This is a genomic window from Paenibacillus amylolyticus, from assembly GCF_051136285.1.
In the GTDB taxonomy this organism is placed as follows: Bacteria; Bacillota; Bacilli; order Paenibacillales; family Paenibacillaceae; genus Paenibacillus; species Paenibacillus amylolyticus_F.
Genome location: NZ_CP194938.1, coordinates 2,709,114 through 2,766,784, shown reverse-complemented (window position 1 = coordinate 2,766,784; position 57,671 = coordinate 2,709,114). Strand labels below are relative to the sequence as shown.

The following is a 57,671-nucleotide window of genomic DNA, read 5'->3' as shown; positions in this document are numbered from 1 at the left end:
AGATTGCCCGGTTGCTCTACAACCCCACCTGCACGAAAAGGAATGAGCTCAGCAACCACGAAGACATCCTCTGCGTTCGTACATCGGAAAATAACATTGTTAAGGTTAATGACTTCTTCCATATAACTGTAAGTCATCACGTGAAAGGACTGTCCGCGCCAGTTCGTCTGAATGACGTTATATGACTGCGTTCGGATCAAGTCCAAATAACGCTCCAACGGGAAGGTATGCTCAAACTGTGTGATATAACCTTTTTTATCTACATCGATGGTAAACTCCACGTCATAGCTATCGTGAAACTCTTCCTGATATGTACCATTCATCATCTTCATCGCATCAAAGTGTGATCCGAAGTCGGGATCAGTCACATAAGGGATCGCGATGAGTTCCGGATCAACATGCTCTGTAATTTGACTTGTCGTGGACGGGGGCTGGTTATGCTTGGTTGGTCTCAGATCAATAGAACCGATCATACTTCCGAGAAAACCGGGGCTGCAGCTTATTCGCATAGTCGTCTCCTTTGAGGTGTATTCCTTTATTAGACGGTGATGCAGGAGGAAAGTTTCACCAATACATATCAGTGTCTATAGCTTTATCCCTAATTTCAACTCCCCAAAAAAGTTGTGGAGTGTCCTGGGACCATAAGTAATAACCCGATTCATTTGTGCGGTCCTCTAGAATCATGCTACTCTCTAAATAGAGAAACGTTGGAGTCAGGATGAAATATCAAACGACGTATAACATGAATGAGGGGGCTTGTGATGTTATCCACCAAAGTCATTGAACATTGCCGCGTGAAAGGCTGGTGGCATGAAGATGTGCCGGCTGAATATGAGGAAGCGTTGCGTAAGCTGGACATCGATCTGAATTCGGATTTTTCACAATTCTACCTGCATGCAGAGGATGGGCCGACGTTTTATAGCAGGCATCAGGAGCTGTATCAGATCTGTTGGGTAATTGAGAATACGGTTTACTTACAAGATATGCATATATCGCAGCTTACACTTGGATTACCGGAGGCTTACATTCCGCTGGACAGCTTTGAAGGGGAAGGTGGTTTTTTCTATAATCGCGAGACTGGTGAGGTTGTGCTGGTTGAACTCGGCGAGTCGATTGAACGTTTCCTGAACAGAGAGAGCAAACCGCAATGGGCGGATTTCAATGCCTTCCTGGAGTGGTATTTTGAAATGGCAGAAGTGACGACGCTGTAAAAAAGCGAAGAGATACCCAAGCATACGACGTTAGCATGTATAAGATGATGACCATGATTGTTGTAAACATGGATATTCTTGATGATATTCGTTTTATCTTGGGTATACAGCAAAAGGGTACATCCGTGGTTATGATTGCCAAGGGAGTACCCTTTTACATGTTCGATCCAACTCGATGAACGACGATATTTTACTTGGAGGAGCTGGTGTAGTGACCCTCCGTTTTGTACTTTCCGTAAGGGAAAAACTCATCGACGAGGTCTTGAGGAGAGATCGACACAAAGATATGATCCAGAGCGGTCTTTTTCGCAAAATCTATAATGTCTCCCGTATAATACCGTGGGTCAATCAGATACACATCGGAGACAACCGTTGAGAGAAAAGAAATCATAGGCACGGCGAGTGAGTCCTTGATAAACATGACCTTGAGTCCGTTTGCCTTGTCTTTATTCGTCACATGTACGATTCCCTGATTGCCATACAGATACGTAAAGTATTTGTCGGCGGTTAGATCGTAGGTAGCGCCTTTTACATTCAAAGGATATGTCGTTAAAAGCGAATCCTCAAAGCGGCCGTTCAACGTGGCTTCCGTTTCACCGGTCTTAAAATAAAAAGAATAGTTGGTTTTGAACTTGGGATATATGAGATCGAAATCATCATCACCCGCGTAATATTTCCCGGTTTTGCGGCCTTGTGATCCGATGAAGAAATCCTTATACGGGATTACATTGTAGTTGCTTATATCTGTAAAATAATGATTCGGATCGAGTGGCTTGTTGTACATGCCATCCAGATGATGAACCAACTGACCGAAGGCCCAGAAAGCTGTTTTGATTTTCCAGTGATGATCGGTTGTGAAAAATAAATCCTTCGCCGGTATGCCGCTCTCCAGCAATCCTTCACGCAGATCCAGCGTGTCGATACCAGCCTCCTTCAGATGGGTGAGGAAACCATCGGCGGTTTCATTATTATAATTGTAAGGAATACCTTCCGGGAATGCCGTATGTCCACGTACATATTTGTCGGGTGTCATGACATAGGTAAGCTTGGTTTTTGCCCCCAATTGTGCCCCGAGCTTGGCAACCCGCTCAGAAAGTTCCTTGGTATCTGTAGGACCTGTAGCAAAGTACGTATAGTGTAGCTTGCCCTCTGTATCTTTGACCACCTCGAAGTTATTCTCTTCGTTTTTCCACATGAGCGACTGCAAGTATCCGTAGGCTTCGATGAAACCAAACTTCTCAAAAACATGCTCATTTATATCAGCATCCAGCTCGTTAATAATACCTTTGGCATTGGAGAAACGGTAGTCTGCCGCCGCTAGTGTCTTTTTCATAGGCTCCATGGACTGTATCATATTCAGGATAGATAACGTGACGAGCACAAGAATAAAGAGGAAGGCGGTGATTCTCTTTTTGGCAAAAAAGCTATGCATATGGAATCCTTCTCTCAGAAATTAAAATAAATAAACGGGTTGTACGTGCCTTTGACCAGATAGGACACACACACGAGAAACAATGCAATGATGGTCACCGGGTAGATCAGTTCCAGTGGTTTACCGAAGCGAACACCATCCACCATCCATTTGTTCATCCGTAGGGCAATTGGTGTAGAGAACAGAATGCCGAGAATGAAGAAAAGGGCGTATTCTTTCATGAACATCCAGGTTGTATCACTCCAGAAGCCGTTACCATAGAGTCCGAACATGTTGCCAAGATAGTTGCCGGCCTGTAACAAGTCCGGTGAACGGAAAATGACCCATCCAATGACCACAATGAACATAGCATAGAAATGTCGGAGCGGAGCCAAACGTGTGCTTTTGTCCAGATTGAATATTTTCTCCAGTGCAATGAACGCAAAGTTGATTAAACCCCAGATGACAAATGTCCATTCGGCCCCATGCCAGATGCCCGTGAGTCCCCAGACGACCAACAGATTGCGGATCATCTTATCCTTGTTGCTGACGCGTGATCCTCCCAGCGGGAAGTAAACATATTCTTTGAACCAGGTACCGAGCGAGATGTGCCAGCGGCGCCAGAATTCGGTGATGGAGCGGGAGATATACGGATATTTGAAGTTTTCTTCGAATTTGAATCCAAACATAAGTGCGAGCCCAATGGCCATATCGGAATAACCCGAGAAGTCGAAATAAATCTGCAATGTGTAGGCAATTGCCCCCAGCCAAGCGAGGCTTGAAGCCATATCACCTGTTCCACCCATGCTGAATGCATGATCGGCAACAATAGCCATACTGTTGGATAACAGTACCTTTTTACTCAAACCCACGATGAAACGGCAGCAGCCAACCGCGAACTTGTCCCAGCTTTCTTTGCGATGGATCATCTGATCCGCAATCATGTTGTAACGCAATATAGGCCCGGCTACAAGTTGAGGGAAAAAGGAAATATAGAGGGCGACATAAAATGGATTTTTCTGCACACTGCCATGTCCACGATACACATCAATAACGTAAGAGATCGCATGGAAGGTGAAAAAGGAAATGCCGAGCGGCAGCGCGATATGCGGAATGCTCAGGCCAAAGCCGGTGCTTTCATTGACAATGCGCAGGGCAAACGCCAGGTATTTATAAACAAACAGCATGCCCAGATTGGCAGCAAGCATTACAGTAATGATGGTATAGGCGGCTTTGCGCCGATCCCGGTACTTGTCCACGAGCAGTGCGAAAACATAGTTCAGTGCAATGGAGACCAGCATGACCAGCACAAAGCGGGGTTCACCCCATGCATAGAAGAACAGGCTCGCCACAAGCAGCAGCATATTTTTGAGTGTCACAGAAAATCGCAACATATAATATAGCCCCAATACTAGCGGCAAGAAATAAAATAAGAAGATTACACTGGAAAAGAGCACTGCCTTTCCTCCTTGAAGATAAAATAAAGAATCTACATTCTAAATAGTCGCTTGGACTTGCGATGATTCATCGTAAGTTCTTTGCCAGCTTGGGAGCTGTGCTGCCGTCTTCTCCAGAACCAATACGGGATAAGCACGGTGAGTCCCATAAGAAAAAGAGCAGTACGGATCATCCATTCCATCCATGGTTGTAACCATACGGTGGAAGGTTCCAGCACCTTGGGAACAAGGTCAGGCGAAGGGATGAAACGCGGCGTTCCATCCGTTTCCTTCATCTGCATCGCCGTGGAAGAATCAAGTTTAACGGTATAGTCGATGTTCCATTGCTGACCCACCAGAGCACGAACAGTCACCGAATCTGCCTTTGCGGCATCGGTTCCGAGAGTCAGCAGGCCATCGGATGTGATGGATACGCCCTGTACAGGAACAGCAAGCTGGAACATTACTTCCGGTGTTTCCGAAGTTTTCGGACTTGTCGTTGACAAACCAGTAATTGCATACCTTGCAACCGATTCACCAGCCACGGGTTTCACCACTCGTTTGTCTCCGGTGATCATTGCAGAGGACAAACGGTTCTCTGCCGTCGCTTCTTTTGCCGGAACGATCTTGATGTTTCCAACCAGGTACTTCAGCTGTGTGTTTTCCAGTGTAGTCATCGTAATACCCCAGCTCAGGATTTTCCCTGGTGTGACTTGGCCAACCGTGGCTGCGTGATTTCGAATCATGAGACTGGAAAAGGGAACACGAACCTCGCCTTCAAACCGCGGCTCCAGTCTAATCAATCCATCCACCGGATGAACCAGCTTGGGTTCCTTGGTCGCTTTGGGAATGACGATGACGTTACGTTGGTCGGACACCGTGAGTGTGGATTGATCTGCTCTTGTGATGACAACGTTTAGCGGCAACGTCTGATCCGAATCACTTCGAATGGAGAATCTTAATTCGCTGTAGCCCGTCCAGTCCCTGTTCTGTAGCTCATATACATAAGCAGAGTAATATCCCTTTTTCAATCCTTGAGTTGAGGTGTTGATCTGTAAGCTGCCGCTACGATTCAAACTGGATTGCACCTTGGCTCCGTTATTCCATACCTGTATGGGGCGCTCGCTCCACTGCAGCTGATCCGGCTGAGCCGAAGCCGTAGCAGTGGTGTCGATGCTCCATAAACTTGTGAGAATTACGACAAGCAGCCATTGTTGCCATTTCGTACTCATGCTTTCTATGCCTCCACGTTATAAATAGGCCATCTCGTTCAGTTCATCATCCGAGATGAAGTTTTTGTTTGGTACTGGGCTCTTTGGTCTGCCGGTCTCTGTATAAGCCATATTCCACTGTTTCAAGAGGGCTTCGAGCGAAGGCATTTGTCCATTTCGGGCAATGTCCTGAATATTTTGGATGCGATACAGAATGCCATGTTTGCTTCGCATCGATTTTACCCATACACACTCCAGGACAAGTTCTTCGCCAAGAGGCAAACGAATCTCATAGGCCATTTCCTGACGAGACATATCGACAAGCAGAAAATCATAGTTAAAGTCCAGCAGCGTAATGGTTCCATATTCAGACGTTTCCAGTTCATGATTCAGCGGAATGCGTGCCAACTTGCGGTTGGACATGATGCCCACCTGCCCACGTCTTACAAAATTCAGACGGATGTCCTCGAATGTACTGATATCTTTGTCCAGTTTCTGAGGCAATGTAGGCTCGCGGTCATACACAATGTGCAGCAACTGTCGCTGCTCCGCTTCCGTGATCTCATGCACTTTAAACGCATATTTCCACTGGTTACCGAATGAAGTCACATGTGTTACTTTGGCTGTAAACTCACTCGCATAATAATCTGTTACCAACCGCACAGTAAATTCGGCTTCGCTCGGGATGTATCTAGGGGTATCGAATACAATAGCAATCCCGCCTTCCGAAATATCATGAGTAACACATGACAGGGTTTCATCTTCTGTAATCAGCGTACAATCGACTGCAGCAAGGACACGCTCATAATTGCGAAACACCTTGCGTCCGCTTAGGAAAAAGATCGACATCATAATGTTGTAGAAATTGATTAACAGCCAGTATAAAACGACGAGAAAACCGATCGTGCCCTGACTGAACGTCCAGTGGATACAGTTCACAATACCAATGACCGACAACACAGCTAGAATCAGATGCGGAATGATCTGTTTGAACTGGTAACTGCGATCGTTATGAGCACCATCTTTACGGGTAACCGCAAATTTATTCATCGTGATGCCCAGTGTTTCCAGAATGACCGCAGGCAACAGAGACGGAAACAAGATGGTTTCGTACACATTGGTCCATTTCGTCGTTCGAATATTACCGGACAGCATGCGCAAGCACGTATTGGTTAACAGATACATCGGCAGCCAGAAGACCAAAATCTCCAGAATGGTACACTTCACCACGAGCACACCAAACACGGCAAACAGAATAGGTGACATGATGTACAGCACCCGTTTTAACCCGGAGTACCAATAGGTAATCGAAGAGATATAATTCAGTCTTTGGGCAAAGGTAAGTCCTCGCTTGAACATGATGTTCATTTTTCTACCGGTTTGGATACACCCGCGTGCCCAGCGTTGGCGCTGCTTAATCAGGCTTTTCAGATCGCCCGGAGCAAGTCCGGAAGCAAGCACTTTGTTTGTGGCAAAACAACGATATCCCTTGCTCTGCATTTCAATGCCAGTGGCAAAATCCTCCGTAATGGAGCCGGTGTAGAAACCGCCAACGTCCTCCAGTGCCTGCCTCGACAGTACCGTATTGGTTCCGCCATAGATGACGGAGTTGGACTTGTTCCGCCCAACCTGCACATCACGATAGAAGTAGTCCTGTTCATTCGGGATTCGGCCTTCCGAGTACAAATTGTATTGAAACTGATCGGGATTATAGAAGCTTTGCGGAGTTTGAACGAAGCCAATCTTTTCTCCTGTCAGAAAATAAGGCACACAAGACGTCAGAAAATCATGCTTCGGAATCATATCGGCATCAAACGTGGCGATTAGAGGTGATGAAGTATATTTCATGGCGTTGTTCAAGTTTCCGGCCTTGGCATGGATATGCTCTGTACGGGTCAGATAGTTGATCCCCATATGTGCAGCCAGTTCCCGCATCTCGGGACGATTGGAGTCGTCGCACAGATAGATATGTACTTTGGAGGGATCAGGATAATCCATGTTGAGACAACCGTTAATCGTTTTGAAGAGCAGGGATGCAGGTTCATTGTAGGTTGCAATGAAAACATCCACATCGGGATACAATGCCTCATCTACGACGGGCAACTCGGGATATTCAAGCCGGGTCATATTATAAAAATGCACAGCCAGTTCAAACATACCGATGAGTTCGACAATCAGGAGGGCCAGACCGGCGGTCACAGCGAGTGGGCCATGGCCGAAAGGAATGGTGAAAAATGTACGCCATATGACGTAAATACAAGACATAATCACCGTTGCAGTAACCAGCAATTTTTTGCGTGTGCTTAAACGATTCAAGGTGCATACCTCTCTCTATTCATGTTGAAAGAACTAATGTGGGTCTTGTTTAACAATATGTCCATAATACAATAGCGTTCTGAACGAATTCTGAACATAATGTTCAGGAAACGGCACAAAAAAAGACGAGCCGATTGGCTCGTCTTTTTCATGGGTTCTCATGCAGATGCAGTAACTCAGTATGAGACTTTACGGCTACTCCAGATTAATCCTAATCCGATATGTTACGGGTGTAATATTCAATGATATCTTTACGACGAATGATTCCGAGAAAGACACGATCAATATCCACCACAGGTACAAAGTTTTGGTCTGCCGCAAGTGTCAGCATATCCTCCATCTCTGCTTCGATGTACACGCATTCATTATAGATGCGATTACTGATCTCATTGACCTTCACTTGATCCATATTATCAAATGTCAATCCCGGAGTATTACGCATTTTCCATAACAGATCACCTTCGGACAGAGTAGCAACATATTTTCCATCCGGATCAATTACGGGAATGGCGGTGTAGTGATGCGATTCCAACTGCTCAATAGCATCTTTCATGGAAGCGGTAGACTCGATATAGGCCACTTCGGCTTTTGGGAGTAAAAAATAGCTGATTTCCATCATCGGGCTCCTTTTCAGCCTTTTGCATCGCAAAAAAGCTCTAGTATGTAATTCACTATTCTTATTTAAACATATTATGTGAGCTTAAGGCTATTTTTAATGACAAATTCATCAGATTTGTTACATTGTTTAATCCGCGCTGGAAATCTATAGTATAGAGTAGAGGTGATGTGACGTGAAATCTAAACGTAAATTATTATACGGATTGCTGCCCATCCTGTTTGCAGGTGGCATCGGAATGTATCTTTATATGCAGAATAATGATAAACCAGAGGAAGCGAAACCCCAGACAACCGTAAATCAGTACATAAAGCATTTGCAAAAGAAAGAGTTTAACCAGTTGTATTCGTTGATGTCACCTGCTTCGTTGACCGAGGCAGGTATGACCAAGGAACAGTTTGTTGAGAAATACAATGCCATCTATTCGGGAATGAAGGTTTCTGGCGTTAAAGCTGAACTACACCCAGAGAAGGTTGAGAACAAGGCGGAAGAAACCGCTAGTAATCCTGATCTCTACCAGACCGATTATAATTTACAGCTGACCACGTTTTTGGGCGAAGTCAGCGAAACACATACGTTAAAGCTGGTTCGACAGGAGCTTGAGGACGGCAACAAAATCTGGAAGATTAACTGGCAGCCATCCCTGATTCTCAGTGATATGGTGAAGGGAAGCAAAGTTCGGGTGAAAACACTATTTCCGAATCGTGGAGATATTGTCGATCGTGAGGGGCTGCCGCTGGCGACGCAAGGCACAATGAATGAGTGGGGGATTGTTCCCGAAAAGCTGGGAGAGAACCCGGATCAGATGATTGCTCGCATCGCGGGTCATTACAACGTATCTGTCGAAGGTATTCAGAAAGCCATCAGTCAGACCTGGGTGAAACCTGAATTTTTTGTGCCAATCGGTTCCACGGAGGAGTTTGATGTACCCGGTTCTCTTCGTGGAGTTGCTCTGCAAAGCAAGGAAATCCGCTATTATCCGCTTGGTGAGGCAGCGGCGCATCTGATCGGATATGTACGCAAGGCTACCAAGGAAGACCTGGACAAAGATACGGAAGGCTATTACCGTGCAGAAGACTGGATCGGCAAAGCTGGACTGGAGCAGTCCATGGAGAAGCAGCTACGCGGTGAGCGTGGCGGTCTGATCGAGATCACCGATGAAGCGGGCAACACTCGTTCTGAATTGATTCGTAAGGATGCAGTGGATGGCAAGGATGTGCAACTAACCATCAGCTCCGCACAGCAGAAAAAGCTGTATCAAACACTGGCTGGAGGCGGTGACGCAGGGGCGATGGTGATAATGAATCCCAAGGACGGGAACCTGCTCGCGATGGCTAGTTCTCCTTCCTACAATCCGAATAAAATGGTAACCGGTCTGACTCAGGCCGAGTGGGATGCCTATTCGGCGAATGAAAAGCTTCCTTTTATCAATCGAGTGACGACACGGTACGCTCCCGGCTCAACCTTCAAAGCAATTACTGCGGCCGCAGGGCTCATGGAGAAAGTAACAACAGCGGATAAAACTCATGATATTTCTGGTTTGCAATGGAGGAAGAACGACAGCTGGGGCGGATATTATGTTAAACGGGTGAAAAGCCTGAGTCCTGTAAATATGGTGGATGCTCTGGTGTATTCGGACAATATTTATTTTGCGATGGAAGCGACGGAGATGGGCAGTGCCAAGTTTATCGAGGGAATTCAGAAGTTTGGGTTCGGGAACAATTTTGGACTGGATGAACTGTATTTGAAGCCAAGCCAGTATGCAAACGAAGCGCACAGAGATTTGTCTTCCGAGGTGTTGCTAGCCGATACGTCTTATGGTCAAGGGGAGATGTTGATGTCACCTATTCATCTGGCTGCAGCATTTACACCGTTTGTGAATGAAGGCAAGCTGGTGAAACCTGTATTGATTGTTGGAAAAGAAACCCCTGATCCTGAGGTGATCATCACACCGGATGTAGCCAGTACTGTCAAAGACGCGCTGAAACAAGTTGTGTCTCGCCAAGGCGGGACGGCACATACACTTAGCTCTATTACTGGAAGTCTTGCAGGCAAGACAGGAACGGCCGAACTGAAAGCGAAAAAGGGCGAGCAAGGGCAGGAGAATGGCTTTTTCGTCACCTTTGATACGGAATCGCCGTCATTCCTGCTGGCAGCCGTGATCGAAGAGGTGAATGGTCGAGGAGGTAGCCACTATGTGGTGGATCGTCTGAAGCCGTTTTTGGAGAAGCTACAGCTTGAGCCACAATCGTAATCCGGTGATACTATTCCTGTTATAATGAGTGAAAAGAACAAACAAAAAAACGCGCTTTGGCTGAATCCACAGGGATTCGCCAAAGCGCGTTTTTCATTCTAACCAAATTGACAGCGCATACGCGAGGTGATATTTTGGGGTGGAATCTATTTTAGGAATCCGAGGTGATCGATGGTGGCTGTTCGTGCAAATCAGATTTTTGTCAACTTGCCTGTCCAGAATTTGAAGAAGTCGGTTGATTTCTTTACAAAAGTGGGATTTGAGTTTAATGCCCAGTTTACGGATGATAAGGCTACCTGTATGATTGTCGGAGACAATATCTTTGTCATGCTGCTTGTGGAGGAACGGTTCCAATCCTTTATTACGAAAAAAATAGCAAATGCGGCTGATACAGCTGAAGTAATCGTTGCCCTGTCTGTTGATTCCCGGGAGCAAGTAGATGCCATTGCACAAGCTGCTCTTGATGCAGGGGCGAAGCCATATAACGAACCGCAGGATCATGGATTCATGTATGGACGGAGCTTTCAAGACTTGGACAACCATCTGTGGGAAGTCTCTTATATCAATATGAGTGCTTTTCCTTCCAATCAGACGGAATAGATCCGTATCCGGCGAATTTGAGGAATATACACCAAGGCTCTCCTGACAACAGGAGGGTCTTTTTTGTTTTTTCGTCAGGAATATATGGTGCATTTTACCTTTTTGCTATATGATAAATGTCGATTCACCCCGATATGAAGCAACACATACTCTAAAGTGGGTATCCATATAACAGCTCTAACCAACAACAGATCACAAATTTCAATATACATACGCTTAGTTTGGAGGGATCAGGATGTATTGTCACATATGCGGGACGAAAAATAACTCTGGGGAAAAGCACTGTCAGAAGTGTGGAACCCCGCTGAAACAAGTCAGCTCCACAGAGGAGCAAATCTGGTCGGAGCCGGCAGGGCTGGAACCTCGCAACGCATCTGCGACCGGAACGGAGAGTAAGCGCAAGAGCAGTCCGTTTCTCTGGGTAATTCCACTGCTGCTTGCAGCGATTATGGGCGCGTTGTTGACGTATTATTATAATAAGGAGAATCTTATTAATGCTCATGTGAAGACGCTGCATATGGAGGCGGAGAAGGCTGCGCTGAGCGGGCAATACGCAGAAGCTTTGGATTTGCTTGACAAAGCTCTTGCCCAAAGACCAGATGTAAAAGCGCTTGTTCAAGACAGACAGATTACGGCGAAAGCAAATGATCTATGGAAACAGATGGACGAAGCCGCGAATTTGCTCAAAACAGGCAAGCTGTCCGAAGCGGATAAAATCATTCAAGTTGCGGCAAAAACATTAAACGAACGACAAGAGCCGGTGTTTGATAAAGCAAGGGCGGCTATGAACAATCGAAAGGTAACCTTGGCTGTTCTGAAGGTGAAAAAAGAAATTGATCAGTTAACAACTGTGGATGCATTGGCTACTAAACTCAAAACGATATCAAACCTGAGTGGCAAGGAAGCCGAAGCTGTGCAAAAGCAGATTGTAGATAAGCTGGCAGGGATCAGTTACAAGCAGGCAGAGCAGCAAGTGAAGAAGCGTGATTTTACAGCAGCACTGCAAACGGTGGACAACGGATTATCTTATGCACCGGATGACCAGAAACTAGCCAAATATCGGGATGAAGTCCTGCGTGAGAAGAAGGCGTTTGAGAAAGCAGAGGAAGAACGAATTCGACTTGCAGAGCAGCAGGCAGCCGAGGAGGAGCTTCGCAATCGCACAGGGGCGGTATATGTAACGGATCTGTCTGCCGAGCTGGATGAGTATGGAGACTTGCATATTAGCGGGTCAGTGTTTAACCAGGGAACACGTCCAATATCGTCTGTGGCACTTATTGTTAATATCAATACTTCCAATGGTGATTATATTGGTGAGACCGATGCTTATGTGTATCCGGCTATATTGGATGTAGGTGCAGAGGGATATTTTGAAACTTCCTATTATGGAGTATATGAAGCAGCAAATGTGACGATTACGAATGCATCTTGGTATGTGGAGTAGGAGGACAGTAAAATGAGCAAACGTGTGTGGGGAACGATTATCTCCAGTGCAGTTATCATTGGAGCCGGGGCTGGAGGAGTGTTCTGGATTCATCAGCATACAGCGGATGAGCTGGCGATCGCGCCCAAACTGGCTGTTGCCTCCTCTAAACAGGATGATAAGCCCAGTGCAAAGGCAACTTCAAAGACAACGGATAAAAAAACACGTAAACAGATTATTGAAGATAGTCAGAAAAAAGTAGTTACGATTGAAAGTAGCGACGGTCTGGGCTCCGGCTTTTTATATAATAACAAGGGTGATGTCATCACTAACGCGCATGTCGTCGAAGGTTCCAAAGAGGTGACGATCCGCACCTTGGATCATCAGGAATATAAGGGTACGGTGATTGGCTTTGGCGAAGAAACGGATGTGGCTGTTGTCAGAGTCCCGGATCTGGTGAAAATAGAACCTCTGCCCATCGCATCTGCTAAAGCGGAGGTTGGCGATGAGATTCTTGCACTCGGCAGTCCGCTGGGGTTTGAAAATACAGTGACCACCGGTATTATTAGCGGACTCGACCGCAGTTTTGAAATACCGCCTTATATATACACCAATCTGTACCAGATCTCCGCTCCGATTACGAACGGCAACAGCGGTGGCCCGCTGATTAACGCCGAGACGGGAGAGGTGCTTGGCATTAATTCGACGGTTGTGAAGCAGGAAGGCGGAATCGGATTCAGTATCCCCATCAGTAGTGTATTGAAACAGGTTCAGCAATGGTCTGAGCGCTCACCTGACGCCAAAGCAGTGAAGACAGTTCGTGACTCGTCTTCCCAGACGTCCTCCGCAGCTTTATCCGAAGCGGAAGCCTTGGTTACTGACTTTTACAGCTCCCTGAGCATGAGTGATTATGTGTCTGCCTATGCCTTGCTCGGAAGTGATTGGCAGAGCGGCACGAGTTATGCCAAGTTCCGTGAAGGCTACTCGAATACCAGCTACGTAAGTCTGGAAAAAGTTTCGTCTACGAGCGCGAGTAAGGACGAGATGGAAGTAAGCGGTGTGATTGCTGCTGAAGAACGTAAAGATGGGGAATATGTAACGACTCGGTATAATGTGACCTACCAAGTTGGATACGAGAATGGTCAATTGAAAATACTGCATGGGCAGGGTAAAAAGATAAAATAGCATGACTCGTTGAAGTTCAGGATTAACCAATAGATGCTTGGTTCAAATGGAATTAAAGCAATGGAATTGGCCTTAGGCAAGCGATATTACATTATCAGGGAGAATTCGCAGGAGAGCGAGTTCTCCTTTTTATATTGCGGGTCAGTTATATATTTGATAGAATACAGAACGAATGTTCAGTATATAAGAATGGAGTGAAGTGAGTGAGTTTGAATAAAAAGCAGCTCCAGTCCGAGCAGACCAAGAAAAAACTTGCGGATGCATCCAAAGCCCTTTTTGTACAAAAAGGATATAAAGCAACTTCTATTGAGGATATCGTTGCGGCGACGGGCAGCAGCAAGGGAAATATATATTATCATTTTAAAAGCAAAGAAGGACTCTTTCTCTATCTTATTGATGAATGGGATCGGGAATGGGAAGCGAGTTGGAAGTCCAAAGTGCATCTGTATCACACTTCCACCGAGAAAATCTATGGCCTGGCGGAACAGCTCATTATGGATGATATCAACCATCCTTTAACGAAAGCGGCCGATGAGTTCTTCACTGGAGCGCAAAAAGAGAATGATATTGAGGAACGAATCGCTGTATTGTTTGAGCGGCACATTCAATTCAATAAACAGCTGATCCAAGAAGGAATAGACAGCGGAGAATTCAACAAGCAAAATGTAGATCATCTTGCGCTTATTCTGGAAAGTACCATTATTGGGCTTAGTCAAATGTCACGTAAACTGGAGCCTGATCAGGCTCTTGCATTGTATCGTCAGGCCGCCAGTGTATTTCTTCACGGGATTGCCAAGGATAAACAGCATAATTAGATAACGATGGAGGATGGAATCATGGCTTTACTGACACGTAACAGGGGTGCGCTGCTGCTGTTAATGTTGAATATTTTTCTCGTATTTATGGGTATTGGTCTGGTTGTACCGATCATGCCTGCTTACATGAACTTGCTTCATATTACGGGCTTTACGATGGGACTTCTGTTCGCGGCGTTTTCTTTCACACAGTTTTTGTTCTCTCCAGCGGCAGGCCGTTGGTCAGACCAGTGGGGACGCAAAAAAATCATCGTTCTCGGAATGTTAATCTTTGCGGTGTCTGAATTTATGTTTGGTGCGGTGAATGCACCTTATCTGCTCTTCGCTGCCCGGATGCTGGGTGGTATTGGTGCAGCGTTGATCTTTCCGGCAGTTATGGCCTACACCGCTGATATAACTACGGAAGAAGAACGCGGCAAAGGCATGGGGCTCATAAATGCTGCCATCTCGACAGGGTTTATTATTGGACCAGGAATCGGCGGTTATATTGCAGAGTTTGGCATACGGGTTCCGTTTTACGCTGCAGGCGTTGCTGGTTTATTGGCTGCGATTATCACGCTTATCATTTTGCCCGAATCCGAGCGGAGCACAAGTGAACAAACTGCACCTGAAAAAAGTGTGGCAAAAGTAAAAGCACCAGGTATCGTAACTCAACTTATAAACTCCTATCGGGAGCCTTACTTTTTTAGTTTGATCATCGTCTTTGTTATGGCCTTTGGTTTGGCTAACTACGAGACCGTATTCTCATTGTTTGTAGACCGTAAGTTTGGTTTCACGACCAAAGATATCGCGTTTATTATCACGTTTGGTTCCATTGCGGGGGCAGTTGTGCAGGTATCCCTGATCGGCTGGCTACTAAACACATTTGGTGAGAAGAAGGTCATCAGTGTGTGCCTGTTGTTTGTCTCTATATTTGTATTATTAACCTTGTTTGTACACACATACTGGCTGATCCTTGTTGTAACCTTTACCGTCTTCTTGGGTATGGATATCTTACGCCCGGCGATCAGTACCCAGATGTCCAAGTTGGCTGAAGAGCAGCAGGGGTTTGTTGCCGGATTGAACTCCGCATACACCAGTCTGGGCAACATCGCTGGGCCGATCGTAGCGGGTGCACTGTTTGACGTAAACATTAATTATCCTTATGTTTCAGCTGCAGCCGTTCTGGCTATCTGTTTCCTGTTATCGTTACGTGTGCTGAGAAGTGTTAAGTCGGTAGAAGAGCCTAAGGTGCAAGTGTAATTTTTCTACATTTAAACGTAAACACTTCAATTTTGGTATAATAAGAATTGCTGGAAGTGAATCACCTAGGCTAGGTTACACTGGATTGTTACCGAAGAAGATCATTTTAGGCATAGACAGGATTATTGGAGTGATACGATGAGCAAAGCAAAAGGCAAGGGCGGCACAGGCCGTGGAACGGGGAAAAAGGGATGGAATCGCTGGCAAGCCGCTGCTAACCGAGCGAAAAGTGCTCCGAAACCTTATAAAAGCAAAGGCACCAAGAATAAAGAAAATTCCGAATCAGCAGCAGACAAGTCCCAGTAAACGGGCAATGGAAGAGGCAGAGCTGAACCAAAAAGATGCTTGTTAAAGGGCAGTAGTTTTTTAGATGCGGTAAGCCTATCTGAAGAACTGCTGTTTTTTTATGCATGCATAAGGGGATAAACATTTAGGAAGGTTCCTTCTATATAGAGGGGGAAGTATTAAAGTGGAGTTCATTCCTTATTGAAAATTCGTTCCATAATATGGAGTGATATATTTAATAAATAACACTTTACAACTGGAGGCGATACGTGGTATATTCTTATTCCGGCCAAGAAAACACAGTTTACACGGTGCGGCAAGCAAATGGAAAACAAGCTTCGAAAGAAACTTGAAAAAAGAGCTTGCAAAGTTGGTTCGGGCATGATAATATATAAGAGTTGCTGAAACGAACTGGTTTCGGTGGCGAGATAAGTTTGATCTTTGAAAACTGAACAACGAGTGAGTAAAACATTCTGCTTGCAGAATGAACGCGAAAGTTTGAGACAAGCCTTGGCTTGGATCAGCTGGAGCACAAATGGGATTTTTAATCTCGTCAGATTCAAAATGAGCTTATCGCTCTTTTCAATACCCCGATGAGTTTGACAGCGTTTAACGACGTTGACCAAATTCATCTTCATTGGAGAGTTTGATCCTGGCTCAGGACGAACGCTGGCGGCATGCCTAATACATGCAAGTCGAGCGGACTTGAAGAGAAGCTTGCTTCTCGGACGGTTAGCGGCGGACGGGTGAGTAACACGTAGGCAACCTGCCCTCAAGCTTGGGACAACTACCGGAAACGGTAGCTAATACCGAATACTTGTTTTCTTCGCCTGAAGAAAACTGGAAAGACGGAGCAATCTGTCACTTGGGGATGGGCCTGCGGCGCATTAGCTAGTTGGTGGGGTAACGGCTCACCAAGGCGACGATGCGTAGCCGACCTGAGAGGGTGATCGGCCACACTGGGACTGAGACACGGCCCAGACTCCTACGGGAGGCAGCAGTAGGGAATCTTCCGCAATGGGCGAAAGCCTGACGGAGCAATGCCGCGTGAGTGATGAAGGTTTTCGGATCGTAAAGCTCTGTTGCCAGGGAAGAACGCTTGGGAGAGTAACTGCTCTCAAGGTGACGGTACCTGAGAAGAAAGCCCCGGCTAACTACGTGCCAGCAGCCGCGGTAATACGTAGGGGGCAAGCGTTGTCCGGAATTATTGGGCGTAAAGCGCGCGCAGGCGGTCATGTAAGTCTGGTGTTTAATCCCGGGGCTCAACCCCGGATCGCACTGGAAACTGTGTGACTTGAGTGCAGAAGAGGAGAGTGGAATTCCACGTGTAGCGGTGAAATGCGTAGATATGTGGAGGAACACCAGTGGCGAAGGCGACTCTCTGGGCTGTAACTGACGCTGAGGCGCGAAAGCGTGGGGAGCAAACAGGATTAGATACCCTGGTAGTCCACGCCGTAAACGATGAGTGCTAGGTGTTAGGGGTTTCGATACCCTTGGTGCCGAAGTTAACACATTAAGCACTCCGCCTGGGGAGTACGGTCGCAAGACTGAAACTCAAAGGAATTGACGGGGACCCGCACAAGCAGTGGAGTATGTGGTTTAATTCGAAGCAACGCGAAGAACCTTACCAGGTCTTGACATCCAACTAACGAAGCAGAGATGCATCAGGTGCCCTTCGGGGAAAGTTGAGACAGGTGGTGCATGGTTGTCGTCAGCTCGTGTCGTGAGATGTTGGGTTAAGTCCCGCAACGAGCGCAACCCTTATATTTAGTTGCCAGCACTTCGGGTGGGCACTCTAGATAGACTGCCGGTGACAAACCGGAGGAAGGTGGGGATGACGTCAAATCATCATGCCCCTTATGACCTGGGCTACACACGTACTACAATGGCCGGTACAACGGGCAGCGAAATCGCGAGATGGAGCCAATCCCAGCAAAGCCGGTCTCAGTTCGGATTGCAGGCTGCAACTCGCCTGCATGAAGTCGGAATTGCTAGTAATCGCGGATCAGCATGCCGCGGTGAATACGTTCCCGGGTCTTGTACACACCGCCCGTCACACCACGAGAGTTTATAACACCCGAAGTCGGTGGGGTAACCGCAAGGAGCCAGCCGCCGAAGGTGGGATAGATGATTGGGGTGAAGTCGTAACAAGGTAGCCGTATCGGAAGGTGCGGCTGGATCACCTCCTTTCTATGGAGAATCGTTTCCCGCGTGGAAACATTCAAAAAGTCTTCAGGAAGTATACTTCTGAAGCGAGCTTTACTTCGTAAAGCTTTTAACTCACTCGTTGCTCAGTTTTGAGAGTTCAAACTCTCAAAACTTCTCGTTTATTCGACCGACACTTCTTGTGAACGGCCCGAATGAAACGATTTGTTCTTTGAAAACTAGATATCGAAACGAAACAAACGCGAATTAGAACATTCCTTTTTAGCTGAACTTGTGTATAACAAGTTTCAATAAAAACGGTAGATTGCTGGAGCGAGTGATCGAAATGGAGCGACTTTTGGATTTGCGCAAGCAAACCAAGCGGAGCGACAACTCGAACACGAGCGCAATGGTTAAGCTACTAAGAGCACACGGAGGATGCCTAGGCGCTAGGAGCCGATGAAGGACGTGGCGAACAACGAAACTGCCTCGGGGAGCTGTAAGCAAGCTTTGATCCGGGGATGTCCGAATGGGGAAACCCAGCTGGGGTAATATCCAGTTACTCACAACTGAATACATAGGTTGTGCAGAGGCATACCAAGGGAACTGAAACATCTAAGTACCTTGAGGAAGAGAAAACAATAGTGATTCCGTCAGTAGCGGCGAGCGAACGCGGAGAAGCCCAAACCAGAGAGCTTGCTCTTTGGGGTTGTGGGACGTCTCACATGGAGTTACAAAGGAACCGGTTAAGCGAAGAGGTCTGGAAAGGCCCGCCAAAGAAGGTAAAAGCCCTGTAGTTGAAAGTTGGTTCCCTCCGAGACGGATCCCGAGTAGTGCGGGGCACGTGAAACCCCGTATGAATCCGGCAGGACCATCTGCCAAGGCTAAATACTTCCTAGCGACCGATAGTGAAGCAGTACCGTGAGGGAAAGGTGAAAAGCACCCCGGAAGGGGAGTGAAATAGAACCTGAAACCGTGTGCTTACAAAAAGTCAGAGCCCGTTTTAGGGGTGATGGCGTGCCTTTTGTAGAATGAACCGGCGAGTTACGTTCCCGTGCAAGGTTAAGGTGAAGAGCCGGAGCCGCAGCGAAAGCGAGTCTGAATAGGGCGCCATAGTACGTGGACGTAGACCCGAAACCGGGTGATCTACCCCTGTCCAGGGTGAAGGTGCGGTAACACGCACTGGAGGCCCGAACCCACGCATGTTGAAAAATGCGGGGATGAGGTGGGGGTAGCGGAGAAATTCCAATCGAACTCGGAGATAGCTGGTTCTCCCCGAAATAGCTTTAGGGCTAGCCTCGGAAAACAGAGTCGTGGAGGTAGAGCACTGATTGGGTGCGGGGCCCGCAAGGGTTACCAAGCTCAGTCAAACTCCGAATGCCATAGACTTACTTCCGGGAGTCAGACAGTGAGTGCTAAGATCCATTGTCAAAAGGGAAACAGCCCAGACCATCAGCTAAGGTCCCCAAGTGTGTGTTAAGTGGGAAAGGATGTGGAGTTGCACAGACAACCAGGATGTTGGCTTAGAAGCAGCCACCATTGAAAGAGTGCGTAATAGCTCACTGGTCGAGTGACTCTGCGCCGAAAATGTAACGGGGCTAAACACACCACCGAAGCTATGGCTTGGATCGACTTCACTGCTTCTTTGAAGCGGTGTTTACCACAAGGACATTTTTGTCAGACAAGGGTTGTAATCTTGGAAGACCAAATGTTTCTCAGGGGATAAACACAGGACTTCGAAGCTGGAGTGAAGTCGATCCAGGGGTAGGGGAGCGTTGTATAAGGGTTGAAGGTGTACCGTAAGGAGCGCTGGACATTATACAAGTGAGAATGCCGGTATGAGTAACGAAAAGATCAGTGAGAATCTGATCCGCCGAAAGCCTAAGGGTTCCTGAGGAAGGCTCGTCCGCTCAGGGTAAGTCGGGACCTAAGGCGAGGCCGAAAGGCGTAGTCGAAGGACAACAGGTCGAAATTCCTGTACCACCGTAAATCGTTACGAGCAATGGGGGGACGCAGTAGGGTAGTGACGCGGACTGATGGATGTCCGTCTAAGCAGTAAGGCTGATGTGTAGGCAAATCCGCACATCGTAAGGCTGAGCTGTGATGGGGAGCGAAAATTACAGTAGCGAAGGTCATGATCTCACACTGCCAAGAAAAGCCTCTAGCCAGATGAAGGTGCCCGTACCGCAAACCGACACAGGTAGGCGAGAAGAGAATTCTAAGGCGCGCGGAAGAACTCTCGTTAAGGAACTCGGCAAAATGACCCCGTAACTTCGGGAGAAGGGGTGCCCCGGTAGTGTGAATAGCACGAGGGGGCCGCAGTGAAAAGGCCCAAGCGACTGTTTAGCAAAAACACAGGTCTGTGCGAAGCCGTAAGGCGAAGTATACGGGCTGACGCCTGCCCGGTGCTGGAAGGTTAAGGGGAGTGGTTAGGAGTAATCCGAAGCTGTGAACCGAAGCCCCAGTAAACGGCGGCCGTAACTATAACGGTCCTAAGGTAGCGAAATTCCTTGTCAGGTAAATTCTGACCCGCACGAATGGCGTAACGACTTGGGCGCTGTCTCAACGAGAGATCCGGTGAAATTTTAATACCTGTGAAGATGCAGGTTACCCGCGACAAGACGGAAAGACCCCATGGAGCTTTACTGCAGCTTGATATTGAATTTGGGTACGATCTGTACAGGATAGGTGGGAGCCTTAGAAGCATGAGCGCCAGCTTGTGTGGAGGCACCGTTGGGATACCACCCTGATCGTATCTAGGTTCTAACCTGGTGCCCTTAACGGGTACGGGGACAGTGTCAGGTGGGCAGTTTGACTGGGGCGGTCGCCTCCTAAAGAGTAACGGAGGCGCCCAAAGGTTCCCTCAGAATGGTTGGAAATCATTCGAAGAGTGCAAAGGCATAAGGGAGCTTGACTGCGAGACCTACAAGTCGAGCAGGGACGAAAGTCGGGCTTAGTGATCCGGTGGTACCGCATGGAAGGGCCATCGCTCAACGGATAAAAGCTACCCTGGGGATAACAGGCTTATCTCCCCCAAGAGTCCACATCGACGGGGAGGTTTGGCACCTCGATGTCGGCTCATCGCATCCTGGGGCTGAAGTAGGTCCCAAGGGTTGGGCTGTTCGCCCATTAAAGCGGTACGCGAGCTGGGTTCAGAACGTCGTGAGACAGTTCGGTCCCTATCTGTCGTGGGCGTAGGAAATTTGAGAGGAGCTGTCCTTAGTACGAGAGGACCGGGATGGACGTACCGCTGGTGTACCAGTTGTTCCGCCAGGAGCACCGCTGGGTAGCTATGTACGGACGGGATAAGCGCTGAAAGCATCTAAGCGTGAAGCCCCCCTCAAGATGAGATTTCCCAGTATGTAAGACCCCTTGAAGACGACGAGGTAGATAGGCTGGGGGTGGAAGTGCAGCAATGCATGGAGCTGACCAGTACTAATCGGTCGAGGGCTTATCCAATAGCACGTTTGAGTTTGCGTGAGTTTCGTTTCGAATCTAGTTTTCAGAGAACAACACTCTGATGAATGGAAGAAGCTATGCTTCGACCAATCGCGTTTGGTGGCGATGGCGGAGGGGTTCCACACGTACCCATCCCGAACACGACCGTTAAGCCCTCTAGCGCCGATGGTACTTGGACCGCAGGGTCCTGGGAGAGTAGGACGCCGCCAAGCAAATTAAAGACACACTTGATGAAAATCAGGTGTGTCTTTTTGTTTAGACGCATAAGTATAAGTCAGTATAGACTAAGTAAGAAATGGTTTCAGTTATGACACGAAGCAAGTATGGCTAATCATGTCGATTTGCCTTGTTTTATACATAAAATACTGCCTTTCCAATGCGCCAAGCTGTGATACAATAGGTGAGGTCTATATAGAAACGGAACACGCATATGTACGAGGAGGAACAGTAACACCATGAAATCAGCCCCGTTTATAGCCGTTGAAGGTCCGATTGGAGCAGGGAAAACAACGTTAGCTACGATGCTTTCTCAGGAATTGAACCTTCCGCTGGTTAAAGAAATTGTCGAGGAGAACCCATTTTTGGCCTCTTTTTATCAGGATATTGACGAGTGGAGTTTTCAACTCGAAATGTTTTTTTTGTGCAACCGGTTTAAGCAGTTGGAAGACACCGGCGCACACTTTATTAAGCAGAATAGCCCGGTCGTTTCGGATTACCATATCTATAAAAATATGATTTTCGCTGAACGTACTTTAAAAGGAACGAAGCGGGACAAATACCGCCAAATCTATCATTTGTTAACGGATGACCTGCCCAAACCCAATCTGGTGCTTTATATTGAAGCTGGGCTGGATACATTGATGTACCGAATTAATAAACGCGGACGCTCCTTTGAACAAGATATGGACCCTGCTTATATGGAACAGTTGATTGCTGACTACAAAACGGGCATGGAGTATTTGGCCAATGGGGTAAATCCGCCGATCATTCTCAAGATTGATGCGGAGCAGCTTGATTTCGTGGAACATCCTGAGCACTTCAAGCAGATCGTTAAACAAGTAAAGGAGCTTATGATATGAATAACTATGGCATTCCGGCGAATGCATTAATTACAGTAGCAGGAACGGTAGGAGTGGGGAAATCCACACTAACAGCAGCGCTCGCGGAGCGTTTGAATTTCAAAACTTCTCTGGAGCAGGTTGACCATAACCCGTACTTGGAAAAGTTTTATCATGATTTTGAGCGCTGGAGTTTTCATCTGCAAATCTATTTCCTCGCTGAACGTTTTAAAGAGCAGAAAAAGATTTTTGAAATGGGTGGCGGTTTTGTACAGGATCGCTCCATCTATGAGGATACAGGTATCTTTGCACAGATGCATGCGGATCAGGGTACGATGTCTGCCACCGATTTTGAGACCTATAGCAGCTTGTTTGAAGCGATGGTCATGACGCCCTATTTTCCACATCCGGATGTTCTGATCTATCTGGAAGGCAGTCTGCCATCGATTCTGAACCGGATTACGGAACGTGGACGTGAGATGGAGATTCAGACAGATCGCTCGTATTGGGAACATATGCATGAGCGCTATTCCGTATGGATCGACCAGTTCACTGCATGTCCTGTACTGCGTCTGAACATAGACGAATATGATGTACATGACCCGGCTTCGGTCGATGCCATTTTGAAGCAGATTGCGGCTGTTATACAGCCTTCCAAAGAAGCTCAGGTATAATTCATTATATTGATCCTCTGTAAGGTAAGGATAGGGGGAAAAGGACATCTCTTTTACAGTGATTGAGGCTGTGGAAGGGGTGTTTTTTTACATAAAGGGATTCAAAATTGAAGGGGTTAGATGATGGAGATATACAATAATGAAGGATTTAGATGAGAGGCTGAATTCGGATATGTATGGATATAGGTATAAAAATACAGAAAATTGTTGAAATTTGAAGTTTTTTGTGGTTTTATAGGAAAGGTGAAATCTGGAAATATAGTATAAGCATGACTTAGGAGGGAAAGACATCGTGGAAGAGAAGCAAGGAATTAAGATTGGAATGCCGATTATCGGTGGATTGATTGCTGCCATACTGGGAGGTGTGGTATGGGCTGCGGTTGCAGCCATGACGGAGTATGAGGTTGGACTTATTGCAATATTGGTTGGTGTGCTTTGCGGGTACGCTGTCGTGTTGTTCTCGAACAAACAAATCGCAACGGTGCATAAAATTATTGCTGTTGTGTTCGCACTGGTGGGCATTTTGCTCGGTAAATACTTGACAGTGGTTTATTTTACGTCGGAGCTGTTTACGGATGTGAGTATGCTGAAATTGGTGTTTGATGGAGAAATGATTAGTGCGTTTACGGAAACGATTAAGGAATATTTCAGCGAGCCAACAGATTGGTTGTTCATCGCACTCGCGATTGTATCGGCTTGGCAAATTCCAGGCCGGATGGCGAAAACAAGTATGGCATCAGAAGCATCAGCCTCAGATCAAGCACCAAGAGCGTAAGTTTAGATTAGAAGTTAAAAGAGGACGTAACGCCCGAGGGGCGTTGCGTCCTCTTGGCTGTAGGAAGGGGGTACTCAGCGCTGCAAGTGCAGGTGTTATCTTATATTCGGGTGTCAGTAAATGCAGCCATGGCATTAGCCATGAATTGTGTGAGCCCTTCACCAAACTGATCGATATTCTGCGTGAAACGTTCATCATCCACATACATCTGACCAAGTGCTTTGAAGGCTTCTGGAGAATAGCTACCGATTTGATTCAGAGTCATGTACCACTGTTTAATCTCGGCTTGTGCTTCAGCAGATTCGGGCGCTGTGTGGCGAAGTGCTGCCAATCTTCTGAAAATATCATTCATCTGATTAGACAGTTCTTTTTGTTTGTCATCTGGCTGATGAATCAGTTTCTGGTTTGCCTCATTAACAGCATGATCGCCCCAGCGTTGACGGGCTTCCTGTTCGAACGGATTCTGACTAAAATCAAAACCCTGAAATTGTTCTTTAGGGGTCATCTTAATCTCTCCTTTTAGGTGCAATACGGTTTTATCGATGGTTGCAATCATTTGATCCAGACGCTGGCGTTTTTCCAGCAAAATGAGCTTGTGCATATGCAGTGCTTCCTCCGCGTTGAAGGCGGGATCATCTATAATGTTTTTGATTTCTTTCAGCGATAAGCCGAGCTCTTTGAAAAATATAATCTGCTGTAATCGCTCCAGATTGGCATCGGAATACATTCGATATCCGGCAGAAGTGGTCTCGTCCGGGACAAGCAATCCAATCTCGTCATAGTGATGCAGTGCGCGCACACTGATCGAAGCGAGTTCGGAGACTTCTTTTACTTTCATGGCCATGAGTGAACCCTCCTTACACCATGAATTGTACAATGTCACGTTACGTGAGAGTCAACAGGTTATTTTATGATTAGTAGAGTAGTTTACCATTTGGTGAGAATGAGCATGCAAAGTTATTTTTTATTAAATTCATGCGAACATTAAAATTAAAAGTAAACCTTCTGAAAAAAGAGGTTTTCCTTTGTAATAAAGTTCCACTGCCTTTAATGCTGTATGCAAACAGAGTGCTTATTTCTGTAAGCTTATCAAAGATAGGAATTAAACATATGACCTGTCTAAAATACAGAACAAAGGAGTAGAATTTTGTGATTTCGAATGGAATGGTTCCTACCAAAGGTGACACATTTGTTAAAAAAGAAAGCCTCCCATGGGCAGCTCTACTGGCCTTAGCTATGGCAGGATTTATCTGCATCCTTACAGAAAGTCTTCCTGCTGGACTACTCCCCCAGATTGCGAATGATCTTGGCGTAACGCAGGCGCTAGCCGGACAACTGGTTACATTATATGCAGTGGGCTCCCTACTTGATGCCATACCGTTGACCACGGCAACACGAGGCTGGAGACGAAGACCGCTTTTGCTACTCTGTATCGCAGGTTTTCTGGTATTTAACACGGTAACAGCTCTATCTTCGGTGTATGTTATAACGTTAATCGCACGATTCTGTGCAGGAGTAGCAGCGGGAGTGCTCTGGGGAATGACTGCAGGGTATGCACGCCGTATGGTGCCTGAGTCATTAAAAGGAAAGGCCATGGCCGTCGCTATGGTCGGCACACCTTTGGCATTGGCGCTCGGGGTTCCGATAGGAACATTTTTCGTAACGTATGCAGGCTGGCGCCTGATCTTTGGAACAGTATCCTTATTGACGCTAGCTCTCATCGCATGGGTGCTCTGGAAAGTTCCAGATTATGAGGGAGAACCGAGACAGGAACAACTCCCATTGCGTAAAATCTTATTCATCCCTGGGGTTCGTCCCATTCTGTTTGTTGTCCTTACCTGGGTGTTAGCTCACAATATTTTATATACCTACATTTCTCCTTTCCTGGCCGACACATCACTGGCCGACAGGGTAGACCTGATTTTGCTAATATTCGGCGCGACTTCAGTGGTTGGCATCTGGATCATTGGGCTGCTGATTGATCGTTACATGAGAATATTGGTTTTATCAAGCATCGCCATATTTGCCCTTGCCTCAGCAGCAATGGGTATCTGGATAGATCAGCCGGTTGTCATCATTGCAGGTGTTATCGCATGGGGAATGACCTTTGGCGGAGCAGCGACATTGCTCCAGACAGCCATTGCACATGCAGGAGGCCAAAGCGCGGATATCGCTCAATCGATGCTGGTAACCGCCTGGAATCTCGGAATCGGAGCGGGAGGAATGGTTGGGGCTATCCTGCTTCATTGGACGGGAGCCAGATCCCTAACTGGTTCATTGATTCTTTTGCTGCTAATTGCCCTTCTTGTTGCGTTATCTGCCCAAAAACATGGATTTCCCAAAGTAGGCTGAAAGCGGATATTCAGATCCGACATGATTAGTTGTTAGGGGTTCCTTCTAGAACGGCTCCTGCTTTATATGAAAGACTGCCTGAAACAGGAACAGATTATTGGGCAGTCTTTAAATGGGTATGTACTGCTCAGATGGGTGGATGATTTTCTTCAATCAAGTTTTTATGAGCAATAGGCGAAGACATCGTGATAAGTGTGGTGTAGGTTCCATATTTGTCACATCGATCTCCAAACGCTTCTAAGTCCGCGATAGAATCTGTCATGACTTTCAATAAATAGTTATGTTCTCCGCTTACGCGATAACATTCTACAACTTCAGGCGAAGAATGGCAGAAATCAAGGAAAGCAGTACATTCTCTAGTATGAAAAAGTAGATAGGATGTACTTAGTTTTCCTAATTTTTGCGGATTAATGACGGTACGATACTCCTCAATAACACCACTTTCTTCGAGTCGTTTTACACGTTCCGTAACGGCTGGCTGTGAGAGTCCCACCAACTTTCCTAATTCGGTCATGGACAATCTGGCTTGGTTTTCCATATGAAACAGGATGTTTCTATCGATCTGATCCAATTTAGCACTTCCTTTTATGGTGTAGGTGACTAGGGGGAAATTACTAATATACTAAACACACTTACATTGAATAATCAAGGGTGTATACCTTAGAGAGAGAGTATGATGAAATTCCAGGTGTGAAATGAGGAGAGGGTGGGGGAAAGTATAGGCTGTGGCATGAGGGGGATACGGGAGAGAGCAGGGAATACAAAGAGGTGCAAAGAGATATGAAATGAAGCAAAAGAATAGAAGAGGATACAAGAGAGCAAAAGTATCCAGAAGAGTAAAGAAGGATGCGGGCCTGCAAGGCTGCATCCTTCTTCATGGGGTGGTGCTTAGGGAGCGTGGCTATGCCTGCTCCCTAAGCGTGATCGCAGCGAGCTGCACAGCTGCTGCGCACACATCGGCCGCACCCGCGATGGCGGAGATGACGGCTACGCCGTCGGCTCCAGCCGCCATCACGGCGGCCGCGGTATCGGGCGTAATGCCGCCGATACCAACTACCGGAACTGCGATGCCTGCGGCGCGCAGTTCCGCAACCCCGGCGGGGCCCAGCACAGCGTGGGCATCCGCTTTGGAGCGCGTCGGGTACATCGGCCCGACGCCAAGATAGTCTGCGCCCGCCTGCACCGCACGGCGGGCTTCAAGGGCGGAGTGGGCGGATACGCCAAGCATCCGCCCTTCGCCGATGCGGGCGCGTACCAGCGCCGCGTCCGCATCGTCCTGGCCGACGTGTACACCGTCGGCCTCTACGGCCACAGCCAGCTCCACATCATCGTTCACGATGAACGGTATCCCGTGCTGGCTGCACACCTCGCGAAGCCGCAACGCAAGCGTTATGCGGGCTTCGCCTGTCAGGGCACCAGTTCCCTTCTCGCGGAACTGGAACAGCGTGATGCCGCCAGTGATCGCCTGGCGGAGCACCTCCACAGGGTCACGCGTCGTATTGACGCTGCCCATCACCAGATACAACTGCATCGTGCGGCGCACAGCTTCCGTATCCCAGCTACGCATCAGCGTTCACCTCGCTGTCTGCGCTGGTACGCAAAGTGATTCGTGGGCCCGTGCCCGGCCCCGATTCCCAGCTCATCTTCTATGGCTGCCTGAATGAAGGCTCGCGCGATCGTAACGGCAGCCAGAACAGGGGAACCCTTCGCGAGTTCAGCGGTAATCGCAGCAGAGAATGTGCAGCCGGTTCCGTGTGTATGACGTGTCATTACCCGAAGGTTCTCCAAATAATGAAAGGAATGCCCGTCATACAGGACATCGACAACCATACCGCTTCCCGTATCATGTCCGCCTTTAACCAAGGCATACGTTGTGCCCATCTGCACCAATTGCTTGGCGGCTTCCTCTCGCTCGCTCAGGTTCCGAATAGACATTCCGGTGAGCAGTTCGGCTTCCGGGATGTTAGGTGTTGTAAGCAACGCATGGGGGAGCAGATCCTGAATGAGTGCTTGCACTGCCTCTTGCTGTAGCAGAGGCGCACCGCCTTTGGCAACCATCACCGGATCAATCACCAGATTAGACCAGCCGTATTGCTGCGACTTTGCCGCAACAAGACGAATAATCTCGGCACTATACAGCATACCTGTCTTGACTGCATGAGGCTGAAAGTCGGCTCCCGTTGAATCAAGCTGCTGGGCAATGCCGGCGTAATCAATCGGAAACACACCTTGAACCCCGGTTGTGTTCTGTGCGGCAATTGCTGTAATGACCGTCATTCCGTACACACCAAGTTCCTGAAAGGTTTTGAGATCTGCCTGGATTCCGGCTCCCCCGCCGTTGTCAGACCCGGCAATGGTTAACGCTTGAGCAATGTTCATCGTACACCTCCACGAATCTGACGGATTTGTGCATGCTCTGATAACATTGAAGGTGTCACCTGCGCCAGTTGATTTAACAGTTCAATCTGGAAGTTGCCTGGCCCCTGATGAGCCGTTCGTACTGCAGCCTGTTCAGCGGCTACACCGTAGTAAGATGTCGCCTCGACCACACTGTTCAGCATATCTTGCCCCGGCTTGGCAATTGCAGCAAAAGCGCCAATCACTGAGCTGAGCAGGCAGCCTGCACCGGTGACTTGAGTGAGCAGAGCATGTCCATTGCTTGTGAGGAAGGTATGATACCCGTCTGTAATAATATCGTACTGGCCTGTAATGACCACAATACAGCCAAGTTGCTGCGCTGCCCGTTCCGCGATGCCAATCCGGTCACCCTCCCCCGCTCCGGCATCTACACCTTTGATATTCCATGGTACACCGATGACATGAGCGACTTCGGCGACATTGCCTCTTAATACGGTAAGACGAAGCTCACGAACCAGCATCTGTATCGTATCCGTGCGATATGCTGTGGCTCCTGCACCAACAGGATCAAGTACAACAGGCACATGATATGCATTGGCCGATTGTCCGGCCAGGCGTATAGATTGAACGACCCTCTCATCTAGTGTGCCGATGTTCAGAACCACCGCTCCAGCCATGCGAGCGACGTCAGCGACTTCTTCATGGGCGTAGGCCATAAAAGGAGAGGCACCGAGGGCAAGCAGACCATTCGCCGTAAAAGGGGCAACCACGAGATTGGTAATATTATGAACCAAAGGATTGAGTGATCGTACACGTTCAAGATAAGACATCGTCATTTCCTCCTTGATTTAAAATGATCTTGATGGTGATGAGAGTGAATCACACTCAGATATCGACAAGAAGAGCATTTGGCATCATGCTCAAAATAACTGCTTTCTTCTCACGGGATGACAGAGATTTTATATTCAGAACATTTGAATCCCATCCACATCGCCAAAACACAAAAAAGCCCCACCCATTTCCGGAGAAATGAGCAGAGCTATACGTTTGAACTGAAGTTGAACCCCATCAAGGATAGAGATCATCCACTGCCAATAAAAGCCGCTCCACTTCCCTCCGCTGGTATAATCCAGATCAGGTTCAAAGGGTCCGAATCGTTGTATTCGTCTCAGCCGCAAGGCTCCCCTAGTGCAAATGTAAAAGATATGCAGTTATGTCCTCAGCATATATCCATCTTGGATTAATGTAAATAGGGAGGGGAGTTGAGCTTGAAATGGAGATGAAAATATACTGGACTTTGTATACATCCTCGGATTACGATTTACCTTGGCTCGTTAACCCGATATAATGGGGATTGGCTCATATGGCCGTACTACGAATGAGGGCAGGACACTTGTTCCTCCCGGCAGAATGGGGACCCTGAGTTGAAAACGTTCAAGAAAGTATATATTGAAATTACAAGCATCTGTAATCTGGCATGCAGCTTTTGCCCACAAACGAAGCGAGCCAAAGGATTCATCGACCCTGAAGTCTTTAATAATATATTGGATCAGATCAAACCACACACGAAACATATCTACCTGCATGTCAAAGGGGAACCGCTGCTTCATCCCAAAATTGACCTTCTGCTGGATATGGCTCATGCTAAGGGATTTAAAGTAAACATTACGACCAACGGTACGCTGCTGCCGAAGACACAGCATAAATTATTGGGTAAACCTGCACTGAGACAGATGAATTTCTCGCTGCACAGCTTTGACGGTCATGAAGGTTCTACGGATCGCGACGGATATTTACGTAACATTTTGTCTTTTGTTCGTGAAGCCGTGAAACATAACGTCATTGTCTCGTTCCGACTATGGAATCTGACCCAGGATAACTTCACCAATGTTCAGATGAATCGAAATCGGGAGACGCTTGAGGTACTTGAGCATGAATTCAATCTGGACTTTCGGATTGAGGAAAAAGTCCTTCCAGGTAGCGGCGTGAAAATTGCGCCCAACGTATATCTGAATCAGGATCATGAATTCCAGTGGCCAAGTCTGGATGCGCCTGAAGATGATGGCAAAGGTTTTTGCCATGCACTGCGCAGTCAGGCAGCTGTGCTTGTTGATGGAACCGTGGTTCCATGCTGTCTGGATGGAGAAGGTGTCATCAACCTGGGGAACATTCATGAGAAGTCTTTTTCCGATATTGTGGATGGAGAACGTGCAAACAATCTGGTGTACGGTTTTTCCAAACGGGAAGCTGTAGAAGAACTTTGCCGCAAGTGCGGATACCGTCAGCGGTTCGGAGCAGGAGCTTAAGAAGGTGTGGAACATCGTAGGATAAAATCTAACGAAGTAGGACTTGTCTGCTTAAATATAGACAAGACCCTATATAGCCCTATTGTCTGCCATCAGACGATAGGGTCTTTTTTTGATGAAATTGGACGGTAAATGCAGCATATCACGAGTTAATATCGGTACATATCAAAGGAGTTATGTTCAATGAACAAGGCATTGTTATCCGAAATTATGATAAAAAATGTAAATCTGATCTCAAGATTATTCCTGTAATCTTCCATTTTTTGTAGGATGAGGACAGGTTCCGAGCGGTGTATTCTTCTGCGGTTCCGTGAGACAAGCCAGCATGCTTGGAGACAAATTTACTCATATTAAGGGAGGATGTTCATGATGAAAAAAATGTTAACGCTGTTGTTGTCCGCCGGTCTGGTCGCTTCCATATTTGGTGTTATGCCCGCTGCGGCTGCACCGACAGTTGTAAACTCAACGATTGTTGTACCTAAGGGCACGACGTACGACGGACAGGGGAAAACTTTTGTTGCCAATCCATCCACTTTGGGTGACGGTTCTCAAGCAGAGAATCAGAAGCCGGTCTTCCGGCTGGAAGCAGGCGCTACACTGAAAAATGTCATCATTGGTGCGCCAGCAGCAGACGGTGTGCATTGTTATGGTAACTGTAATATCTCCAATGTTGTCTGGCAGGATGTAGGCGAGGATGCGTTAACGCTGAAATCGTCAGGAACGGTGAATATTACAGGTGGTGCAGCATACAAAGCGTACGATAAAGTGTTCCAGATGAATGCTTCGGGTACGATTAATATCAAAAACTTCAGAGCAGACGATATCGGCAAGCTGGTGCGGCAAAATGGAGGAACGTCCTATGCAGTTAACATGACGCTTGATAATTCCAACATATCCAATGTCAAAGATTCCATTATGCGTACAGACAGCAGCAGTACCCAAGGCCGAATTACGAATACACGTTATTCCAAAGTGCCAACACTCTTCAAAGGATTCGCTTCGGGTAAAACAAGCCAGTCCGGTAATACGCAGTATTAAACTACACCGGACAAATGCTCCAAATCATGTGAAGTGGACGCGCTAACGGAGGTGTAACTGTCGTAAAATAGTCGCAAAAATCAAAAATCTAATCATTCATGGATTTAACTATTCATCGTTTTAATAAGCATGTTGCTTATATAATTAAGTCATATGCACCATACAGGGTGAAGCAGAGGATATGCTGCTTCACCCTGTTTTTTTTATGCTCATAGCCATACGACAACATTTAGCCAATTTGATTTGCATATGGGCAACAGGAAGCATCTTGTGATAACATGTGCACTAACTGTACCAATCGCATGTTAAGAGGGGATATCCATGTCAATTCGCATCAAAATGCTGCTTTCGTTTACAGGTATGCTTGTCATCAGCCTCCTGTTTATTTTGCTTACAGCGAGTCTGTACACTATTGCGGCAACAGGGGATTTGCAAAGTTTTCGAGATATATACAAAGTACATTACCAGATCAATCCACTGACGGAACAGGGAGAGACGATCTTTCAAGAGATGAAGTTTATGGCAAAAAGTAATCCGGACGAGCTGCAGGACAAGGTATTGCTCCGTGAATTTGATATGAAGCTTCGAGCCGAGAAATCCGGGCTCTACGTCAGACGTGAGGATCGTCCGATCTTTGAATCACGGACGTTCCATCAACCCGGACTCGGACAGGCTCTGCCTGCGTATGATCTGAACAACAACCAGATTCGAAGCACGTTTAATATCAGTGAGCGTTTCTATGCGTATGCCAAGTTTGATTTTCAATATTCAGATGGAGAGCGGGGCAGTATCTTTGTTATTCGGGAGAGAAGTCCCTTTGCAGAGCTGACCCGCAAGCTGTTACCTGTGATGTCTCTTTTGTTGATTGGTGTTCTGGTCATCGCTAACCTGCTTTTGTTCCGCTGGATCACACGCAGTTTCATTCAACCGTTGCATCAGCTGCGAAGTTCGGCTGAACAGATCAAAAACGGTAATTTGTCTTTCAAGCTTGAACTGGCCTCCAATGACGAAGTTGGACAGCTTAGTGAGGCATTTGAGAGTATGCGGAATCAGTTGCAACGATCCAATGAGCTGCGACAGCAAGATGAGATTAACCGCAGAGAGCTGATCTCCAACATCTCGCATGATCTTCGCACGCCGATTACTAACATTAAGGGATACATTGAGGGGATTCGGGATGGGGTAGCGAACACACCGGAGAAGATGGACACTTACGTCAACATTATTCATTCCAAAGCAGTTAGCATGGATAAACTGGTGGACGAATTGTTTCTATACTCCAAACTGGATCTGAACCAGGAACCCTTTGTGTTTAATCCAATAGATCTGGTTGATTTTATAGAGGATAGCATTGAGGAATTGCGATATGATCTGGAGGATAAGGGCGTATCATTGGATTGGCATAACCGAGCCTCAGGCTCTGTGGTGTCTGCTGTTGATCTCGATAAATTGCAACGCACAGTGGTTAACATCGTAGAGAATGCACTGAAATACATGAATGATGACGACAAACGACTCCGCATTATTCTTGAAGCCGATCAAGAGTGGAGTACCATTACATTTGAGGATAATGGGAAAGGCATATCAGAGGAAGATCTGCCTCATATATTTGAGCGTTTCTACCGAGCCGAGCAGTCACGCAACTCGTCTACGGGCGGAAGCGGTCTTGGACTGGCCATTGCCCACCAGATTGTAGCTGGACATGGTGGTTTAATCTGGGCAGAAAGCAAGCTGGGTGAGGGTACAAGCATCCATATTCAATTGAAACGCCTCACAGAAGAAAGGGGGGAAAGCCATGACTGATATTCTGATCATTGAGGATGAAACGACCATTGCGGAACTGGAGCGGGACTATTTTGAACTCCACGGATTTACGGTAGAGCTGTGTCATAACGGGGATGAAGGTTTGCGCCGTGCTCTGGACGAGAACTATCGACTTGTCATCGTAGATTTGATGCTTCCAGGTATGGACGGTTTCGAATTATGCAGGCTCATTCGTGAGGAGAAGGAAGTACCGATCCTTGTTGTATCCGCAAAAAAAGAGGAGATCGATAAAATCCGCACGTTTAATCTCGGTGTCGACGATTTTATTACCAAACCGTTCAGCCCAAGCGAGCTGGTCGCAAGAGCCAAGGCTCATCTAACCCGGTATGAGAGATTGCTTGGCAAGAGCAAACCTGCCGAACAGGATGAGATCCACATTCGGGGACTTCACATCGACAAGGGATCACGCCGTGTATTTATGAACGGAGAAGAGGTGGGTATCACCAACAAAGAGTTTGATCTGCTTGTATTTTTGGCAAGTCATCCGAACCGTGTATTCAGCAAATCTGATCTGTTCGAACGGATCTGGGGCATGGAATCGAATGGCGATATTGCGACGGTGACGGTGCATGTTCGTAAGCTGCGCGGGAAACTGGAGAGTGATCCGAAACATCCCGAATACATCGAAACGGTCTGGGGTGCGGGTTATCGTTTCACCATATAAATTTAGAGAAAGATTCGACGCAGTTTATATTTTGTTAATATATTTGTCCTCAGGAGTTTCTTTTTATCCCCTACGCTATAGATAGATGCAACAACTACCTATAGAGGGGAAGAACATTTCATGAATCTTACAGCTCGTAAACTAGTAGCACTATTAACCATAACCGCAATGGGAACAGCTACACTCCCATTCCCAACACCTCAAGCTCAGGCAGCTGGTTTCACAACTTCGATGTCCGCTACAGCGACACAGCTTACTAATCAACAGGTGCAGGCGGCCATCAAAGAACTGAACCGTCTGGGGATCATGAATGGATATAGCGATCAATCGATGGGGGAGCTTCGGGCGATTACACGTGCAGAGTTAGCTTCATTGATTTATAGAACATTTGATTTGCAGAGCAAGACAAGAGACATTGTAGCAACGATAACGGATGTCCAGGATAATGCTTGGTATGCACCTTATGCTCTGAAGGCGGTGGAGATGGGGATCATGCAGTCCGAAGATGGAGAGTTTCATCCTCAACGTCTGGTAACCGATGCGGAGCTGGAAGAGGTCGTATCTAAAGCATTAAAACGTGATGTGAAGTCTGTACATCATTGGATGAGTGCGTTCTATGAAAAAACGGGCTCTGTGACACGGGGTGAAACCGCAGTGTTGCTGCAAAAGGCGTATCAAGCCATTCCTTCGGATCAAGCTCGCATTGAGAGTATCCAACCGTTGAATAACATGACACTTGTGATCACCTTTGACAAGCCGCTTACGGCAGAAGATGAAGTGTTTGCCAAATCTCGAACAGACTTTGCATTCAGTGGGGGTGTGACCCTGACCAATATGCCTCGTTTGAAAACAGGCTCTGTTGCTACATACATCGTGCCAACATCCGTTCAACAAGCTGGAGAAGCCTACACCCTTACATATAAAGGGCAAAATTCTGGTTCATTCAAAGGCAGTGACGTTAAAGTGAATATGACTCAAGTGCGCCAAGTCACGAATGATACCTTTGAGATTGAAGCCTTAAAGGAAAAAGGTGTGGTGGATTACGGTTATATCATTTCGGCATACAGTGCTGGCCGGGGGGCTAATGCCTTTATTCTAAACGATCAGGAGCAGGCAGACGGCAAAACATATCAGATTATTTCGTCCATGCAGGCAAGACAAGTGATCATTACGCCGGAAAATGGAGAGCCGATTATTGCCAAGTATGTTCCGTTTACTCAATCGACGGATGGCAGACAAGAACCCAAATTCCGATTGCCAGAAGGCCAGATTCTGAAACCAGGGGTATCTTATACCGTGACTTCCGAGTGGGCTAATATCGAACATGCTTCGTTTACGGCGAAATCATTTGAATCATTAGTCGTTGAGCATGCCAAAGTTGCAAGTGAAACTGCCATTGAGGTGACACTTGCACAAGATCCGGGAGATGAACTATTCGCTGGACGGAGTGTTACCCTTACAGCACCAGATGGGCAGGTTCTGACAGCTACGTATAAATATTCGAGCCGTAAAGGCGCTACAGGTGTATTTGATCTCACGAATGGAGAAAAGCTGATTTCTGGCACATTCTATACGCTGAACCCGGTTGGTGATTGGAGTGTTGCATCATCGGTAACGGTGGTACAGCAGTAAGGAGGGCTCATGAACAAATCCTTGATGCTGATCATTCTAATCAGCAGTGTGTTATTCGTTCAAGGCTGTAATCTTAACGAAAAAAGTACCTCAAAGGAGGGAAGCGGTATGGCTTCACTAAATCAACAGTTACTCAGTGCAGCTGAAGCAAAAGATACCGAGGGTATTGTAAAGCTCCTTCAGGAGGGAGCCGATGTTCATGCTCAGGATCAGAGTGGGAGAACGGCTCTGATGATTGCGACATATAATCAGGATACCGCATCTGTGCAAAAGCTGATTGAAGCAGGTGCAGATGTTAACCAGCAGGATGATATGTTGAATAGTCCGTTTTTATATGCGGGTGCTGAAGGGTATTTGGATATTTTGAAACTGACTATTCAGGCAGGAGCGGACCCTTCCATCACAAACCGTTATGGGGGAACAGCACTCATCCCCGCTTCCGAGCATGGATATGTCGATGTGGTTCGGGAACTGTTAACCCAAACTTCGGTGGATGTCAACCATGTGAATCGATTAGGATGGACAGCATTGCTGGAAGCGATCATTCTAAATGATGGCAATGAACGGCAGCAGCAGACTATTGAATTACTCATCCATCACGGGGCTGATGTTAATCTGGCTGATGGCGATGGTGTATCTCCTCTCCGTCATGCCAAAGCAAAAGGTTTTAAGGAGATCGAAGCTATTTTGTTGCAAGCAGGTGCAAAATAGTGACACATTATTACTGTAGAGTAAACGGGCATCTGCCGAGGTAGTAACTGGACAACAACGAAAACGGGATGAGAGTAGCTTTTGTTATCTCATCCCGTTTTTTTTGTTATTGCGATATGTTTAGTGCAAGCCTCTCTTTATTCAACCTATCTTTACTTCCAAACGAACTACTTCTCCTCAGGCACTTCAACCATAACCTTGCCTTTGGCTGGAGCAACAGAGCCGCTTGCAAGTGAGCCCTTCTTGTTCATCATCTCATAGGCGGTTTCTTCCAGCATGAGGGAGTATTTGAAGGATACGAGTGTTTTACCACCGACAGAAGGACAGGTTCCTGCTTCGGCAACGGGCTTGGTTTTAATAAAGAACAAATCACCAATCGTTCCGGCTTGTTTACCCAGATTTGCCTGCCATTTCAGCATGGCATTGCCGTTTGTAATTGTATAATAGCTGACCAGATCATTATCTTCAATCACGAAGAAGCGGTCCTTTTGGCCTTGTTCAAAAATATAAGCTGTTGATGAATCTACTGGCCCGAGCGGATTTTTCACCTGTAGGCGTGGTTGGCCGAAACTTGAAAGCCGCGGCAGCTGCAACGCTGCTTCACGGGCTGCCTTCAAATCGGAACCGTTGTAATCCTTCACTACGGAAGCATTGGTGGTGTAAATATAAGCTTCCTTGGCAGCCTGATTCCAGCGTACTTGTGCGCCAAACGTTTCACCAATGGCACGAAGTGGCAGCATTGCTTTTCCTTTTACCAGAATAGGAGCCGAGGACAGGGTGGCATTCTGTCCATTCTTTTTCATTGTTTTACTATTGGGTGTCAGCACGAAGTGGTCATTACCCGTTTTGATACTGATTTGTTTGCTCTTATTATCATAACCGAAGGTATAATCTCCGAGAAATTGCAGTTCGGTCAGGGCAATGTACGTGACACCTTGGCGGATGACCACATCGTATTCAGAAGGCATATTGTTAATGTAGGCCGTAGGTTTCGTTGTAGCAGCTGCTTCAGCTATCGTAGGCGTGAACAGTGCAGGAGCTGTTCCTGCGGTCAGAATGGAGGCGGCCAGCAGCATCTTCCATTTTTTTTGCTTCCATCGTGCGTTGTGTGATTGTGTTTTGTTTTTCATGATCATTCTCCTTTCAAGTCACTAGACGGATCAGTGATCCCAAAAGTTGCATATTAATGGAACATCCATAAGATATTAACCTAATTATTGTATATTAAACTGCTAAGGTAGGGCATATAATGGAACGAAAAGAATATCATTTTTCCAAAATACGTTTGGGAAACAGGTAACTTTTTGAAAGACAGAGCGTCTTATATGGAAATAACTTCTATTGGGGGATGAATGCGTGTGAAAAAGGGGCCTGAACGAAACATATGGGGTTATACTCGATGCGTTACCTTGACAGGAATCACCGTGCTGTTGCTAACAGGGTGTGTGACAGGAGAGCCACAGGCAAATGCTTATGGCGGACAAGCTCAGACTTCAAAGCAACAGACGCTGGAACAGAAATTTCAGTTTCAAATTCCAGACGCAAATTCAACCATATCCATGTTATCCCAGCCTCTGACTCCGACTCCGATCTCCTCGCAACAGGCTTCCGTCAATATCCCCTACAAAAAGGGAGAACGAGTAACATTGAGAGAAGGCTTGCCGCTTTTTAGTGTAAGGAAGGATAGCCGCATCTCTGCGGATCAAATGAAGATCACACATCTTACGATACCATCGGAAAAGTATACTCTGGCTGCGGTTCAAGGGGAGTGGGTGCAGGTCAAGACCAAGGAGCATGACAGCTACTGGCTTCCTGGCTGGTATGCACTCAAACAGAGTAACATCGTGACGGAGACTGACCCCCGCACGTTCACGATCAAAACCGGTGGCAAGCTGTATCTTACTCCAGATAGTACTGTTACATGGCCTTCCAATGAGGCTCTATCGGAACAGGCACTCATTGTGTCGGAATGGAAGGATTGGTATGGTGTTTCTATTGCACCGCGCATCTGGAGTAGGGAGTCGACAGGTTATCACCATGTAATACTCTGGATCAAGAAAAAAGATATCGCGAGTCAAACTCCTGTTCCGGATGGATGGTTTGCAAGTGAATCATCGTTGCCAGCCTCGTTGCTCCGCCATTTGGTAGATACAAAGCTGGATCAGACAACGACCGCCAGACAGGCCGTCAATTGGTTAGGGGAGCCGGACTGGAAGGAACAATCCAGAAATATGAATGAAACCGGAGATCCGATGCGGATTGGACAGACGTGGAGGTATGAACGGAACGATGCACAGTTGTTGTTAACGTTTGATAAAAATATTAAGCTGACCGAGATTCGCTGGAATCTGCTAGCGGATCAACAGAATGAGGCTGCTAGCGGAAGCTACAGTCGTTTGGATCGATTTGTTTATACTACGCAAGTTGCTGCGGGCAAGTTTATCCTGCAAACGCTACCATGGAAACCTGAATGGGTGAATCAGGGGGACTTAAACTACACCTTTTTGCAAGCTGGCACAGAGGATGTACTCCTGATGAAGGGGGATGATGGCGGCTTTAGCGGTATACACTATGATGATTCCTTCTACGCACTGGATCGACATACAGGGAAAATGCTCTGGAGAGTGCATGCAGGATTTGGCCCTGCTCAAGCCATTTTAAATACGAATCGGGATGCCGTTACGCTATTCACAAGTTATGACACGGATCGCAAACAATATCTGGATCGTGTGCGCCATATCAACCTGAATGACGGAAAGCTTCTATGGGAATATAAACCTGAGGGACATGTACGGTTGAACGGCATCAAGGGTGCTCAAAATGTAGTGATTGTAGACACCCCGGCGGCTGAAGGCTCCAGTAATGGGTGGATTCACGTGCTGAATAGTTCAAACGGTAAACGGTTGTGGAGCAAAAAGTTAACGACAAGGTATCAATTGCTTAATCGAAGTGCTGACGAACCTTATGTTCTGTATCAGGAGAAAAATCAGCTTGTTGCCGCAGATCCTTTAACGGGACGCACGGTTTGGCAGGTTGAATCTGAAGCATCCACGATAGATCATATCGAGAATGATCCCTATTTTGACGGCATCCATCGTTATGATCCGTTTGCCTCAGCACCCCTTCAACGCTGGATGTTGCTGGATGACCAGTGGGTGCTGCTGGATCTGACTTCTGGTAAGAAACGATCTCTAATTCCTGCACGTATAGGTCAGCAAATAGAAGTGCTGAATGATGGTAAGGTGCTGATTCGTCAGAATCAAAAAGGAAATATGTACGGTGATTACGACGAATATACAACCTCCTTATTTGATCCAGGTTCAGGAAAAATCCACTGGACGGTTAATGCGAAAATTGAACGCGGGCTTCTAGAGGCAGATCAACTGTATGTCATTAGAAACGGATATCCTGCCTCTGTCGATTACCGAAACGGAGAGACAAGGTGGGATGCCAAGGAGTCTGTTGGAGCAAACCAATATTCGATCAATCAGGGCAGTTACCTCATTATCGGGGATCGTTTGCTGCTTCCGCGAAATGAAGACTTGCTTGTGCTGGATAAAAAGGATGGTACTCTGCTAGGGCGTGTGCATGATGTAGTCATGGGGACGCCAGAGCATCGGGATCGGGATGCGAAGAATGGCATGATCAACCGGATCAACGATGAAGTGTACGTCGGATCAGCCAACGGACGTTTCCGTGTCTTTCCAGCTGCTCTGTTGGAAGGAGATCTCTCTTTTTAAAAGCTTGTCTGAGCCGCCATGTTGTTTTATTATAAATGAACAGGATTGCTCGCGCTCCGGTTATCGGCTGTGCGGGCTTTCTTCATGTGTCCTTGAAAGATACTTGAGGGAACCATACACGATCATTCACGGGAGGAATCTCCATGATTTCATTATATGGTGTGAGCAAGCGGTTCAACGAGCGCGGTTCCCGTGCTGATCAGGGATTCGAGGCCTTGCGATCCGTCTCGCTTGAAATAGGTAAAGGTGAGATTCATGGCATTATTGGTTCCAGCGGGGCAGGAAAGTCGACATTGCTGCGAATGCTCAACGGTTTGGAGCATCCTGATGACGGAGAAGTTACCGTCAATGGTCAGCATCTAACCGGTATGAACGAGCGAGACTTACGTCAGGCACGCAGGTCCATCGGCATGATATTCCAGCATTTTAATCTGGTCAGCAATCGCACGGTGCTGAGTAATGTGAATATGCCCTTGGAACTGGCGGGGAAATCACGTGTACAGCGGCAAGAGCGAGGGTTAGAAGTGCTGCGATTCGTAGGACTGGAGGACAAGGCGAACCAGTATCCGGCTCAGCTAAGCGGAGGACAGAAGCAGCGAGTTGCCATTGCCAGGGCCCTTGCCAGTCATCCTGCTGTATTGCTCTGCGACGAACCAACATCTTCACTTGATCCGCAGACAACAGGTGGAATATTGGACGTGTTACGCCATGTAAACGAGACGATGGGTGTAACCATTGTTGTTGTTACCCATGAGATGGAAGTGGCTCGTCGATTATGTCACCGTATTACGGTAATGAAGGAGGGGCAGATCGTGCGAACCTTAACTGAATCGGAAGTTCGCAGCATTCCAGTTCCACAGCCGGATATACTCACTTCACTGCTTGCAGACGACACCTTCGGTGGAACAGGAATGGAAACGGGAACGACAGCCCAGCGTCTGGTCGAACGGGAGGACAAGCGATGATGTTACCTGAGTCCGTGCTTAAATACCAGCACGAAATCTGGCAAGCCATCGGGGAGACGTTTGTGATGGTGTGGATCTCCATTGCAGCGGCAGTGCTGGTTGGATTGCCTCTCGGTACACTATTGTACCTGTTCCGCAGAGGGCAACGATACCAGAATCGAGCTTTGTTTACGGTACTGGGCAGTCTTGTGAATATCATTCGCTCCTTTCCATTCCTTTTGCTGGTTGTATTCATGATCCCATTTACTCGGTTGGTAGTAGGTACATCGATCGGTACACTCGCTGCAACGGTGCCTCTGTCGGTCATTGCTATCGCTTATTATGCCCGGCTGGTTGAGCAGGCTCTGCTTGATGTGCCCAAAGGTGTAATTGAGGCGGCCTCTTCTATGGGGGCTTCAACGGTGCAACTTGTCGTTAAATTCCTGTATGTGGAGGCACGATCCAGTCTTGTGCTCGGACTTACTACAGCAACGATCAGTTTTGTTTCCTATTCCACGGTAATGGGGATCGTCGGCGGTGGTGGTGTTGGTGATTTTGCCATTCGCTACGGTTATCAACGCTTCGAAACGGAAATTATGATATTTACCATTATCATCATGATTGTGCTGGTGCAACTGATTCAATTTACGGGTAGTCAACTGTCTCGCTGGTTGGATCGCAGATCGTGAAGACATTAGCAGGGTATAGGAGAGTAATGAATCGCCAAAAAAATGACTACAGATTGTACAGAGAAGGGGTAAACATTCAATGAAAGCAAAATTGATGCTCATGCTGCTCGCGGTTATGCTGGTTGTATCCGCCTGCGGGAAGAAAGAAGCAACACCGTCTAGTGAAGGTACGAAGCAAGAATCAAAAGCCGGACAGGAAGTCACACTGAAAGTAGCCACATTAATTCCGCCAATGACGGATGTGCTGGATATCGTCAAACCGCTTCTTAAAGAGGATGGTGTAAATCTGGAGATTGTGGTGTTATCGGATAACGTACAGCCTAATACTGCACTGGCGAACAAAGAAGTGGACGCCAACTTCTTTCAACATGTACCGTATATGAAACAGTATAACGAGGCGAACAATGCCAATCTGGTTCCTGTGCAGCCTATCTACAACGCGATCTATGGCGGATACTCCAAAACCTACAAATCCATCGATGAATTGCCGGAAGGTGCAACGATTGCGATTGCCAATGATCCTTCCAACATCGGGCGCTCCCTCGTGATGATGGAGCAAAACGGTCTAATCAAACTCAAAGAAGGTGTAGGCTTTAACGCCACGCAAGCGGATATCACTGAGAATAAAAAGAACTTTAAGTTCAAGGAAGTTGATCTGTTGATGCTCGCTCGCATGATGGATGATGCAGATTTGGTTGCGATGACTCCGGCCTATGCCAGTCCGCTCGGTCTGACACCAAAGAAGGATGCTTTGCTGACGGAGAAGGACGATTCTCATTTTGCAATTACCATGGTAGCCCGTGAGGACAACAAAGACTCCGAAGCCATTCAGAAGCTGGCTAAACGTATGGCTGGCCCTGAAGTGAAAGCCTTTTTCGAAAAAAACTATGCAGATATTGCTATCCCTGCATTCTAAATTATAGCTCCCTGGAGATCCGAGCCAAAGTGCTCGGGTCTTTTTTTTGACTTCTGTTAACAACTATTTAGAAACTTAATATACCTGGAGTTAAATCTATTTAATTTAATTAATATTTTTTTTGTATGTTTATTTAAAATTCAATTTAATATGGAAGAGGTAGAGTAAATTGTCGTTGAACAACAAGAAATCAGGGTGGTTAGGAAAGATATTAACCGATTTTAAGATTAAACTGGTTGTGTCTTTTATTATCTTTTTGGCGGCCCCTTCCATCACAATAGGTGTATTGTCTTATAACAATGCCGAAGATGAAGTAAAGAAGCAAATTCTACATAGTGCAGAGGAAAATGTGGATTTAGCTAACAGTACGATTGATTTAGTGGTCAATGTGAAACGAAAACAGGTCGAATATTATGCGAATGCGTTTAACGCAGTCACAATGAAAAATTCAGAAGCCGAAATGCTGGAAGAAATAAAAGGATTCATCGGGCAGAACCCGGATGTAATTTTGGTCAGTGTAGGTGATGAAAACGGTAAATATTTAACTTCTTCGGATACAGCTCTCCCGCAAGATTATGATCCTCGAACCAGACCCTGGTATACAGACGCGATGAAGCAACCAGATCGAGTCATTGTAACCGACCCGTATATCTCAGAAGAAACCAAAACTGTCACGGTTTCGATTGCAAAGGCATTGGAAGACCGTTCGGGTGTAGTCAGTCTTGACCTGGACTTGAATGATATCAGCAGTATTGTAAGTAAGATCAAGGTGGGTGAACAGGGATACCTGGTCTTGCTTGATAGTAGCAAAAAGTATATTTATCACCCGAACAGCCCACCAGGGGCAGAGGCAAAAGAGGCAATTTGGACACAGGTGTTTGAACATGAATCAGCTACGTTTGACTATGTCTATAACGAATCTCCGAAAATTATGTATTATGTGACGAATAAATCAACCGATTGGAAAATTGCAGGTACGATGTTCTACTCCGAGGTGAATGAGGCGACAGCACCAATTCTGCATCGTATGATCATTGTGTTGTTATCTTGCCTGGGTGTTGGAGCTGTCATCATCTGGCTAGTCATGCGTTCCATCATTAGACCCATTAGAGAATTGAAAAATCAAGCGATCCAAGTAAGCGAAGGAGACCTGACACAGACCATTGTGAGCAAAAGTTCTGATGAGCTTGGTGAACTTAGTGACGCTTTTGGCAAAATGCAGACTAATCTGCGCATGTTGATCCAGAATGTGGAGCATAGTGCGGGGCAGGTTGTTTCATCGTCAGAAGAGATGACAGAGAGTGCAGAAGTCACCAGCGCTGCGAGTGAACAGGTTGCCAGAGCAATTCAGGAAATTACGCTGGGAGCCGAGAAACAAATGCATGGGATTGATCATAATCATGAGGCTATGCGCGAAATTACAACGGGTGTGACCAACATTGCGGAGAGATCAATTCATGTGGCTGATTTAGCCAAACAGACAACACTGCAGGCAGAGGAAGGCGGCAACACAGTTAAGCAGACAGTAGATCAGATGAAGTCGATTCAAGAGACGGTGATACAGATGAGCCGTATCATTCAGACGTTGGATGAACGATCCGGGAAAATATCAGCGATTACAGAATTGATGGGAAATATGGCAAAACAAACGAATTTATTGGCTCTTAACGCGTCCATTGAAGCGGCGCGTGCAGGTACATACGGGAATGGATTTGCCGTTGTAGCTGGAGAAGTTCGCAAGCTCGCAGAGCAATCCCAGCAGTCTGCTCAAGATATCACTGATCTGACATTTGCCGTACAGAAAGATACATTGGAGTCGGTTGATATGATGAAAAAAGTGGCATCGGAAGTCGAACAAGGCATGGAGGTTTCCACTGAAGCTATTCAGAAGTTCGAACGTATTCTGGAAAGTATGCGGGAGACTACACCTCAGATTGAAGAAATCGCCGCGACTTCACAGCAGATTACAGCAGGTGTGCAAGAGGTTGGAGCTGTATCAAGTGAACTCGCAGGCATTGCTTCAGCTAATGCGTCCACTTCTCAAGAGGTTGCAGCCTCGTCAGAAGAACAACTCGCTTCGATGGAGGAGATTTCGGCTTCCGCTAGAAGTTTGTCGAGTATGGCAGAAAACCTGCAACGTCTTATTCAACAGTTTAAATACTAGGGAGCCGACAGGCTCCTTTTTACTTTTATTCTTTTTATTTTTGTGAGTTTCTGGAATAGATAGCGCTGGGTAAATGTTATAAGAAAGCCATGCAGTTTAAGAGGTAACGCGTCAATATCTACAATTGAATAAGGGAGTTTGGCGTAATATGATTTGATTATTGCAGAAATACAATCCGCCGATCTGGCCTGTTCTTTCGTATGTTAAACAATGTTAAAGTCGCAACTTGGATGGTGAACTTTGCTACGCGATCTCGTTTTAAATTTTACTTTGATATTAATTATGGTCTTCCTGGTTCATCATTACCTGAATCAATCGAGTAATCGACAGAAGCCATCGTTTACCTCTCGCTTGATTATTGGAATAGCTATGAGCATGTTAGGTACAGCGTTATACTACTTCTCGATTATATTGGATGACGGCACGATGTTTAATTTTAGATCCATCGCTTATCTTCTTGCTGCTTATTATGGTGGAGGAGGAACGGCGTTCATCACCTTTGCAGGTTTGTGGTTCTTCAGAATCAATGCTGGATTTTGGCCGTCCATCGAAAACCTGGATTATGCTTTGTATGAACTTATTTTTGTTCTGGCTACATCACTGAATTTCAGGTATATTCGCAGATTTGTAAACCGCTGGTTATCCGGTTCACTGCTGCTGCTTTTTGCTTATCAGTTCACGATGTTTATGACATATCCATCAACACTCTTCAGCCATGGGATCACTTTGCTTTCTCAAATTCTGTGTATGTTGCTGGTGATATTGTTCATCTATTTCCTGAATCAGAATCATCAGTACAGACATCTGGTGGTTCAAAAAGAGCAGGAAATGCTGGAGATGCTGCGCAGACAGCCCGGGTTTACGTTTAAACTCCACAAGGTGAACGGTAAATTTGAATTTCTTTTGCTTGAAGGAGAAATGTTGTCTCATCTGGGTATGGACATGCGAAGTCTGGAGCAGAGCTTCCAGTTCGGACATATTAGTGCTTTGCCTCCAGATAAAATTCAATTTTTGAAAATACAATTCAACAGAGCCTGGAGAGGTGAATACTTTTTTTTCGAGATAGAGTACAAGGGGAATTATGCGCTCGTCAAGTTGGAGCCTATCTTGGATGACGGAGTGGTAAAGTATGTCATCGGGTATGGACTTGATATTACGGAGCACCGGGCTGTCAGGCGAAGGGTTCAGGAAAGTGAGGAGCGCTACCGGGTGCTGGAGCGGGTGTCGGCCAATTGGGTGGCAGGGTTGGACAGCAAGGGCAACATCGTTTCGATTAACCAGAAGTTTCTGGATGTTCTTCAGGCAGACAGGCAGCAGGTTATTGGTCGTGCACTTGTAGACTTGCTTGTGATGGAAAAATCAGAGTGTTGGTTTACGGTTTTACAAGAGGTGATGTCGACCAGAACCACTCATGATACGGAGCTGATCTTCCGGATCGGAGAAAGTGATGGATTACATGTTCGCGTTTATCTTTATCCACTCAAATCCTCCGGATCCAATGAGCAAATTAAAGCTGTCTTTCAAGATATCACTGACCAGTACAGACGTGTGAAGGCGGATAAAGCCAGTCAGGCGAAGAGTGAGTTTCTAGCCTTGATGAGCCATGAATTGCGGACGCCACTGAACAGCATTACCAGCTTCAGCTCTTTGTTGCAACGAACACAACTTACTCCTCAGCAGCAGGATTATATAAGCAAAATCACCATATCCTCACAATCCTTATTAACGCTGGTCAATGATATTTTAGATTTTTCAAAAATAGAAGCAGGCATGTTTAATGTCGAGAATGTTCCCTTTTCTCTAGAGGATGTATTTAAGCGAGTGGCCGATCAGATCAGTACTACCATCGGAAACAAGGACATTAAGATCATTTTCCATACCGATTCGGAGCTGCCTTTAACGGTAGTCGGTGATCCGTTCCGATTGGAGCAGATTCTGATTAATCTGCTTAACAACGCCATTAAATTTACGGATGAAGGCTATGTCATATTTCACGCAGAAGTACTTACACTTGAGGATCAACGTGTTGAAGTCCGTTTTGAGGTGGAGGACACCGGGATTGGCATCTCTCCTGAACAGATGGAGCGTTTATTTGTGCCGTTCAGTCAGGCCGAACCATCGACCTATCGGAAGTATGGAGGATCTGGCTTGGGGTTAGTCATTTGTTATCTTCTAATTACCTCTTTAGGCGGCAACATGCAAGTGGAAAGTGTACTTGGTGAATACAGTATGTTTACATTTGAACTGGTATATGATTTGACAGAAACAGAGGAACGTTCATTCCTTCCAACCTATCCTTTGTTATATGCTGTGAATAATGTGATGATTGTAGAAAGAGACAGGAGAGTTGCAGAGAATCTGGAGCAGATGTTACGCTCATTCGGTCTTAGTCCAGTGATTCATAGTTCTTTTCAGGAAGTGCTGCACAACTATAAATATGATAATGATGGGGATGAAGTCTCTTCTCTCCTGATTATGCTGGATATGGATACAGAACATGTACACGATGATCCGGACTGGAATCGTATGATCAACAGGATGCAGGATACCCGGATTCAGGTGTTAGGGTATACTCGTGCAGTTAGCGAGAATGCTCATGCAAGCAAGCGGCACTACAGTAACCCGAACGCGATCTTATTTAAGCCTATAACGCGTGTGGGGTTGTTTGAAGCCTTACTGGCACTGCAGGATGAAGGAGTGCAGAATTTGAACAATGTGCAATACAAGGTCGAAACCTCAGACCGAATGAATCAGGGATCTATTTTAGTGGCAGAGGATCACGAGATTAATCAGATTGCGATTCGGGCGCTGCTTCAGCAGCTGGGATTTGAAGTAACCGTAGTGAAGGATGGAAAAGAGGTACTGGAACAGCTTCATGTACAACCGTGGAAACTGATATTGATGGACTTGTACATGCCTGAAATGGACGGACTGGAGGCGGTTAAACGCATTCGCCAGATGAGACATTACAATCATTTGCCCGTTATTGCGCTTACGGCAAACAGTGCGAAGAGAGATCATATAGACTATCTGGAGGCAGGTATGAATGCTGTTCTGACGAAACCGATCGATGAACAACAACTCAAACACGTATTGACAGCTTGGATTGATCTGAGAGGCATACATGAAATCAGAGGGATTGATACAGACAAGGCGCTGAAACAGATGGATAATAAACCGCACATTCTGCAATATGCTCTGAATAAGTTTTCTCTGGAATACAGCGGGTTTGAGCGAAAAATACAGATCTGTCTTGAGCAGCAGCAGATGAATGATGTTATACGGAGCACTCATTCTCTCCGAGGCGTTGCAGCCCATCTGCATGCCGTTAATCTGCTGCAGGCTGTTCTGCATCTGGAATCTCTTTTGTCCGTTCCATTCTCCGAAGTAGAACTGACCTCCATCCTGCAGAAGGTGCAGCACGAAATTGATTACATTACGGAATCATTTCCATGGTGAATGTAACTAGCAAAATAGTCCTGTGAAGCTCAAGGTGTAAATTTATATCCGACTCCCCAGATGGTTTGAATATATTGGGGGGTTTTTGGATTATCTTCAATCTTCTTGCGGAGTTTCGTGATATGCACATCGATTGTGCGATCATTAATATAGGCATCTATTCCGCGGATGGCTTCGATCAGGGCGTAACGACTGAACACTTTGCCAGGATTCAGTACGAACAGCTTCATGATTTCAAATTCGGAAAACGTTGTTTCGACTCTGCGATTATTCAGCAGGATGGTTCGGCGTGCCAGATCAAGGGTTAACCCTGTGTCCGTTTCGGTCACGGAAAAGGCCTCCAATAAAGCATATCTGCGCAAAACAGCCTCCATGCGTGCTTTCAATTCCTGCATGCTGAAAGGTTTGCAGACAAAGTCATCTGCACCGGCGGTTAATGAACGAATACGCTCGGATACTTCAGTTAACGAAGAAATGACAATCATGGGTAGTGAGGTATGTTCACGCATGAGCGCGCAAGGATTTTTTTCTCCCGAATCAGGTAACATCAGGTCTATTAAAATGATATTTGGCTTGGTTTCAAGCTGCAAAAGTGCACCCCCGATGGTATCCACACGAAAGACTTCGTATCCTTCACCTTGTAAATACAGGGATAAAGTGTCACCGAGCATGTTGTCGTCCTCTATAATAAGCACTTTAGTCATGATGTTCCTTTCTGAATCCACGTTATATAGATATGTTGGTTGATGGGTGCTGTTTGCTCCAAGCCATAAGTAGTCTAGAATACATTACTTCGTTCAAGCAGTTGCATTAATTTGCGCTCCGTCGCGGTTTCTGGTGCGGGTGTATAAATGCTGCATCGCAAATCGGAATCACCTTGAACCTGTAATGAGGTCAAGTCAAACAACATTTTCCCTGCTTTGGAATGTCTGAATTCGATCCATACATCAGGAGCACTGTTGACACTGCTTTGCTTCCACAAGGGCTGAAAATCGGGGTGGCGGTTCATCATGTCATCCAAAAATAAATTATACCATTCATCGTCAACATAACGACCAAAATAGCCACGGAAAATGGATAAAAATCCGCTGACCAAATCCTCCCAATTCACTGCAAGTCTGCGCAACTCTTTTCGATCAAACAACAGACTAATTATATTACGATGCTCGAAGGGAATCTGTTCGAAGTTCATAAAGATTTGTGTAGCAGCCTCGTTCCAACCGACAATGAAGCAACGACGATCTGAAATAAGGGTAGGACAATATCGCAATTCTTGCATAATCTTCTGTAATGACGGGGGGAGCCGAAACGTTTCCGGTTCCGGTACGGGAAGAGTTGAATAATGCTCCATAGCCAGAGAAAACAAGTATTTGCGTTCATCCACAGTGAGTCGGAGTGCGGAAGCAATACTATCCAGTACGGAATGTGAAACCTGAATGCTCCGGCCTTGTTCCAGCCAGGTATACCAGGTTGTGCTCACATCGGCCAATTGAGCCACTTCTTCTCTTCTTAAACCGGGTGTTCTTCGCCGACCGCCAGTAGGCAAACCCACTGATTCTGGAGAAAGCCTGGAACGCTGCGATTTTAAAAAAGCAGATAGAGCCTGTAATCGAATAGCTTCGCTCAATGGGTCACCTTCAATCTGTTTATCATGGTAGTCATTATACTATGATAAATAACAACTTGTAATAGGATATGAAAAAATGGCACTATGAATTCATAAACATCAGGAAGCAGAACGTTAAAGGAGGACAATCCAGAATGAGTATAGAACGTGTTGTGATTACAGGAATGGGTGTGATCTCTCCACTGGGCAATGATGTGGATACATTTTGGAACGCGTTGAAGGAAGGTAAATCGGGGATTTCTCCGATTGAAGATCTGGATAGTGCATTGTATAAAACAAGAATTGCTGGTATGATTCGAGATTTTGATGGTGAAGAACGATTTGGACGTAAGGAAGCACGGCGTATGGATCGATTTGTGCAATTTGCTGTTGCGGCAGCCGATCAGGCCTTAGCGGATTCAGGGCTTGTGATGGATTCGCTGGATCGAGAGCGGATAGGTGTGTATGTTGGCTCAGGCATAGGTGGCATTCAGACCTTGATGGATCAGGGCAGCATTTTAGCGGAACGGGGAGCATCGCGAGTGAGCCCAACGCTTGTACCCATGTTGATATCGAATATGGCAGCTGCCTCAATCAGTATGAGGTTTGGTTGCTGGGGTCCAACGCTCTCTCCAGTAACCGCTTGTTCCATTGGAAACACAGCCATTGGTGAAGCATATCGGCTGATTCGTCACGGAGGAGCAGACGTTATTTTCGCTGGGGGCACTGAAGCAGCGGTGACAGAGATATCACTTGCCAGTTTCAGTAATGCGACAGCATTATCGACCAGAAACGAAGATTTTACCACGGCAAGCCGACCGTTTGATGCAGGCAGAGACGGATTTGTCATGGCCGAGGGGGCGGGCATCCTGGTTGTGGAAGCCCTATCTCATGCGCTGGCAAGGGGCGCCAATATTCTCGCGGAGGTTGTCGGATATGGAGCTACTTCCGACGCATACCACATGGTAGCCACTCACCCTGAGGGGAGGGGAGCTTATCTTGCAATGAAGGCAGCGTTGCGAGATGCGCAGTTAGAGCCAGCAGATATCGATGTGATCAATGCTCATGCGACCAGTACTGAGGCGGGTGATCTCTCTGAAACCAGAGCGATCAAACAGCTTTTTGGTGAGACAGCCTATCGCATTCCTATTACAGCGAACAAATCGATGACAGGGCATATGCTTGGTGCTGCAGGTGGAGCAGAAGCGATATCCCTCATTCAAACACTGCGGCAGGGGATTGTCCCACCAACGATCAATCAGGAACAGAGAGATCCTGAATGTGATCTGGATTACGTCCCGAATACAGCGAGAGAAGCAGACATACAGATTGGAATGTCCAATTCCTTTGGCTTCGGCGGACATAATGCCGTTATAATTCTTCAGAAGTATTCGGCCTGAATAGAACAAACAGCGCAGCCATAATGGCGGCGCTGTTCGTTTGTAAAGCATGCAGATATCAATTCCGCATATGGATGAACTGAACAGGCTGAGATCAGGACGTCAGTGTCGTTGGATCAGCAATCCCCTTGCCACTTCTGCTTAACCAGCTTACACGCCAGCGGGATTGCATGAAGAGCACAAGGCATATAGATACGGCAGCAATGAAACTAAGGATGACAAAGCCCGGCGTGTACGAATGATAAGTGTTGTACAGCTGACCCAGAATGAGTGGCAGTGCGTAACCGCCTAAACCGCCGGCTGCACCGACGATGCCTGTCATTAGACCAATCTCGTTGCCGAAGCGTTGTGGAACGAGTTGGAATACAGATCCATTCCCGGCTCCAAGGCACATCATGCCGAGGAACAGCATAACAATGACGACGGGAAGCGGAGGCAGGAAGGACACGCCGAGGAGCATTATACAAGCTCCAGAGTACAAGAAGGTCAGCATCCGGGTTCCACCGATTTTATCAGCCAGAAAACCACCTACAGGACGGAAGAAGCTGCCGGCAATCACACAAAACGTTGTAATGTCAGCGGCATGAACCGCAGAAAGGCCATATTGGGTATTAAAGAAAATAGTCAGATAATTACAAAGCCCAACGAAACCACCGAAGGTGACACAATAGAAGGCACAGAATACCCAGGCATCCTTTTGTTTAAGCAAAGTTCCGTACTGGGACAGTTTTTTTGGCTCAGGGCGATTCGGGCTATTTTTGGCGAAGATGGAAAAGAGGATAAAGACGATAACAATCGGGATGATCGCGAGTCCAAAAACAACTTCCCAACTGCCAAAATGAGTGGCAAGACGGTTGGCGAACAATGTAGCGAGCACTGTTCCGCTATTACCTGCTCCGGCTATACCCATGGCAAGCCCTTGATGTTCTTTAGGATACCATTGGCCTGCAAGCGGCAGTGCAGCTGCAAATGAAGCGCCTGCTACGCCGAGTAAAAGTGCTACGACATACAGTTGGCTGAGTGAATCCACCCATAGCCAGCCTAGCAACAATGGAACGAGGGTGAGTAACATACCGATCTGAGCGGTTAATTTGGGACCCATATAATCGGACATGAAGCCAAGCACCAGCCGCAGGATGGAACCCCCGAGAATAGGCAGGGCAACCAAATTTGCTTTTTCCAATGGGGTCATCGGATAATCCATAGCTATAATAACAGCAAGCGGACCGAGCATACCCCAGATCATAAAACTGATGTCAAAATACATAAATGCCCCGAACAGCGTGGGCTTATGCCCACTTTTCCAAAAACTTTTGCTCTCTACCATTCCTCATCGCTCCTCATCCAAGTAGGTTCTTTGTTAGGTCTCTATGTTTTCGTTCGGGCAGAAAAAGGCCGCAAGCCGTCCTGAATTAGAACGATTTGCGGCCCCGTTGCCGACAGGCGGTACACGTCTTTGTGTTCCCGCTTCTGAGATGATCACATCGCTGTGATTTTGATTCAAATTATAAAAAGGGAAAAAGTTAATGTCAACAAAAATAACATTAAATTTCGAAAAAATTATTTATAAGCTCGATTTCAATTATTTCATGTCAATTTAGTTGACATATATTATAAATTCAATTAATCTGAATTTAATAAGAATCTGCACAATGGCGTGTAGAGTTCGGAGGCAATGGTGCCCCTTTTCCCCTAATGGAAAAGGGGTTGTTCTGTTTAAATCGGAGAAGGGTTGTTCTGTTTGAATCAAGGAAGGGGGGCAGCACATGAGCAGAAAGAAACTGGTCGTTATCGGCAATGGCATGGCTGGTGTGAAATGTGTAGAAGAAATTATTAACCTGGAGCCGGACGCGTATGAGATTGTTATCTACGGGACTGAACCCAGGCCGAATTACAATCGCATTATGTTATCCAAAGTACTCCAGGGTGAGCATTCCATACAGGACATCATCATTAATGACTGGACCTGGTACGCAGAGCGTGATATCCGGCTGTGCACAGGAGAGACTGTGCATCGGATCGATCCTCATACCAAGTGTATCGAGACGGAATCTGGCAAAAAGGAAACATACGACATATTGATTCTCGCGACAGGTTCTTCTCCGTTCATTCCGCCAATTCCGGGAATTGATAAGGAACGTGTCATGTCCTTCCGAACAATCGATGACTGCACCCGTATGGCAGATTACTCCAAAGAGTACCGCAAGGCGGCCGTCATCGGCGGTGGATTACTTGGGCTGGAGGCAGCACGTGGACTGCTGCATCTGGGTATGGAAGCGGTGGTGGTTCATAATGCGCCTTATATTATGAATCGACAACTCGATTATGAGGCCGCATGGATGCTTCAACGTGAGCTTGCAGATCAGGGGATGTCCTTTCTTTTGAATAAAAATACACAGAAGATTACCGGACGTTCACAGGCGCAGGGGCTGCTGTTCACAGATGGATCGAAGCTTGAGGCACAGGTGATCATTATCGCTGTGGGGATTCGGCCGAATGTGAATCTGGCCAGGAGAAGTGGCATTGCCACACAACGTGCTGTCGTGGTCGACGATTATATGCGTACGAGTGTGCCGGATGTATATGCTGTTGGAGAATGTGCAGAGCATCGGGGAATCAGTTATGGTCTGGTAGCCCCGCTGTATGAGCAAGGGAAGGTACTGGCGCGTACATTATGCGGACAGGAGGTACCGGGGTATACAGGTTCTGTTCCGTATTCACAGCTGAAAGTGTCGGGGGTGGATGTCTTCTCGGCTGGAGAGATCAGTGGTGATGGAATGCAAACGGCGATTCAGCACTTGGATGGCATTCAGGGGACGTACAAAAAAGTGCTGATGCAAGCTGGCAAGGTTAGAGGTGCTATTTTGTTTGGCAACACGGTCGAGGGCACAGCCCTGCTGGGCTTGGTGCAGCGTGGAGCGGATGTGGCTGAGCTTGCTCCCAAGGAAGGCTCACCAGATCCAGCAGAGACGGCTGCTGCTGCGCTTCCGAGCCAGGAGACAGTCTGTGCCTGCAACAATGTAAGCAAAGCAGCAATCTTGAAAGTTATTCGTGAGCAAGGTTTGGAAACTGAAGAACAAGTGAAGCAGCGCACGAAAGCTTCAGGTTCATGCGGTGGCTGTAAACCCATGGTGGCTGCACTGCTAAAACATGCGAAACGTATGGAGCTTGATGGAGCTACAGGAACAAGTACAGAATCAGACAGTACGGAGGAAACGTCTACCAAGTTGCCAGTGTGCCACTGCACGGATATGAGCCATGAAGAGTTGAAGCACCAGGTGAACGTTATGCTGACATATCAAAAGGAATTCGGCAGGTCAAACTTTGAAGCTACGGTTATCTCTTTTGAAGGAACATGGATCATTTCACTGCTGAAACAACTGAACTGGCATTCGGAACAAGGGTGCTCAGTATGTCTTCCTGCAATTCGCTATTATGCTCATATCTCAGGATATACTCTGCGCTCCATTGAAAATGAAGTGAAAATAGAACTGGAAACAGAATATAAGCAAATGGAAACAAAAGAACTTATACAACTGAAACAGGATCAGGGCATTCATATTTATTCGGATTATCACATTTTATCATTGGCGGCCAGCATGACTACAAGTGAAGTGGAGTCTCGGCTTCGCACCAATTGGAAAAATGCAGTGATGCCGTCTCAGGTCAACCTAGGCATTGCCTTAAGTCCTCGATCCCCGGTGAGTGTACTGGTCGCCGATATAGGTCTGCAGGCTTCTCCAGCCGGATGGGAGATTTACGTAGGAGGTCATGCCGGACATCCAGTGAAGCAGGCTTCTCTTCTCGGGACAGCTGAATCGGAGCAGCAAGCGGTAAATCTCGCATCGGCCTGTCTTCAGTGGTATCGGCAATCGGCCTGGTTCGATGAACCGTTATGGGAGTGGACAGAACGAATGGGAATGATGTTGATTCGGGAAACGCTTTTGGATACACAATTACAGCAGGAACTTATAATTAATCGCACACAGGAGTGCGGAACGGAAGCTGAAGGTGGAACAGGGATACTTTCTGAAGTGCCCATTGCCCAGGCGAGGGTGTGAACTTAAGGAATAACCCGGAGAGGAAGGAGTGGCTGATGATGGAGGCGGTAGATACGGAACAAGCTACGTCTAAGCTATATGTAAAAGAGACCCAATGTCCTTATTGCAGCGTGCAATGCAAGATGTCCGTAGAAGAGCTTGCTGCTCCTGTTGCGGGTCAGAGCGTGGCGGAGTATATGGTTCAGGGCGTGCCCAATAAAGCTTCGCAGGGCCGCCTTTGTGTGAAGGGCATGAATGCTCACCAGCAAGTGTTCAGTTCCGAACGTTTGATGTATCCGCTCATTCGCCGCCAGGGAGAACTGCAGCCTTGCTCATGGGATGAGGCAATACAGATCATCGCTGATCGTTTGCAACAGCTCCAAGCGACTTATGGTCCTGATACGGTAGGCGTATATGGCGGGGGTTCGTTGACGAATGAAACCGCGTATCTCCTTGGGAAATTTACGCGGGTGGCACTTGGTAGCAAATACATTGATTATAACGGCCGCTTCTGTATGTCAGCAGCAGCTTCTGCGGGCAGCAAAGTTTTCGGAATGGATCGCGGTTTAACGTTTCCGCTCTCGGATATTCCCAAAGCCGGATGTATCATTCTGGCAGGGACGAATATAGCGGAGTGCCAGCCAACGCTTTTACCTTATTTTAATGAAGCGAAGGAAAATGGAGCCTTTATTATTGTGATTGATCCGCGTAAGACAGCAACGGCAGCCATTGCTGATCTTCACCTCCAGGTAAAGCCAGGCATGGATTCGATTCTGGCTGATGCCATGCTGAAAATCATTATGGATGCCGGATTGGCAGATCCCTGTTTTATTCAGGCACGGACAACTGGATACAAACAGCTTGTGCAAGAGATGGAAGCTCTGGAGCTTGAACAAGCCGCGGAAGCATGCGGAGTTGAACTGGACTTGATTCGTCAGGCAGCGATGGCTTATGGTGAAGCGCAAACGGGCATGATTATGACGGCACGCGGGGTGGAGCAGCAGACGGATGGACATATGGCTGTCCGGCATTTTCTGAATATAGTGCTGGCAACTGGCAAAATCGGCAGAACAGGCTGCGGATATGGTGCCATTACCGGGCAGGGAAACGGGCAAGGTGGACGAGAGCACGGGCAAAAAGCAGATCAGCTTCCAGGTTATCGTTCCATTGAAAATGAGGATGATCGTGCATATGTAGCATCGGTCTGGGGGATAGATCCAGCTCTTCTGCCGGGCAAAGGTGTATCGGCTTATGAGATGATGGAACGAATCCACGAACAGGAGATTCGCGCATTGCTCGTGATGGGCTCTAATCCGGTCGTTTCGAATCCAAATGTACGTTTGGTGGAGGAGGGGCTGCGCAAGCTTGATTTTCTGGTCGTAGCCGATATGTTTCTGTCCGAAACGGCCAGAATGGCGGATCTTGTGCTGCCAGTCACAGCATATATGGAGAATGAAGGCACACTCACCAATCTGGAGGGACGTGTTCTTCTGCGAGAAAAAGGAAGGGCTGCACCGGGAGAAACATTAGATGATTGGGACATATTGTGCCGGATTGCTGAGAAACTGGGAAAAGGTTCGTTGTTCCAATATATGAAGGCTGAGGATATATTCGACGAATTGCGGATCGCAAGTCGAGGCGGGGTAGCAGATTATTACGGAATCACGTATGAACGTCTGCGTAAGGAGTTAGGGGTATACTGGCCTTGTCCT

Annotated in this window: 43 protein-coding genes, 3 rRNA genes and 1 riboswitch (2 of these 47 cut by a window edge); of the genes, 31 read left to right on the top strand and 15 right to left on the bottom strand. The window is 46.8% G+C overall.

The features are described from left to right. A protein-coding gene (locus tag ACR8BL_RS12180; protein ID WP_434752845.1) for a hypothetical protein crosses the window boundary here: on the bottom strand, positions 1 to 509 show its 5' portion. The gene continues 94 nt to the left of window position 1, outside the view; 509 of the gene's 603 nt are visible here — the first part of the coding sequence; it begins with the start codon at positions 507 to 509; the stop codon falls past the left edge of the window. Positions 510 to 761: 252 nt separating this feature from the next. On the opposite strand from ACR8BL_RS12180, the gene ACR8BL_RS12175 reads away from it, so the two are divergent. Continuing rightward, positions 762 to 1,211 carry a hypothetical protein gene (locus ACR8BL_RS12175; RefSeq protein WP_434752844.1) on the top strand — a complete coding sequence of 150 codons (450 nt, stop codon included), beginning with the start codon at positions 762 to 764 and terminating at the stop codon, positions 1,209 to 1,211. Between the two features lie 35 nt (positions 1,212 to 1,246). Further along, complete coding sequence (locus ACR8BL_RS12170) at positions 1,247 to 1,390, top strand: hypothetical protein (RefSeq protein WP_434758354.1); 144 nt, start codon at positions 1,247 to 1,249, stop codon at positions 1,388 to 1,390. 11 nt (positions 1,391 to 1,401) lie between these two features. Here the strand turns inward: ACR8BL_RS12170 and ACR8BL_RS12165 are convergent, their stop codons facing one another. The 5 genes from ACR8BL_RS12165 to ACR8BL_RS12145 form a co-directional block, all read right to left on the bottom strand. Further along, a complete protein-coding gene (locus ACR8BL_RS12165) occupies positions 1,402 to 2,643 on the bottom strand; it encodes a DHHW family protein (RefSeq protein ID WP_434752843.1) in 1,242 nt (413 codons plus the stop codon). Between the two features lie 14 nt (positions 2,644 to 2,657). Continuing rightward, positions 2,658 to 4,079, bottom strand: a complete 1,422-nt coding sequence (locus tag ACR8BL_RS12160) for an MBOAT family O-acyltransferase (protein ID WP_434752842.1) — start codon at positions 4,077 to 4,079, stop codon at positions 2,658 to 2,660. A 32-nt stretch (positions 4,080 to 4,111) separates the two neighbouring features. After that, on the bottom strand, positions 4,112 to 5,290 hold the full coding sequence (locus ACR8BL_RS12155; RefSeq protein WP_434752841.1) for a hypothetical protein: 1,179 nt from the start codon (positions 5,288 to 5,290) through the stop codon (positions 4,112 to 4,114). Between the two features lie 18 nt (positions 5,291 to 5,308). Beyond that, a complete protein-coding gene (locus ACR8BL_RS12150; RefSeq protein ID WP_434752840.1) occupies positions 5,309 to 7,585 on the bottom strand; it encodes a glycosyltransferase in 2,277 nt (758 codons plus the stop codon). A 211-nt stretch (positions 7,586 to 7,796) separates the two neighbouring features. Continuing rightward, positions 7,797 to 8,201: a CBS domain-containing protein gene (locus ACR8BL_RS12145; protein ID WP_434753105.1), complete on the bottom strand. Its 405-nt coding sequence runs from the start codon at positions 8,199 to 8,201 to the stop codon at positions 7,797 to 7,799. Between the two features lie 175 nt (positions 8,202 to 8,376). Between ACR8BL_RS12145 and ACR8BL_RS12140 the strand changes: the two genes are divergently transcribed. From ACR8BL_RS12140 to ACR8BL_RS12080, 13 genes are all read left to right on the top strand, one after another. Then, on the top strand, positions 8,377 to 10,455 hold the full coding sequence (locus tag ACR8BL_RS12140; protein ID WP_434752839.1) for a penicillin-binding transpeptidase domain-containing protein: 2,079 nt from the start codon (positions 8,377 to 8,379) through the stop codon (positions 10,453 to 10,455). 174 nt (positions 10,456 to 10,629) lie between these two features. Continuing rightward, entirely contained in the window at positions 10,630 to 11,055 is a 426-nt protein-coding gene (locus tag ACR8BL_RS12135) for a VOC family protein (RefSeq protein ID WP_434753104.1), read from the top strand. Positions 11,056 to 11,290: 235 nt separating this feature from the next. Further along, positions 11,291 to 12,499: a hypothetical protein gene (locus ACR8BL_RS12130; RefSeq protein WP_434752838.1), complete on the top strand. Its 1,209-nt coding sequence runs from the start codon at positions 11,291 to 11,293 to the stop codon at positions 12,497 to 12,499. Positions 12,500 to 12,511: 12 nt separating this feature from the next. Next, a complete protein-coding gene (locus ACR8BL_RS12125) occupies positions 12,512 to 13,663 on the top strand; it encodes a S1C family serine protease (protein ID WP_434752837.1) in 1,152 nt (383 codons plus the stop codon). A 209-nt stretch (positions 13,664 to 13,872) separates the two neighbouring features. Further along, on the top strand, positions 13,873 to 14,478 hold the full coding sequence (locus ACR8BL_RS12120) for a TetR/AcrR family transcriptional regulator (RefSeq protein WP_434753103.1): 606 nt from the start codon (positions 13,873 to 13,875) through the stop codon (positions 14,476 to 14,478). A 21-nt stretch (positions 14,479 to 14,499) separates the two neighbouring features. Beyond that, positions 14,500 to 15,720 carry an MFS transporter gene (locus ACR8BL_RS12115; RefSeq protein ID WP_434752836.1) on the top strand — a complete coding sequence of 407 codons (1,221 nt, stop codon included), beginning with the start codon at positions 14,500 to 14,502 and terminating at the stop codon, positions 15,718 to 15,720. A 138-nt stretch (positions 15,721 to 15,858) separates the two neighbouring features. Continuing rightward, the gene (locus ACR8BL_RS12110) at positions 15,859 to 16,026 is read left to right on the top strand and encodes a DUF3934 family protein (RefSeq protein WP_434752835.1); all 168 of its coding nucleotides are present in this window, start codon (positions 15,859 to 15,861) and stop codon (positions 16,024 to 16,026) included. A 613-nt stretch (positions 16,027 to 16,639) separates the two neighbouring features. Further along, positions 16,640 to 18,195, top strand: a 16S ribosomal RNA gene (locus ACR8BL_RS12105). A gap of 366 nt (positions 18,196 to 18,561) precedes the next feature. Beyond that, positions 18,562 to 21,609: ribosomal RNA gene (locus ACR8BL_RS12100) — 23S ribosomal RNA — on the top strand. A gap of 95 nt (positions 21,610 to 21,704) precedes the next feature. After that, positions 21,705 to 21,821: ribosomal RNA gene (gene rrf, locus ACR8BL_RS12095) — 5S ribosomal RNA — on the top strand. Together the 16S, 23S and 5S rRNA genes form the textbook arrangement of a ribosomal RNA operon. Positions 21,822 to 22,064: 243 nt before the next feature. Next, on the top strand, positions 22,065 to 22,688 hold the full coding sequence (locus tag ACR8BL_RS12090) for a deoxynucleoside kinase (RefSeq protein ID WP_434752834.1): 624 nt from the start codon (positions 22,065 to 22,067) through the stop codon (positions 22,686 to 22,688). Then, positions 22,685 to 23,341, top strand: a complete 657-nt coding sequence (locus tag ACR8BL_RS12085) for a deoxynucleoside kinase (RefSeq protein WP_434752833.1) — start codon at positions 22,685 to 22,687, stop codon at positions 23,339 to 23,341. The genes ACR8BL_RS12090 and ACR8BL_RS12085 overlap by 4 nt, the downstream gene beginning before the upstream one ends. Positions 23,342 to 23,633: 292 nt before the next feature. Beyond that, positions 23,634 to 24,116: a hypothetical protein gene (locus ACR8BL_RS12080; protein WP_434752832.1), complete on the top strand. Its 483-nt coding sequence runs from the start codon at positions 23,634 to 23,636 to the stop codon at positions 24,114 to 24,116. A gap of 100 nt (positions 24,117 to 24,216) precedes the next feature. Here ACR8BL_RS12080 and ACR8BL_RS12075 read toward each other — a convergent pair whose 3' ends face one another. Then, on the bottom strand, positions 24,217 to 24,960 hold the full coding sequence (locus tag ACR8BL_RS12075) for a MerR family transcriptional regulator (protein WP_434752831.1): 744 nt from the start codon (positions 24,958 to 24,960) through the stop codon (positions 24,217 to 24,219). A gap of 320 nt (positions 24,961 to 25,280) precedes the next feature. On the opposite strand from ACR8BL_RS12075, the gene ACR8BL_RS12070 reads away from it, so the two are divergent. Further along, complete coding sequence (locus ACR8BL_RS12070) at positions 25,281 to 26,468, top strand: MFS transporter (RefSeq protein ID WP_434753102.1); 1,188 nt, start codon at positions 25,281 to 25,283, stop codon at positions 26,466 to 26,468. Positions 26,469 to 26,595: 127 nt separating this feature from the next. On the opposite strand, the gene ACR8BL_RS12065 is transcribed toward ACR8BL_RS12070, so the two are convergent. The 4 genes from ACR8BL_RS12065 to thiM form a co-directional block, all read right to left on the bottom strand. Continuing rightward, on the bottom strand, positions 26,596 to 27,039 hold the full coding sequence (locus ACR8BL_RS12065; RefSeq protein ID WP_434752830.1) for an Lrp/AsnC family transcriptional regulator: 444 nt from the start codon (positions 27,037 to 27,039) through the stop codon (positions 26,596 to 26,598). Between the two features lie 330 nt (positions 27,040 to 27,369). Then, a complete protein-coding gene (gene thiE, locus ACR8BL_RS12060) occupies positions 27,370 to 28,035 on the bottom strand; it encodes a thiamine phosphate synthase (RefSeq protein WP_434752829.1) in 666 nt (221 codons plus the stop codon). Beyond that, positions 28,035 to 28,847 (bottom strand): bifunctional hydroxymethylpyrimidine kinase/phosphomethylpyrimidine kinase, encoded by an 813-nt coding sequence (gene thiD / locus ACR8BL_RS12055; protein ID WP_434752828.1) that lies wholly within the window; start codon positions 28,845 to 28,847, stop codon positions 28,035 to 28,037. The genes thiE and thiD overlap by 1 nt, the downstream gene beginning before the upstream one ends. Continuing rightward, on the bottom strand, positions 28,844 to 29,656 hold the full coding sequence (gene thiM, locus ACR8BL_RS12050) for a hydroxyethylthiazole kinase (protein WP_434752827.1): 813 nt from the start codon (positions 29,654 to 29,656) through the stop codon (positions 28,844 to 28,846). The genes thiD and thiM overlap by 4 nt, the downstream gene beginning before the upstream one ends. Positions 29,657 to 29,920: 264 nt before the next feature. Continuing rightward, a riboswitch (TPP riboswitch) is annotated at positions 29,921 to 30,023 on the bottom strand. Between the two features lie 227 nt (positions 30,024 to 30,250). Between thiM and ACR8BL_RS12045 the strand changes: the two genes are divergently transcribed. The 6 genes from ACR8BL_RS12045 to ACR8BL_RS12020 all read left to right on the top strand — a co-directional run bounded on the left by ACR8BL_RS12045 (position 30,251) and on the right by ACR8BL_RS12020 (position 37,001). Next, entirely contained in the window at positions 30,251 to 31,132 is an 882-nt protein-coding gene (locus tag ACR8BL_RS12045) for a radical SAM/SPASM domain-containing protein (protein WP_434752826.1), read from the top strand. Between the two features lie 369 nt (positions 31,133 to 31,501). Next, positions 31,502 to 32,170: a pectate lyase gene (locus ACR8BL_RS12040; protein ID WP_090917372.1), complete on the top strand. Its 669-nt coding sequence runs from the start codon at positions 31,502 to 31,504 to the stop codon at positions 32,168 to 32,170. A 321-nt stretch (positions 32,171 to 32,491) separates the two neighbouring features. Then, positions 32,492 to 33,973, top strand: coding sequence for an ATP-binding protein (locus tag ACR8BL_RS12035; RefSeq protein ID WP_434752825.1), 1,482 nt, complete (start codon positions 32,492 to 32,494; stop codon positions 33,971 to 33,973). Beyond that, positions 33,966 to 34,658 carry a response regulator transcription factor gene (locus tag ACR8BL_RS12030; protein WP_434752824.1) on the top strand — a complete coding sequence of 231 codons (693 nt, stop codon included), beginning with the start codon at positions 33,966 to 33,968 and terminating at the stop codon, positions 34,656 to 34,658. The genes ACR8BL_RS12035 and ACR8BL_RS12030 overlap by 8 nt, the downstream gene beginning before the upstream one ends. A gap of 120 nt (positions 34,659 to 34,778) precedes the next feature. Beyond that, a complete protein-coding gene (locus tag ACR8BL_RS12025; RefSeq protein WP_434752823.1) occupies positions 34,779 to 36,290 on the top strand; it encodes an S-layer homology domain-containing protein in 1,512 nt (503 codons plus the stop codon). Between the two features lie 9 nt (positions 36,291 to 36,299). Continuing rightward, entirely contained in the window at positions 36,300 to 37,001 is a 702-nt protein-coding gene (locus ACR8BL_RS12020) for an ankyrin repeat domain-containing protein (protein WP_434752822.1), read from the top strand. Positions 37,002 to 37,168: 167 nt separating this feature from the next. Here ACR8BL_RS12020 and ACR8BL_RS12015 read toward each other — a convergent pair whose 3' ends face one another. Then, the gene (locus ACR8BL_RS12015) at positions 37,169 to 38,131 is read right to left on the bottom strand and encodes a copper amine oxidase N-terminal domain-containing protein (RefSeq protein WP_434752821.1); all 963 of its coding nucleotides are present in this window, start codon (positions 38,129 to 38,131) and stop codon (positions 37,169 to 37,171) included. Positions 38,132 to 38,446: 315 nt separating this feature from the next. On the opposite strand from ACR8BL_RS12015, the gene ACR8BL_RS12010 reads away from it, so the two are divergent. The 6 genes from ACR8BL_RS12010 to ACR8BL_RS11985 all read left to right on the top strand — a co-directional run bounded on the left by ACR8BL_RS12010 (position 38,447) and on the right by ACR8BL_RS11985 (position 48,913). Beyond that, positions 38,447 to 40,741 carry a PQQ-binding-like beta-propeller repeat protein gene (locus tag ACR8BL_RS12010; RefSeq protein WP_434752820.1) on the top strand — a complete coding sequence of 765 codons (2,295 nt, stop codon included), beginning with the start codon at positions 38,447 to 38,449 and terminating at the stop codon, positions 40,739 to 40,741. 143 nt (positions 40,742 to 40,884) lie between these two features. After that, positions 40,885 to 41,706: a methionine ABC transporter ATP-binding protein gene (locus tag ACR8BL_RS12005; protein WP_434752819.1), complete on the top strand. Its 822-nt coding sequence runs from the start codon at positions 40,885 to 40,887 to the stop codon at positions 41,704 to 41,706. Further along, positions 41,703 to 42,374 (top strand): methionine ABC transporter permease, encoded by a 672-nt coding sequence (locus ACR8BL_RS12000; RefSeq protein ID WP_434752818.1) that lies wholly within the window; start codon positions 41,703 to 41,705, stop codon positions 42,372 to 42,374. Before ACR8BL_RS12005 ends, ACR8BL_RS12000 begins: the two co-directional genes overlap by 4 nt. A 79-nt stretch (positions 42,375 to 42,453) precedes the next feature. Then, complete coding sequence (locus tag ACR8BL_RS11995; protein WP_434752817.1) at positions 42,454 to 43,290, top strand: MetQ/NlpA family ABC transporter substrate-binding protein; 837 nt, start codon at positions 42,454 to 42,456, stop codon at positions 43,288 to 43,290. A gap of 169 nt (positions 43,291 to 43,459) precedes the next feature. After that, positions 43,460 to 45,454, top strand: coding sequence for a methyl-accepting chemotaxis protein (locus ACR8BL_RS11990; RefSeq protein WP_434752816.1), 1,995 nt, complete (start codon positions 43,460 to 43,462; stop codon positions 45,452 to 45,454). Between the two features lie 282 nt (positions 45,455 to 45,736). Continuing rightward, complete coding sequence (locus ACR8BL_RS11985; RefSeq protein ID WP_434753101.1) at positions 45,737 to 48,913, top strand: response regulator; 3,177 nt, start codon at positions 45,737 to 45,739, stop codon at positions 48,911 to 48,913. A 29-nt stretch (positions 48,914 to 48,942) separates the two neighbouring features. Here the strand turns inward: ACR8BL_RS11985 and ACR8BL_RS11980 are convergent, their stop codons facing one another. Both ACR8BL_RS11980 and ACR8BL_RS11975 read right to left on the bottom strand, forming a co-directional pair. Next, a complete protein-coding gene (locus ACR8BL_RS11980) occupies positions 48,943 to 49,617 on the bottom strand; it encodes a response regulator transcription factor (RefSeq protein ID WP_434753100.1) in 675 nt (224 codons plus the stop codon). Positions 49,618 to 49,691: 74 nt separating this feature from the next. Beyond that, the gene (locus ACR8BL_RS11975; RefSeq protein WP_434752815.1) at positions 49,692 to 50,540 is read right to left on the bottom strand and encodes a helix-turn-helix transcriptional regulator; all 849 of its coding nucleotides are present in this window, start codon (positions 50,538 to 50,540) and stop codon (positions 49,692 to 49,694) included. A gap of 140 nt (positions 50,541 to 50,680) precedes the next feature. Here ACR8BL_RS11975 and fabF point away from each other — a divergent pair, with 140 nt between their 5' ends. Continuing rightward, positions 50,681 to 51,919 carry a beta-ketoacyl-ACP synthase II gene (gene fabF, locus ACR8BL_RS11970; protein ID WP_434753099.1) on the top strand — a complete coding sequence of 413 codons (1,239 nt, stop codon included), beginning with the start codon at positions 50,681 to 50,683 and terminating at the stop codon, positions 51,917 to 51,919. A 94-nt stretch (positions 51,920 to 52,013) separates the two neighbouring features. Here the strand turns inward: fabF and ACR8BL_RS11965 are convergent, their stop codons facing one another. After that, positions 52,014 to 53,246 carry a nitrate/nitrite transporter gene (locus tag ACR8BL_RS11965; protein WP_434752814.1) on the bottom strand — a complete coding sequence of 411 codons (1,233 nt, stop codon included), beginning with the start codon at positions 53,244 to 53,246 and terminating at the stop codon, positions 52,014 to 52,016. Between the two features lie 439 nt (positions 53,247 to 53,685). On the opposite strand from ACR8BL_RS11965, the gene ACR8BL_RS11960 reads away from it, so the two are divergent. Beyond that, the gene (locus ACR8BL_RS11960; RefSeq protein WP_434752813.1) at positions 53,686 to 55,980 is read left to right on the top strand and encodes an FAD-dependent oxidoreductase; all 2,295 of its coding nucleotides are present in this window, start codon (positions 53,686 to 53,688) and stop codon (positions 55,978 to 55,980) included. Positions 55,981 to 56,015: 35 nt separating this feature from the next. Further along, positions 56,016 to 57,671, top strand: partial view of an assimilatory nitrate reductase catalytic subunit NasC gene (nasC, locus tag ACR8BL_RS11955; RefSeq protein WP_434752812.1) — the 5' portion only. Its footprint extends 474 nt past the window's final position; only the first 1,656 of its 2,130 coding nucleotides appear in the window; the start codon lies at positions 56,016 to 56,018; the stop codon falls past the right edge of the window.

Bases quoted from the DNA above. Each gene is read 5' to 3' on its own strand.
- ACR8BL_RS12175 (WP_434752844.1), top strand. From the start codon at position 762: ATGTTATCCACCAAAGTCATTGAACATTGCCGCGTGAAAGGCTGGTGG.
- ACR8BL_RS12170 (WP_434758354.1), top strand. From the start codon at position 1,247: ATGTATAAGATGATGACCATGATTGTTGTAAACATGGATATTCTTGAT.
- ACR8BL_RS12165 (WP_434752843.1), bottom strand. From the start codon at position 2,643: ATGCATAGCTTTTTTGCCAAAAAGAGAATCACCGCCTTCCTCTTTATT.
- ACR8BL_RS12155 (WP_434752841.1), bottom strand. From the start codon at position 5,290: ATGAGTACGAAATGGCAACAATGGCTGCTTGTCGTAATTCTCACAAGT.
- ACR8BL_RS12145 (WP_434753105.1), bottom strand. From the start codon at position 8,201: ATGGAAATCAGCTATTTTTTACTCCCAAAAGCCGAAGTGGCCTATATC.
- ACR8BL_RS12130 (WP_434752838.1), top strand. From the start codon at position 11,291: ATGTATTGTCACATATGCGGGACGAAAAATAACTCTGGGGAAAAGCAC.
- ACR8BL_RS12125 (WP_434752837.1), top strand. From the start codon at position 12,512: ATGAGCAAACGTGTGTGGGGAACGATTATCTCCAGTGCAGTTATCATT.
- ACR8BL_RS12115 (WP_434752836.1), top strand. From the start codon at position 14,500: ATGGCTTTACTGACACGTAACAGGGGTGCGCTGCTGCTGTTAATGTTG.
- ACR8BL_RS12110 (WP_434752835.1), top strand. From the start codon at position 15,859: ATGAGCAAAGCAAAAGGCAAGGGCGGCACAGGCCGTGGAACGGGGAAA.
- ACR8BL_RS12090 (WP_434752834.1), top strand. From the start codon at position 22,065: ATGAAATCAGCCCCGTTTATAGCCGTTGAAGGTCCGATTGGAGCAGGG.
- ACR8BL_RS12085 (WP_434752833.1), top strand. From the start codon at position 22,685: ATGAATAACTATGGCATTCCGGCGAATGCATTAATTACAGTAGCAGGA.
- ACR8BL_RS12075 (WP_434752831.1), bottom strand. From the start codon at position 24,960: ATGGCCATGAAAGTAAAAGAAGTCTCCGAACTCGCTTCGATCAGTGTG.
- ACR8BL_RS12070 (WP_434753102.1), top strand. From the start codon at position 25,281: ATGGTTCCTACCAAAGGTGACACATTTGTTAAAAAAGAAAGCCTCCCA.
- thiE (WP_434752829.1), bottom strand. From the start codon at position 28,035: ATGCGTAGCTGGGATACGGAAGCTGTGCGCCGCACGATGCAGTTGTAT.
- thiD (WP_434752828.1), bottom strand. From the start codon at position 28,847: ATGAACATTGCTCAAGCGTTAACCATTGCCGGGTCTGACAACGGCGGG.
- thiM (WP_434752827.1), bottom strand. From the start codon at position 29,656: ATGTCTTATCTTGAACGTGTACGATCACTCAATCCTTTGGTTCATAAT.
- ACR8BL_RS12040 (WP_090917372.1), top strand. From the start codon at position 31,502: ATGAAAAAAATGTTAACGCTGTTGTTGTCCGCCGGTCTGGTCGCTTCC.
- ACR8BL_RS12035 (WP_434752825.1), top strand. From the start codon at position 32,492: ATGTCAATTCGCATCAAAATGCTGCTTTCGTTTACAGGTATGCTTGTC.
- ACR8BL_RS12030 (WP_434752824.1), top strand. From the start codon at position 33,966: ATGACTGATATTCTGATCATTGAGGATGAAACGACCATTGCGGAACTG.
- ACR8BL_RS12025 (WP_434752823.1), top strand. From the start codon at position 34,779: ATGAATCTTACAGCTCGTAAACTAGTAGCACTATTAACCATAACCGCA.
- ACR8BL_RS12020 (WP_434752822.1), top strand. From the start codon at position 36,300: ATGAACAAATCCTTGATGCTGATCATTCTAATCAGCAGTGTGTTATTC.
- ACR8BL_RS12015 (WP_434752821.1), bottom strand. From the start codon at position 38,131: ATGAAAAACAAAACACAATCACACAACGCACGATGGAAGCAAAAAAAA.
- ACR8BL_RS12005 (WP_434752819.1), top strand. From the start codon at position 40,885: ATGATTTCATTATATGGTGTGAGCAAGCGGTTCAACGAGCGCGGTTCC.
- ACR8BL_RS12000 (WP_434752818.1), top strand. From the start codon at position 41,703: ATGATGTTACCTGAGTCCGTGCTTAAATACCAGCACGAAATCTGGCAA.
- ACR8BL_RS11995 (WP_434752817.1), top strand. From the start codon at position 42,454: ATGAAAGCAAAATTGATGCTCATGCTGCTCGCGGTTATGCTGGTTGTA.
- ACR8BL_RS11985 (WP_434753101.1), top strand. From the start codon at position 45,737: ATGGTCTTCCTGGTTCATCATTACCTGAATCAATCGAGTAATCGACAG.
- ACR8BL_RS11980 (WP_434753100.1), bottom strand. From the start codon at position 49,617: ATGACTAAAGTGCTTATTATAGAGGACGACAACATGCTCGGTGACACT.
- ACR8BL_RS11965 (WP_434752814.1), bottom strand. From the start codon at position 53,246: ATGGTAGAGAGCAAAAGTTTTTGGAAAAGTGGGCATAAGCCCACGCTG.
- ACR8BL_RS11960 (WP_434752813.1), top strand. From the start codon at position 53,686: ATGAGCAGAAAGAAACTGGTCGTTATCGGCAATGGCATGGCTGGTGTG.